Here is a 53,876-nt window from a genome sequence, read left to right on the forward strand (position 1 = left end):
CCCCCCCGCCCCCCCCCGCCGGGCGGCCCCCCCCCCCCCCCCCCCCACCCCCCCCACAACACCCCCCCCCCCCCCCCCCCCCCCCCCCCGCGGGGGGGGGGGGAGCCCGCCGCGCCGCCTGTGGCGGGGGGGGGGCGCGGGGGGGGGGGGGGGGGGGGGTGGTTACAGCCCACCCCCCCCCCCCCCCCCCGGGGGGGGGGGGGGGGGGGGGGGGGGGGGGGGCCGGAAAGCCGGAGCTTTGTCCGTCATCGTCTCGTCGAGCGGCACTGCCCCCCACCCCAGCCCTCCCCACCGCAAGCGGGGGGAGGGAGAAGGCAGGAGCTCGAAACGCTGCGCGACAGTCGAAGGGAACGACCCCGATAGACCCACCTTGCCACCACGGTTTCTTTCCGTCGCCATTTGCGCTATGAGCCGCTGCAATCGATGGCTGCGACCACGCCCATCGCCGACATCCTGCGCCGTCATTCCGATCTCGCGCCGTAACCTTTAGGCCCGTTTATCCATGTCCTTTCTGACCTCGAGTGCGCCGCTCGCGCGGGCGCTCGCCGAACGCAACTATTCCGATCCGACGCCGGTGCAGAGCGCCGTGCTGGAGCCGGCGGCCGCCGGGCGCGACCTGCTCGTCTCGTCGCAGACCGGCTCCGGCAAGACCGTCGCCTATGGCCTGGCCATCGGCTCGACCCTGCTGGGCGAGGCCGAGGCTTTCGGCCGAGGCGGCCAGCCGCTCGCTTTGATCATCGCGCCGACGCGCGAACTGGCGCTCCAGGTCCAGCGCGAGCTCGCCTGGCTCTACAAGCACGCCAATGCCCGCATCATCGCCTGCGTCGGCGGCATGGACCCGCGCCGCGAGGCCGCCCTGCTCGATGAGGGCGCCCACATCGTCGTCGGCACGCCCGGCCGCCTGCGCGACCATATCGAGCGCCATCGCCTCGACGTCTCTGCGCTGCGCGCCGTCGTGCTCGACGAGGCCGACGAGATGCTCGATCTCGGCTTCCGCGACGATCTCGAATTCATCCTGAAGACGACGCCGCCCGAGCGCCAGAGCCTGCTGTTCTCGGCGACGCTGCCGAAGGCGATCATCCAGCTCGCGACCAACTACCAGCGCAACGCGCTGCGCATCGAGGTCGCCGGCACGCCAGGCGGCCATGCCGACATCGAGTACCGCGCCATCCGCGTGTATCCGAAGGAAGCAGAACTCGCCGTCGTCAACCTGCTGCGGTTCCACGATTCGCCGACCGCGCTGGTGTTCTGCAACACCCGCAACTCCGTGCGCCATCTCGAGGCGATCCTGCTCGAGCGCGGTTTCGCCGCCGTGGCGCTGTCGGGCGAGCTTTCCCAGAGCGAGCGGAATTCGGCGCTGCAAGCGCTGCGCGACGGCCGGGCGCGCGTCTGCGTCGCCACCGACGTCGCCGCCCGCGGCATCGATCTGCCGGGCCTGACGCTGGTCATCCATGCCGAACTGCCCAACGATCCCGAAGTGATGCAGCATCGCTCCGGCCGCACCGGCCGCGCCGGCAACAAGGGCACGAGCGTGCTTCTTGTGCCGCCGTCGCGCCGCCGCAAGGCCGAGATGCTGCTGGCGGAAGCCAAGGTCGAGGCCGTCTGGGCCGGCCCGCCGACGCAGGACGAAATCCGCGCACTCGACAAGGAGCGGCTGCTGAACGACCCGATCCTGACCGGCGAGCCCGGCGAGGTCGATGCCGCGATGGTCGAGGCGCTGATTGCCGGCCGCTCGGTCAACGAGATCGCCGCCGCGCTGGTGCGGATCTACCGCGCCCGTCTGCCGGCCTCCGAGGAGGTTGGTGACCCCAATTTCGCGCGCGACAGCCGCCCGACGCGCAGCCGCGACGACTATGCTCCGCGCGAGGGCGCGCGCTTCGGCGAGAACCGCGAGGACAGCCCGCGCTCGGACGGCCCGCGCCACAAATCAGGTCCGCGCGGCGATACGGTGTGGTTCCGCCTCAATATCGGCCGCAAGGACGGCGCCGATCCGCGCCAGCTGCTGCCGATGATCTGCCGTCGCGGCAAGATCACCCGCGACGAGGTCGGCGCGATCCGCATCTTCGACAAGGAGACCAAGGTCGAGATCGACGCCGATGTCGCCGAGCGCTTCTACGAGCTGGCCAAGGCCGTCGACCGCGACAAGATCGTGATCGAGCCGGTGACCGGCGAGGACGAGCGTCGTCCGGCCAAGCCCTTCGCGGAGAAGGCGAGCCACGCGCCGGCAGCTTACGCCAAGCCCGAGCGCGACGGCGATGCGCGTCCGGCCCGGGCTTACGAAAAGAAGCCCTACGAAAAGAAGCCGTACGAGAAGAAGCCCTATGAGGGCGGGGACAAGAAGCCCTACGCCAAGAAGGCCTATGAGCCGAAGCCCTACGAAGCCAGGCCCGATGCGAAGCCTTACGAGGGCGCTGAGAAGAAGCCCTATGAGGGCAAGAAGAAGGCCTATGAGGGCAAATCCAAGCCCTTCGGCGCCGCGAAAGCCTATGATCCCGTGCGCAGCGACCGTGATGCGCTGTCAGACCCCAATGTCTCGTTCCGCTCGGGCCCGAAGCCGCGCTACGACAAGCCGGCTGGTGACAAGCCCTATGGCGAAAAGAAGCCCTATGCGCCGAAGCCCTTTGGAGCCGGCAAGTCTGGCGCCGGCAAGTCTTTCGCGGGCAAGCCGCCGTTCAAGGGCAAGAAGCCGCGCTGAGACAAGCGCGGCTTGGTCGTCGTGCGGGGTCCTGCCTCGTCTTGCTCAGCGCAGGCCGAGGAAGGACAGGATGGCCAGTACGACGACAATCAGGCCGATAATGTAAATGATGTTGTTCATGGAACAGCCCCCACACGATGGGCGGGCCTGAAGGCCCGCTGCAAACGATCAAGCCCGGTCACGCGCGAGACGCGTGCCGCCAGGGACATCCCTGACGGTCAGTGAACCGGGCTTGGCGGAGAATGTTCCCGCTTGAGGGATCGTCGGCCGTTCAGCCGTCGACGACCTTGCGGTAGAGATGCCAGGTCGCGTGGCCAAGAACCGGCATGACGACGATCAGCCCGACCAGCATCGGCAGGCAGCCCAGCACGAGCAGGCCGGTCACCATCAGGCCCCAGATCATCATGACGCGCGGGTTGTGCTCGACGGCGGCGATCGAGGTCCGTACCGCGGTCGCGACATCGACGCGCCGGTCGATGATCTGCGGGAAGGCGACCACCGAGATCGAGAAGGCCAGGATCGCGAAGAGAAGGCCGACGGAGTTGCCGACCACGACCATCAGCCAGCCGTCGAAGGTGGTGAAGAGCGTGCGCAGGAAGTCGGCGGTGGAGACATCTGCCGGCAGGGCGAGCATGCCGCGATAGATCAGCCAAGCCGAAAATAGCCAGGCGAGGAAGAGCCCGGTCAGCATCGCACCGAGCAGGGCGATCTGCCCGATTGCTGGCGAGCGCAGCAAGGCGAAGGCGTGTTCCCAGGACGAGTCGAGGCCGCGTTCGCGCCGGCGGCTTATCTCGTAGAGGCCGATCGCCGCGAAGGGGCCGAGCAGAGCGAAACCGCCGAGCAGCGGAAACAGCAGGGGAAAGATGTTGTAGCTCACCGTCAGATGCGCCAGCAGCACGCCGGCGATCGGATAGATCAGTGCGATGAAGGCGAGATGGCTCGGCTGCGCCTTGAAGTCCTCCCAGCCGCGCCGCAGCGCGTCGCGCAGATCGCGGGTCGTGATGGTGTGGATGCGCGGCAGTGCGGGCGCAGCGCCGTGTGTGTGGTCGTCGAGATGGCTGCCGATGTCGGCCATGGCGTTGTCTCCCGGTTCTGGCCCGGTTCGCCCTGGTCCTTGACGCGATCCTTGGGTCAACGGCCTGAGGCGTCGAGCTTCCAATGTTCAGCGAGGCCATCATACGCGCGAATGGCCGGTTTGTCGCACGCCGCGAAAAAACGAATGCGCGATCGGTTCGTGCGGTGAGTTCCTGACCTTCCACGACACCGGCCTGTCGCTTATGAAAAACCCATGAGCGAGTCCGAGCAAAACCCCGTCGCCGATCTGACAGCCCGCCAGGCCAAGGTCGAGCACAAGCGTCTCGCCGCGCAGGTCGAGGCGGCCAATATCGCCTATCACCAGAACGACGCGCCGACGATGGACGACGCGGCCTTCGATGCATTGAAGCGCAGGCTGGACGCGATCGAAGAGGTGTTTCCCGACCTCAAGACGGCGGGTTCGGTCAGCGGCAAGGTCGGGGCCAGGCCATCGGGCAAATTTGCCAAGATCCGGCATCGCGTGCCGATGCTGTCGCTCGACAATGCCTTTACGGATGAGGCTGTCGCGGAGTTCGCCCAGCGCGTCCATCGCTTCCTCGGCCGCAAGGAGGACGAGCCCATTGCCTTCACCGCCGAGCCGAAGATCGACGGGCTGTCGCTGTCGCTGCGCTATGAGAAGGGCGAGCTCGTTTCCGCCGCGACGCGCGGCGACGGCGAGGAGGGCGAGAACGTCACGCTCAATGTCCGCACCATCGCCGATTCCGAGATCCCGAAGACGCTTTCTGGCGAGGATGTGCCGGAGATCGCCGAGGTGCGCGGCGAGGTCTATCTCGGCCACGCCGATTTCGCGGGCATCAACGAGCGCCAGCGCGAGAAGGGCCTTCCCGAATTCGCCAATCCGCGCAATGCGGCGGCGGGCTCGCTGCGCCAGCTCGACGCATCCATCACCGCCTCGCGGCCGCTGCGCTTCTTCGCCTATGCCTGGGGCGAGATGCCGGTGCTGCCGGCGCAGACGCAGTCCGGGGTGGTCGAGGCCTTCCGCCGCTGGGGTTTCCGCACCAATCCGCTGATGCTGCGCTGCGAGACCGTCGAGGCGCTGCTGGAGCGCTACCGGCTCATCGAGAGCCGGCGCGCCTCGCTCGGCTACGACATCGACGGCGTGGTCTACAAGGTCGATGATCTCGCGCTGCAGGCGAGGCTCGGCTTCGTCTCGCGTGCCCCGCGCTGGGCGATCGCGCACAAATTTCCCGCCGAACTGGCGACGACGGTGCTGGAGGCGATCGAGATCCAGGTCGGGCGCACGGGTGCCTTGTCTCCCGTGGCGCGGTTGCAGCCGGTGACGGTGGGTGGCGTCGTCGTCACCAATGCGACGCTGCATAACGAGGATTACATCCGCGGCTTTGATTCCAAGGGCGAGCGCATCCGCGACGGCGAGCCGCCCGATATCCGCGTCGGCGACACGGTGACGGTGAAGCGCGCCGGCGACGTGATCCCGCGCGTCGCGGCGGTGGATCTGTCCAAGCGGCCGGCGGATGCCAGGCCTTATGAGTTCCCAATGCTGTGCCCGGCCTGCGGGAGCCATGCGACGCGGGAGATGAATCCGCGCTCGGGCAAGGAGGATGCGGTGCGCCGCTGCACGGGCGGGCTGATCTGCCCGGCGCAGGCGGTCGAGCGGCTCAAGCATTTCGTCTCACGCGATGCGCTGGATATCGACGGGCTTGGCGACAAGCAGATCGAGTTCTTCCACGGCGATCCCGACCTGCCCGTGAAGGAGCCAGCCGACATCTTCATGCTGGCAGCGCGCGATGCCGGCAACCTCAAGAAGCTCAAGGACAAGGAAGGCTTCGGCGCGCAGAGCGTGGCGAAGCTGTTCGCGGCGATCGAGGACAGGCGCAGGCCGCCGCTCAACCGTTTCGTCTTCGGGCTCGGTATCCGCCATATCGGCGAAACCAATGCGCGGCTGCTGGCGCGGCATTACGGCTCGTTCGATGCCATTCGCAGCGCCGGCATCGCGGCGGCCGACGAGGCCTCGCCTGAGCATCAGGAACTCGATTCGATCGACGGCGTCGGGCCGACGGTGGTCGAGGCGCTGACGCAGTTCTTCGGCGAGCCGCATAATCAGGAACTGCTCGACCGGCTGTTGGACCAGGTTGTGCCGCAGCCGCTGGAGGCGGTGGCCTCCGCAAGTCCCGTCGCCGGCAAGATCGTCGTCTTCACCGGCGCGCTCGAGCGCATGACGCGCGACGAGGCCAAGGCGATGGCCGAGCGGTTGGGTGCGAAGGTTGCCGGATCGGTCTCGTCGAAGACCGACCTGCTGGTGGCCGGACCTGGTGCGGGCTCGAAGCTGAAGGATGCCCAGAAACACGGCGTCGAGGTGATCGACGAGGCCGGCTGGTTCGATCTCGTGGGCGCGTGAGAATGGGCGCATGAAAAAGCCGCCGGTCGAAACCGGCGGCTGTTCAGCGCTGGAGCAGGCTCAGCGGTTGGTGTGATGGCGGTTGTAGTGGCGGCGATGGTGCTTGGTGCGCACCGCGGTCCGCTGCGGCACGCCGAGGACGCCCTTGACGCCACCGACAACGCCGCCGGTTACACCACCGACGACACCGCCGACCGCACCGCCGACCGGGCCGGCGGCCTCATTGCCGACGCGGGCGCCGGTTTGCGCGCCCCGCGGAACGCCCTGGGCGCTGGCTGCGACGGGCAGTGCGAGAAGAGCGGCGGCGAAGAGATAGGCGATGGGACGGATGGTCATGGTGGAGATCTTTCGTTGAGGTGAGCCGCTTCGCAGCCCCGTTCTCAAACGTCCGTGCCCTCCGGATTGTTCCGCCTTGGGCTGGTGATCGGAACCATCACTTTTCTTCAAGACAGCCCGGCCGCGATCGCGTTTAACCTCTCGCCATGGAACTGATCAGTCAGGAACAGGCGCTCGCCGAGACACCGCTGAAGGCGGGGGAACGTGCGTATCTCTTCGCCAGCCGCCGGTTCGACGGGCTGGAATTCCTGGCCGCGACCTTCCGCACCCATGCATATGCGCCGCATGCCCACGATACCTACGCGATCGGCACGATCGAGGTCGGCTGCGAGGTCTGGCATGCGCGTGGCCGGAAGCTCTATGCGGGCGCCGGCGATATCGTGATGAACCAGCCGCTCGACGTGCATGACGGCGCGCCCAGCGAAGGCGGCTATCGCTACCGGATGAGCTATCCCACCGTGGCGCTGCTGCAGGAGCTCGCCGCCTCGCTGACGGGACGTGACGCGCGCGGTACCCCCTTCTTCCGCGAGCCGGTCACGCGCGATCCCGAGGGGGCGGCGCTGTTTGGCGCAGCGCATCGCCTCGTCGAAACCGGCAGCGACGGCTTGGCCGGCGAGGAGGCGCTGCTGCGCGCCTATGCCTGGATGCTGGGTCGCCATGCCGATCTGACCGTCTGCGCGGTTGGTCGGGAGGGCGGGCCCGTCTCTGTGGTCAAGGCCCTGATCGAGGCCTGCCATGAACAGGATCTCGCGCTCAGCGACCTCGCCCGGGCGGCTGGCCTGCCGCGCCACCATCTGATCCGCGTCTTCCGCCGCGAAACCGGGCTGACGCCCCACGCCTTCCTGGTCGATGTGCGGGTGCGGCGCGCCCGCGACCGGCTGCGCCGGGGCGAGACACCAGGCGAGGTCGCGGCCGCGACCGGCTTCTGCGACCAGGCCCATCTGACGCGTGCCTTCAAGGCAAGGCTTGGCGTCACGCCGGGCGCCTTCCGCGCCGCCCATCTCTCCTGAAGGCCTGCTTTCCGATGTCCTCCTTGCGAGACGATGCCCGGCGGGGCTTGAGCGACATCTGGCCGGCCATGCTGGCGGCCGTCCCGATCGGCCTGCTGTTCGGCGCGCTCGCCGCCGGCAAGGGGCTTTCGCCACTGGAAACCATGCTGATGAGCACACTGGTCTTCGCGGGCGGCGCGCAGTTCGCCGCCATCGAGCTCTGGGCGACGCCGGCGCCGGTTAGTGCGCTGGTCTTTTCGACGCTTCTGATCAATGCGCGCCATGTGCTGATGAGCGCCTCGCTGGTTCCCAAGCTGCAAGGCTTCTCGCGGATGCAGACGCTGGTCGGCCTCTACTACATGGCCGACGAGAACTGGGCGCTGGCCGAGAAGCGGGCCCGCACCCATGCGCTGACGCCGGCCTATTGGTTCGGCATGGTGGTGCCCTTCGTAGCCTGCTGGATCGCGACATCGACGCTGGGCGCGGTGGTCGGAGCGGCGCTTGGCGATCCCCGCCGCTTCGGCGCCGATTTCGCCTTCACCGCCCTGTTCATCGCGCTCGTCGCGGCCTTCTGGAAGGGGCGCGTGACGTTCTGGACGGTAGCGGCTGCCGGAACGGCCTCGGCGCTGACCTATCGCCTCATCGGTCCGCCCTGGCATGTGCTGGCAGGTGCGCTCTGCGGCCTGGGCGCAGCCTGGATCGCGGCGGGCGGCGCCACGCCGGAGCCCTCCAAGCCGGAGCCCCTCCAGCGATGACGCTCGATGCCCAGACCCTGCTCGCCATCCTCGGCATGGCGATCGCGACCTATGCGACCCGCATCGCAGGCCTGGCGCTGGCCGGGCGGCTCGACCTGTCGCCGCGCGCTCAGGCTGCTTTCGACGCAATCCCGCCAGCCGTTCTGATTGCTGTGATCGCGCCGAGCGCACTCGCGACCGGCTGGGCCGAAACGGCAGCGGCTGCGCTCGCAGCGCTGGCCGCGACACGGCTGCCGCTGCTGGGGGTGGTCGCGGTCGGAGTCGTGGCGGTGGTGGGGTTCAGGGCGCTGATCTAGAGGCGCGTGGCGGAGGGGCGCTGCGTCAGATCATGCCGCCGAGCCAGCACCACAAGCCCGCTGCCGCGATGGCGAAGGCGGCGAAGAACATTCGGGCGTCCCGTGGCATGTCTTGCATAAGGCATCTCCTCGTTGGAGCCGATGCATAATCTTTGCCATGTGACGGGCGCGCGACAAACGATCGATCTTATGCACGGTATTCCCTGGTTGCATGCCTTGGCTTGAGCTTGGCCGTGCGAGAGGTCGCTGAAAGCCTCACAAGGGGAGGCACGCCTTCTCCAGCCAGTCCTTCGCCTCGCCTTCGACCAGCGATGCGAGATTGCCCCAGACCTGGGCGTGATAGGCGTTGATCCAGGCGATTTCGCCCTCGTCGAGAAGCTTCAGCTCGATCAGCGCCCGCTCATAGGGGCACCAGGTGATCGTCTCGAAGCCATAAATGGTGCGGTCGCCGCCGGGGATGATGCGCTCCTCGACCACGATCAGGTTCTCGATGCGGATGCCGTATTCGCCCTCCTTGTAATAGCCGGGCTCGTTAGAGAGGATCATGCCGGGCTCCAGCGGCGTGGTGCCGAGCTTTGAGATGCGCTGCGGCCCCTCATGCACCGAGAGATAGCTGCCGACGCCGTGGCCGGTGCCATGGTCGAAATCGAGCCCTGCCTGCCAAAGCGGCAAACGCGCCAGTGCATCGAGCTGCGCGCCCGAGGTGCCCTTGACGAAGACGGCACGCGAGATCGCGATATGGCCCTTGAGCACGCGGGTGTAGCGGTCGCGCATCTCGTCGCTGGGCTCGCCGATCGCCATGGTTCGGGTGATGTCGGTGGTGCCGTCCTCATACTGCCCGCCTGAATCGACCAGCAAGATGCCCGGTTCGACCCTGCGGTTGCTGGCCTGCGTGACGCGGTAATGCGGCAGCGCCGCGTTGGGGCCGGCGCCGGCGATGGTGGTGAAGGAGACGTCCTTCAGAAGTCCAGTCCTGGCCCGCTCGGCTTCGAGCGCGGCGACGGTGTCGATCTCGGTGAGCTGTCCGCCCGGAGCCTCGCGCGCCAGCCAGGTCAGGAAGCGCACCATGGCGGCGCCGTCGCGCAGATGGGCGGCGCGCGTGCCGGCGAGTTCCGTCTCGTTCTTGCGCGCCTTCATCAGCGCGATCGGGTCGGTGCCGGAATCGGGCGTGCCGCCGGCGTCGCGGATCAGCGTGGCCAGCGCGGATGCGGCGGTGGTGGCATCGAGGCGGACCCTGGCGCCGGCTGCACCCAAGGCGGCGAGCTGGGCCTCCAGCGCGGCGGGCGGCGCGATCTCGCCGACCGCGCCGATGGCGTCGCCGGCCTCGTTGGTCACCTTTTCGGGTGCGAGGAATACCGTCGGCCTGCCTTCGCGCGGAACGATGGCATAGCCCAGCGGCAGCGGGGTGTGCTCGATATCGCCGCCGCGGATGTTGAAGGTCCAGGCCAATGCGTGCGGGTCCGAGATGACGAGCGCATCGACCTTCGCCTTGCCGAGCGCGTCCTGGATGCGGGCGAGCTTGCTCTGCGTATCCTCGCCGGCGAGATCGGTGCGATGCGCCTTGACCGGCGCGGTCGGCGGCGCCGGCCGGTCGCTCCAGAGCGCATCGATCGGGTTTTGGCCGACCGCGACGAGCGTGCCGCCGGCGGCCGCCGCCGCCTTCTCGAGCTTCGCGACGGCATCGACCGTGTGCAGCCAGGGGTCGTAGCCAAGGCGTCCGCCGGGGGGCAGGTTCTGCTCGATCCAGCGGTCGAGCGGCGTCTCCTCCATCCGGGTCGGCGTCACCACGGCCGTATCGGTCTGTTCGGCGGACTGGATGGTGTAGCGGCCATCGACGATCAGCGCCGCCTTCTCTGCCAGCACGACGGCGTTGCCAGCCGAGCCGGTGAAGCCGGTCAGCCAGGCGAGGCGGGCCATGTGGCCCGGCACATATTCGCCCTGATGCTCGTCGGCACGCGGCACGATGAAGCCTGCCAGACCCTGCCGGGCCAGTGCTTGCCGCAATGCGGCGATCCGGGGCGCGACCTCCGCCGGGTCGCTGGGCTCGGAGAAAGACTGGAAGCGGCAGGCGGGGAGGCGTGAGGCAGGCGATTGCGGCATCGGACAGTCCGGCTCTAGGGCGATATCCGCCATCGTCGCGGCTGCCGCGTTCAAATGCCAGTCCGAAATGGGATTCCGACCTGCTTTCCAGGGCAGCCTGCCGCGCACCGAAATCAGGCGGTGTGCCTCATTGCTATGCGAATTTAGCGATCGTTAACGAAATGCGGCCGTATGCATGCTTTGAGTGCATATCACGCATCTGCGAAATCCTCTTCTCGCAAGTGCGAAATGATACCACTTTGGTCTCATAAGAGAACGAGGAAGCGACCGGGACTGTCCTTCGTTTCAATTGAGGAGATGGATCCCCATGACCTATGTGCTGAACGATGCCTCCGTCCTGTCCGCGACCGAGGTGACCAAGACCGCCAAGACCGCGTCCGCCACCAATGGTCCGGGTTTCTGGCAGCGCCTCTACGCTGCGATGATCGAGAGCCGCCGCCGCTCGGCGCTTCGCGAGCTGCGTGCCCACTCCTTCCTGCTCAATGAGTCGGAGACGGTTCTGGGTGGCCTGTCGGCCGCGACGATCTCCACCGACGTCGCGCTGCCGTTCAACCGCTGAGCCTTCGCCTGCCGGACCTGCGCGGCGAAACGCGCAGGGTTCTCTTCTGAAAATCCACCGCAGGCTTGAGCCGCGCGGAACACACAGGACAACCATCATGATCGCCATCATCAAGCATATCGTTGAAACTGTCGCCGATGCCGCCGCTTTCGCGTCCGCCGTCTGGCACGACGCCCGCTCGATGCAGGCCGACGCCGAAGCCAAGTACGGTCATCTCGGCTTCTGATCCGTCAGGCGCGCTCCCGCGCCATGCCGGTCGCCTGACGCGGCTCTCTGCGCTTCCGGTGCTCAGGGACTTGATGTCCGCTCCGCTCCGGTTCTCGAAAGCCACGCCATCCGACTCGGCCTGACGCAGGATCGCATCCTGCCGAGTGCCTATCGAATCTATCGAAGGTGGCGTGGCAATTATCGAAGGTGGCGTGGCCTTGGGGCTGCGCCGCCTTTTTTCATGACCAGTGTCGCCCAGCCCTCGCGCAGCGACTGGCGGGCGAGATACAGGCCCTGATGCCGGTAGGTCGAGACGACGCCGGCAACGTCCATTGCGAGCAGGCCCGAGAGGATGACGGTGCCGTCGTCCGAGAGCGCGCGTGCGATCGACGGCGCGAGACGCTTCAGCGGGCCGGCCAGGATGTTGGCGAAGACCAGGTCGAAATGCCCGGGCCGGTTCGCCTTGCCGTGGCGCAGGCCCGGCGCGACGTAGAGATCGAGCCCATGGGGCGCATGGTTGACGCGGGCGTTGTGCGCGGCGACCTCGACCGCAACGGCGTCGATATCGCCGGCGACGACCTTGCGCTTGATCTGCTTGGCCAGCGCCAAGGCGAGGATGCCCGTGCCGGTGCCGACATCGATGGCGTGGCGCGGGCGACGGCGCTTCAGCTCGGCGTCGAGCGCCAGCAGGCAGCCCGCCGTGGTGCCGTGATGGCCTGTCCCGAAGGCGAGCGCGGCTGGAATCTCGATGCCGACATCGTTGACGCGCACGGCCTTCCGGTCATGCTCGCCATGGACGAGGACCCGCCCGGCGCGCACCGGCTGCAGCCCGTCCAGGCTCGCCGCGACCCAGTCCTGCTGGTTGACCGTGGCGAAGGGCGTGGTGTCGACGACATCGCCGACGATCGGCCGGAGCATGTCGCGCACGGCCTCCTCGTCGGGATGGGTAGCGAAATAGATCTCGACCTTCCACGGCGCGTTCAGCGAGAGCGTGGTCACGCCGGTCTCGATCTCGAAGGCCGAGATCGCGGTTTCCGTGGGGTCGAAGACCTCGCCCAGAAGCTCGGTCAGCGCGCGCGCCTTTTCGCCCGAGGTGGAGAGTTCGAGGACGGTCGCGACCGTCGATGGCAGAAGACCTTCACGCATGGGCTGCGCTTAGCAGGCCCGCCGGCGGTTGTCATGACCCGCCGGCGGGGGAGGCTGTGATGGCGGGGCTCACCCTCCCATCACGGGTCCTCAGTATTCGCGCGAGGCCAGGGCTCCGAACAGGGTCTCGAGCTGTCCGTTCTCCGCCGCGAAGCGCAGCGGCTTGCAGCGCTCGACGATGACCTCTCCCGAGGCGGGGGCGGCTTCGAGGATCGCCATCACCTCGTCGATGAAGGCGGCGAGCGGCATGGCATCGGGATCGACCGCCTGCTGCGGGCCGAGAAGCTCGGTCTGCACGTAAGGCGGCGCGATCTCGATGACCTCGACCGGGCTGTCCTTGAGCTGATGGCGCAGGGCCATCGACCAGGAGTGGATCGCCGCCTTGGTGGCGGAGTAGGTCGGGGTCGCGGCCAGCGGGACGAAGGCCAGCCCCGACGAGACCGTGACGAGCGAGGCGCGCGGCTGCGCCAGCAGATGCGGCAGCAGCGCCGCGGTCAGACGGATCGGGCCGAGCAGATTGGTCGCGATCGTCTCCTCGGCGGTGGGCAGGTCGATCCGCTGCTCCGGCCGCATGATGCCGGCATTGTTGATGACGACATTGAGCGCCGGAAAGCGCTCGATGGCCTGCCTCGCGAAGGCCGCGATATCGGCGCCGTCCTGGATGTCGAGCAGCATCGACTCCATGCCGGGATTGGCCTGCGTGACCTCGTCGAGCACGCGCTCGCGGCGGCCGGCGATGATGATGGTGTTGCCCTTGGCCTGCAGCGCCTCGGCGAGGCCCCGGCCGATGCCCGAGCCGCCGCCGGTGATGAGAATGGTGTTGCCGGTGATGTTCATCGCTTGTGTCCTTTCGCGATCGCGCTTTCGTGGTTGCGCCGGACACAGCTAGGGTCGATGCTCTCCAAACGAAAGAAGGCACTTGAAAGTTCTATACGCACTAAAAGGAGAGTGTCCGATGCCGACGATCCGTGAAGCCGTGGCGGCCATGCAGACGCAAGGCGGGCTGATGCATATCGAGGTCAGTCCGGAGGTCGATGCCCTGGTGCGCGACGTCATCGGCCAGGTCGCCGACAAATGGACCATGCTGATCCTGGAGGCGCTGGAGGAGCACGGTACGCTGCGATTCACGCAGGTGGGCCGCATCGTCGGGGGCATCAGCCAGAAGATGCTGACCAAGACGCTGCGGCAGATGGAATGCGACGGCCTCATCACGAGGAAGGTCCATCCGGTGATCCCGCCGCATGTCGAGTACACGATGACGGAGATCGGGCGCGAACTGACGGCGGCGTTCTGCGGGGTCTGGGTCTGGGCGGAGACCTATCACGCGCAGGTCGAGGCGGCGCGGGCGGCGTTCAAGGCGAGGGAGGGGCGGTGAGGGATGTCGGTTGCGTGCGGCACCGCGCCGTCATCCCGGGCGCAGCGAAGCGGAGACCCGGAATCCATGCCCGAACGCTTGCCGAAGGGCTTCAGGCATGGATCCCTGATCGGCGCCGCTGCGCGGCTTGTCCGGGATGACGGGGAGGGGTGACCTACCGCGCTTTCATCCCTTCGCAGCGCAGTTGATCGCGGCCTGGCTCATAGCGGCGCCGGTTGCCGTAGCGCATGTTCTTGTGATCGGCGCAGCAGCCATTGGCCTTGTTCGGCTTGCAAAGAAGGCAGCCGGCGCGGGCGCTTTTGGGGCGTTTGCGCTTGTGGTGCATCAGACGATCACCTCTTTTGAATCGTGGTTCTTGGTGCTATAGACAGGCAGGGGCGAGGCCGTGTTCACGGCATGGGAGACGTATACAAATTCAAACCATTCGCACGCTACGCGCGCAAGGCGGGCATCAGCGACGCCATGCTTTGCCGCGCGGCGCAGGAGATCGAGGCTGGACGTGTCGATGCCGACCTTGGTGGAGGCGTCGTCAAACAGCGGGTGGCGCGGGACGGCGAAGGCCGGTCGGGAGGGTTTCGGACGATCGTGCTGTTTCGAGTGGGAACAAGTCTGTTCTTCATCCGTGGCTTCGCGAGGAACGAGCGAGACAACATCACGGCCGTTGAACTGACGCTGTTGAAGCAAGCCAGTGCGGTGACGCTGTCATTGCCGCCGGCCGCGATCCAGAAGGCTATTGCTGCCGGTGAGATCATCGAGATCGATTGCGGGGTTAGGTCATGAAACAAAAAGCGCTGAGGGCGCCGAGCAAGACGCTCGCCATCATCCATGAGACCATGAGCGGTCTTCACAAAGCCGGCGTGCTGGACCGCGAAACCATGCGGGAGTTCGACGCGAGCTGCCTCGCGCCGGTCGAAAAACTGGCACCCGACGACATCAAGTCCCTGCGTGAACGCGAGCGCATCTCGCAGCCGGTCTTCGCCCATTACCTGAACGTCAGCAAAGGCACGATCAGTAAGTGGGAGCGCGGCGAGAAGACGCCGGACGGGGCGTCGCTGAAGCTGCTAAATCTGGTGAAACGGAAGGGGCTGGAGGGGATCATGTGAGGGGAACGTCAGCGTTCCTTACCCCGCCTTCTGCACAAAGCTATCCAGCACCATCTTCCGCCCGGCCTTGTCGAAATCCACCGTCAGCTTGTTGCCGTCGACGGATGCGACGGAGCCGTTGCCGAATTTGATGTGGAAGACGCGGGCACCGGTGTCGTAGGCCGATGAGCCTGAGGATTTGGCGGTGAGCTCGCCTTCGATCAGCATCGGGCCGCGCTGGCGGGCGCCTCCAAAATTGCTGCCGCCGAAGCCGCTGCCGCTTTCGGAAAAGCCCTGGCCTCCGCCACCCCTGGCCTTGTTCTCCTGGGCGCGCTGCCAGCCCGGCGTGTTGTAGGAGGAGCCGAAGCTTTCCATGCGGTCGAAGCGCGAGGCGCCGTAACCGCCCTGGCTGTAGTTCGACGCCGCCTGGACGACCTCGACATGCTCCTCGGGGAGTTCGTCGATGAAGCGGGAGGGCAGGTTGGACTGCCAGAGGCCGTGGATGCGGCGGTTCGAGGCGAAGTAGAGCTTCAGCCGCTTGCGGGCGCGGGTCAGACCGACATGGGCGAGGCGGCGTTCCTCTTCGAGGCCGGCGCGGCCGCTCTCGTCGAGGGCGCGCTGGTTGGGGAAGAGGCCTTCCTCCCAGCCGGGCAGGAACACCGTGTCGAACTCCAGCCCCTTGGCACCGTGCAGCGTCATGATCGAGACGCGCTCGGTCACGTCGCCATTGTCGGCGTCCATCACCAGCGAGACATGTTCGAGGAAGGCTGGCAGGTCGGGGAACTCGTCGAGCGAGCGCACCAGTTCCTTAAGGTTTTCAAGCCGGCCGGCCGCGTCGGCCGAACGGTCCTTCTGCCACATCTCGGTGTAGCCGCTCTCCTCCAGCACGAGTTCGGCGAGCTCGCCCTGGGGCATGTGCTCGGCTCTGCCCGACCAGCGGCCGAAGGCCTCGACCAGCTCGCGGAGCGCGGTGCGCGCCTTGGGCTTGAGCTCGTCGCTCTCGACGATGGCGCGGGCCGATTGCAGCAGCGAGAGCTGGCTGGCGCGGGCGTGGTTGTGCAGGATCTGGATAGTGGCGTCGCCGAGGCCGCGCTTGGGCACGTTGACGATGCGCTCGAAGGCGAGATCGTCGGTGGCTGAGACGACGCAGCGCAGATAGGCCATGGCGTCACGGATTTCGGCGCGCTCGTAGAAGCGCGGGCCGCCGATCACGCGATAGGGCACGCCGGTCTGGACGAAGCGCTCTTCTAGCTCGCGCATCTGAGCGGAGATGCGCACCAGCACGGCGATCTGCGAGAGATTGTCGCCCTTCGACTGCATCGCCTCGATCTCGTCGGTGATCAGGCGCGCCTCTTCCTGGCTGTCCCAGGCGCCGGTGATGGTGACCTTCTCGCCGGCCTCGTCCTCGGTGCGCAGGGTCTTGCCAAGACGGGTCTCGTTCTTGGCGATCAGCTTGGAGGCGGTGGCGAGGATATGCCCGGTCGAACGATAGTTGCGCTCCAGCCGGACCACGGTGGCACCTGGAAAATCGTGCTCGAAGCGCAGGATATTGTCGACCTCGGCGCCGCGCCAGCCATAGATCGACTGGTCGTCGTCGCCGACGCAGGCGATGTTGCGCCTCCCCTGGGCGAGCAGGCGCAGCCAGAGATACTGCGCGGTGTTGGTGTCCTGGTACTCGTCGACGAGGATGTAGCGGAAGCGCTCGTGATAGGTTGCGAGCACGTCGGCATGCTCGCGAAACAGCGTCAGGCAGTGCAGCAGGAGATCGCCGAAATCGACGGCGTTCAGGCTCTTCAGCCGGTCCTGATAGGCGGCATAGAGCTTGCCGCCCTTGCCGTTGGCGAAGACGGCGGCCTCGCCCGGCGCGACGTCCTTGGGCGCCAGCCCGCGATTCTTCCAGGAGTCGATGAACCCCGCGAGCATCCGGCCGGGCCAGCGCTTTTCGTCGATGCCCTCGGCCGCGATCACCTGCTTCATCAGGCGGATCTGGTCGTCGGTGTCGAGGATGGTGAAGTCGGAGCGCAAATCGAGCAGCTCGGCGTGGCGGCGCAGGATCTTGGCCGAGATCGAGTGGAAGGTGCCGAGCCAGGGCATGCCCTCGGCCACGCCGCCGACGAGATGGGCGACACGCTCCTTCATCTCGCGCGCCGCCTTGTTGGTGAAGGTGACGGAGAGGATCTGCGAGGGATAGGCGCGGTTGGTCGCGATCAGATGGGCGATGCGGGTGGTGAGCACGCGGGTCTTGCCGGTGCCGGCGCCGGCCAGCACGAGCACCGGCCCGTCGGTGGCTTCGACCGCCTGGCGCTGCTCCGGGTTCAGCCCGGAAAGGTAGCTTGCGGCCTGCACGGCGGCTGCGCGCGCGGCGAGGCCGCCGGGGCGGGGCAGGGGGGCGGAGGTGGTGCTCGGGTCGGACAAGATCGGGGATGCTCGTGCGTGATTCGTTCACGGTCAATATAGGGCGGGACGGGCGCGATTGCGCCCCTTTGCCTGTGAACGGCGGTGGGCGAAGCCGGCGTCATGCTCGGGCGATGACCCGAGCATCCTTGACGGTGACGTTCCCTCACGGAGCATTGCCAGAGATTCTCGGGTCTGCGCTTCGCTCCGCCCGAGAATGACGCGTAGGGCAGCCTCAGGCCTACGCCGGCGCGAAATCCATCGCGACGCCGTTGATGCAGTAGCGCAGGCCGGTCGGGGGCGGGCCGTCGGGAAAGACATGGCCGAGATGGCCGCCGCAATTGGCGCAATGCACCTCCGTGCGGACCATGCCGAACTTGCGGTCCTCGGTCGTGCCGACGGCATCGGCCAGCGGCTGGTCGAAACTGGGCCAGCCGGTGCCGCTCTCGAACTTCTTGCCGGAAATGAACAGGGGCTGGCCGCAGCCGATGCAGGAGAAGGTGCCGGCGCGCTTTTCGTAGTTCAAGGCGCAGGAGCCAGGCCGCTCGGTGCCATGGCCGCGCAGCACGCGGTACTGCTCCGGCGTGAGCTTCGCCCGCCATTCGGCGTCGGTCAGCTCATAGGGGAAGTGCTCCTCGGGTGCCTTTGCGCCGCCGAACATGCTCATCAGTCCCATCGTGCTCTCCTTTCCGCAGCGCATCTGCGCCGGTCTGTCTGGATATGGCGATCCCGTCATGGAATGTCAGCGGGCGCCGGCCTGGAGCCCTGTCACGATTCCGGGGGCACCCGTCACAGGCACGGGCGGCACCGCCCGGTCCCTGCCGGTGCAGCTGGGCCGTCACCCAACCGTCACGCGACTCCACTAGTCGGCTCGCCATCGAATGATGGCGGGCGAGGGCCAGGTGACGCAGGTGACGCAGACGGCACGGACGGTCCGGCGCACGACCAGCATGGGGCTGACGACCGCGGTCCATCGCAACAAGCCGCTCTCGAAGGCAGGCCTGCTGGAGCGGATGTTCACGCTGGCCTTTTCGGGGCTCGTCTATCCGCAAATCTGGGAAGACCCGGTCGTCGACATGGAGGCGCTGCGCCTCCAGCCCGAGGACCATGTCGTCGCGATCGCGTCGGGCTCCTGCAACGTCCTGTCCTATCTGACCGCCGATCCCGCGAGGATCAGCGCGATCGACCTCAACGGCGCCCATATCGCGCTCGGCAAGCTGAAGCTCTCTGCGCTGGCCCGGATGGACCGGCACGACGATTTCCTGCGCTTCTTTGGGGAAGCGCGGTCGCAGGCCAATGTCGCACTGTATGATCGCGAGATCGCGCCTCATCTTGACGCCACCTCCCGCGGTTACTGGGAAGGCCGCGGACTCGACGGGCGGCGGCGCATCGGCATGTTCGCGCGCAATGTCTATCGCTACGGGCTGCTCGGGCGCTTCATCGGCGCCGGCCACCTGCTCGGCCGCGCGCTCGGCTGCGATCCGCGCCGGATGCTGGAGGCGCGCGACATCGCGGAGCAGCGGGTGCTGTTCGAGCGGCATCTCGCGCCCGTCTTCGACAAGGCGTTCGTGCGCTGGCTGATCCGCCAGCCGGCCTCGCTCTACGGCCTTGGCATCCCGCCGGCGCAGTACAAGGCGCTGGCCGCCGACGGCTCCGACGGCATTCGCGGCGCGCTGCGCGACCGGCTGGAGCGTCTCGCCTGCGGCTTCGACCTGAAGACGAATTATTTCGCCCGTCAGGCCTTCGGGCGCGGCTATGAGGCCGGGCCGGATGCTGCGCTGCCGCCCTATCTGCAGCGGGTCAATTTCGAGGCGGTGAAGGCGCGGGCGAGCCGCGTCTCCTATCACCAGAACGCCGTCACGGCCTTTCTGGAAAGCCAGCCTGCCGAAAGCTGCGACGCCTATGTCCTGCTCGATGCGCAGGATTGGATGAACGATGCCGATCTGACGGCGCTGTGGAGGCAGATCACCCGCACGGCCCGGCCTGGCGCCCGCGTCATCTTCCGCACGGCGGCCGACGAGCGCCTGCTGCCGGGCCGCGTGCCGGCCGAGATCCTCGAGCAATGGCGCTATGACGAGGTCCAAAGCCGGGCCCTCTGCGCGCGCGACCGCTCCTCGATCTATGGCGGCTTCCATCTCTATGTGCTGCCGGGGGCGGCGGCGTGAGCGCCGCCTCGCATCAGCACGGCGCGGCCGGGCTGATGGACGCGATGTATCGCCATCAGCGCCACATCTACGACGCGAGCCGGAAGTTCTACCTGCTCGGCCGCGACCAGCTGATCGCCCGCCTCGATCCGCCGCCGTGCGGGACCATCCTTGAGATCGGCTGCGGCACCGGCCGCAACCTGATCAAGATCGCGCGAGCCTATCCCGGCCGGCCTTGCTTCGGCCTCGACGTCTCCGCGGAAATGCTGGCGACCGCGCGGCAATCCGTCGAGCGGGCGGGGCTGTCGGACCGTATCGCCCTGAAGCAGGCCGATGCGACCGCCTTCGAGCCGGTGGCGCTGTTCGGCAGCGCCGGCTTCGACCGGATCGTGATCTCCTACGCCCTGTCGATGATCCCGCCCTGGCAGGCGGTCGTCGAGGAGGCGCTGCGCCGTCTCTCGCCCGGCGGTGAGCTGCATATCGTCGATTTCGGCGACCAGAGCGGCTTGCCCGCGCCGTTTCAGGCCGTGCTGAACCGCTGGCTTGCGCTGTTCCACGTCACGCCGCGCCGCGACCTCGCAGCGGTGCTGGACGATATCGCGGGGGCTGCCGGCACCAGCGCTCGCACACAGGCGCTTTATCGTGGCTATGCCGCGCTGGCGATGCTGCGCAGCGCGGCCTGAGCGCTGGGCTCAGCGGGCTTCAGCCGACCTGGACGCCCTTCCAGAAGGCGATCCGGCCCTTGATGTTGGCGGCTGCCGATTTCGGATCGGCGTAATACCAGGCGGCATCCCGGTTCTCCTTCCCGTCGACGACGACGGAATGGTAGTTGGCGGTGCCCTTCCAGCCGCAGACCGAGGTGGTGTCGCTCGGCTTGAACAGCTCGGCCTTGATGGCGTCTGCCGGGAAGTAGTGGTTTCCCTCGACGATGACGGTGTCGTCGGACTCGGCGAGGATCGTATCGTTCCAGACAGCTTTGACCATGGCGGGCTCCGGAGGGGTGGGGATCGATGCCATGAAGATGGGGTGAAGGCCTTCGTCTTGCCAGAGGCGGGATGGTCCGTCGGGCGTTGCGCTGGACGCTTCGCCCGCCCCCGTGCTAGCGCCGATGCCATGAGCGAACAGGCCGAAACGAACGGGAAGGCCGGTTTTGGGCGGGCTTGCGACCGACTTCGCCAGCTCTATCACGGGCGTTCGCCCGCCGCGCTGCGCTTCCAGATGGCGGCGGCGATCGTCGATCTCCTGATCATCGCCTTTTTCATCGCAACGCCGATGATCCGCGATCGGCCGGATTTCCTCTGGATCGACTATACGATCGCGGCCATCGTGATGATCGAGATCGCGGCGCGGATGCTGGCCTCGTCGAACGTGCTGCGGCTGCTTCGTCAGCCGACCATGCTCCTCGATCTGTTCATCCTGGCGACATTGCTGGCGCCGGAATCGCTCGAGAATTTCGGCTTCCTGCGCATCCTCAGGCTGTGGTCGCTGTCCCAGCGCGGCCTGATCTGGGGTCAGCTGCGCGAGACGGCCTTTCGCCAATGGGAGGACGCCGCCAAGGCGGTGATCAACCTCGCGACGTTCCTCTTCGTCGTCACCGGCTTCATCTACACCTTCTTCTTCACCGGGCGGACCGGCCTGGAAGGCTATGTCGATGCCTTCTATTTCACGGTCACGACGATGACCACGACCGGCTTCGGCGACATCGTCCTGCCCGGGATCGCGGGCAAACTGACCTCCATCGCGGTCATGATCGTCGGAATCTCTCTTTTCGTGCGGCTGGCGCAGGCGGTCTTCCGGCCGACGAAGGTGACGTTTCCCTGCCCGGACTGCGCATTGCAACGCCATGAACCCGACGCCGTGCATTGCAAGGCCTGCGGCCACAAGCTGCGGATACCGGACCCGGACTGAGAAGAGCGCTCGCCGCGGTTTTAGTGCCGCGTCTCGGGCTCGCGCTCGCCGGTCATGCTTTCGACAGTGATCGCGGTCTTCTGCGGCATGCCGATGATCCGGCCGATCGTCAACGGCAGCGGCATCATGCTGTGCGCGGCCTTCATCAGGGCGAGATTGGCGAGGAGGTCGGCCGGGAAGGGAGAGACCTTGCGGCTCGTCAGATCGACATGAAGCGCGAGGTTCTCGCTGGTGGCTGCAAGCCAGCCCTCGGTCGCGTGGCGCATTTCGAGATAGTAATGCAGACGCTTCTCGTCGAAGGCAATCAGCTGGGCGGTGACGCGGACCTGGTCGCTCTCGGTCAACTCGCGCTTGTAGAGAATATGGCATTCCGCCGCGAATGTGGAGGAGTGGCGCGTGTCGAGATAATTCTGGTTGATGCCGACCAGCGAGAAGACCTCATCGGCCGCGCGGTCGAACAGGACGTGATAATAGGCCATGTTGAGATGGCCGTTATAGTCGATCCATTGCGGCTCGACCCGCATGGGAGACGAGACGAACGGTGCGAAGAACAGCGCCGGGGCGCGGATGTCGTCTTTCATGGCCGCCTCCCTGGTTCAGCGCTGCGCCATTGCGGATTGCTCCCTGCGATGGCGGCATGACGGCCGATACGAAACCGCATCATTGCCGCTGCCCTTTGCCTTCCCGCATGGTCTATCATACTGCGATCCCGCTCGCCGTCAGCCCGGCCAGGGGGAGATCGCACACCCTTGAACCGGCCAGTGTCCGTATCGCAACTGTTGGCGAAACCGGACTGTTCCAAGTCTAAGCGCCAGAACCGGATGTTGACAATGAATTTGCCTGCCGCCGCCCTGCATGAGCCCCCCGCATCCGCCGCAAAGCTGCCGCCTTCGCCGACGTCGATCGACGCCGTGACACGCGCGCTTGCGGCCTCCTTCGGCAACCGGCTGGTGACGAGCCTGGCGGTGCGCCAGCAGCACGGGCATACGCTGACCTGGATTCCAAACCAGCCGCCGGACGCCGTGGTGTTTCCGCAGAGCACGCAGGAGGTCTCGGACATCGTCAGCCTCTGCGCCGTGCATGGCGTACCAGTCATCGCCTTCGGCACGGGCACCTCGCTGGAAGGCCATGTGAATGCGCCGTTCGGGGGCGTCTGCATCGACATGAGCCAGATGAAGGCGGTCATTGCCGTTCATGCCGAGGATCTCGATTGCGTCGTTCAGGCCGGGGTCACCCGCAAGGAGTTGAACGAGCACCTGCGCGACCAGGGCCTGATGTTCCCGATCGACCCCGGCGCCGACGCCTCGATCGGTGGCATGGCGGCGACGCGCGCCTCGGGCACCAATGCGGTGCGCTACGGCACGATGAAGGACAATGTGCTGGCGCTGACCGCGGTGATGGCTGACGGCTCGATCGTCAAGACCTCGACGCGGGCTCGCAAGACCTCGGCCGGCTACGACCTGACGCGCCTGCTCGTCGGCTCGGAGGGAACACTCGGGATCATCACCGAGATTACGCTGAAGCTGCACGGCATCCCCGAAGCGATCTCGGCCGGCGTCTGCCCGTTCCCGTCCGTGAAGGCGGCCTGCGACGCGACGATCATCACAATCCAATCCGGCCTGCCGGTGGCGCGCATCGAGCTTCTCGACGAGGTGATGATCCGCGGCGTCAACATCCATTCCAAACTCGGCCTGCCCGAGACCGTGATGCTCTTCGTCGAGTTCCACGGCACCGAGGCAAGCGTGAAGGAGCAGTCGGAGCGCTTCGGCGAGATCGCGGCCGAGTTCGGCGGCGGGCCGTTCGAGTGGGCGACCAAGGCCGAGGACCGCAGCAAGCTCTGGCAGGCCCGCCACGACGCCTATTGGGCGGCGCGCGCGCTGCGTCCGGGCGTGGAATCGGTCGCGACCGACGTTTGCGTGCCGATCTCCCAGTTGGCCGATTGTGTCGAGGAGACCAAGCGCGACATCGAGGCGAGCGGGCTGATCGCGCCGATCGCCGGCCATGTCGGCGACGGCAATTTCCACACCCAGCCGCTGGTCGACCTGACCGATCCCGAAGAGGTGGCGCGCGCGGAGGCGTTCATCGAGCGGCTGGTCAAGCGGGCGCTCGCCATGGGCGGAACCTGCACTGGCGAGCACGGTGTCGGCCAGAAGAAGATCAAGTACCTCGAAGCCGAGCATGGCGCGTCGGCTCTGGTGGTGATGCGCACGCTCAAGCGCGCTCTCGATCCGCAGAACATTCTCAACCCCGGCAAGATTCTCGTGCTCTGACGAAAGAACCCAGGCGATCTGCGCGTCTGCGATCTTCGAGATTGTGACGTCGCAGATCGCTCGGTTCTTTCGAGGATGTCGTGATATTGCCGCGACTTGGATGCATGAGACTGAGCTGCAAGAGACTTGGTTTCATGCGACTTGGCTGCATGATCGGTTTGCCCGCATGATCGGGGCGCCCCTGACGACGAGGATAAAGCCGGACGTTGCGTGAGACCCTGACAGTCCTGGCCGGCCTTTTGGTGCTGGCACTGCTCGCCGCCCTGATCGGGCCGGGCTTCGTCGACTGGCGGGGCTACCGACCCCAGATCGAGGCGCGGCTCGCGGGCGCGCTCGGCGTCGAGACGGGTATCGGTGGCGGCATCGGCCTGCGGCTTCTGCCGTCGCCGCGGCTGACGCTTCAGGATGTCCGTTTCGGCGGCAGGACGCTGGAGGCCAGCACGGCCTCTGTGGAGTTGCTGACGGTCGAGCTTGGGCTGTCGTCCTTGGCGCGGGGCGAATTCCGCATCGCCGACGCGAAGGCGGAAGGTGCGACCGTCTCAGTTGTCCTCGACGAGGCCGGCGCGATCCGGCTGCCGTCCAGAACCGGCTCCGGCCTGCCGACGCAGACCAGCCTCGACCGCCTCAGCATCGGCCGTTCCGCGCTGATCTGGCGCGAACCCGGCAAGGATCCGGTGACGCTCGCGCCGATCTCGGCCGAGATCTCCGCCAACAGCCTCGCCGGCCCATGGCGGATCGAAGGCGAGGTCGCGGGCTCTTCGCTGCGCATTACGACAGGCGCCATCGAGCCGGACGGCCGGCTGCGGGCCAAGGCCTTCGTCACGGGCGAGGACCTGCAGATCGGCTTCGACGGCAACTTCCTTTTGCCAAGTTCGGCCGCGGGCGTGTCTCTGGGGCTGGACGGCGCCTTCACGCTTGCACCGGGCGGTGCGCTGTCGGTCACCGGCAAGGTCACGGGCGGCAGCCGCAAGCTCGATCTTGCGGGCATCGTGCTCGACATCGCCGGCGGTTCGGCAAGGCTGGAAGGCGAGGGGCAGTTCCTGCCCGGGACAGGCACCGGCTCGCTGGCGCTGCGGGCGCGCCGGCTCGATGTCGATGCACTGACCACGGCGCTTGGCGAGCGGGCCGGGTTCGAGCGGGCCTTGCAGACATTGCCGGGCCATTTCGACATCTCGCTCGATCTCGACCAGCTGATTTGGCGCGGCGAGGATTTTGCCGCCTTCGGGCTGCGCGGCCGGCTCTCGGACAGCGGGCTCTCCGATGCCACGGCCTCGATGCGGGTCGCAGGCGCGTTGATCGGGGCGAGCGGCGCGGTCGATGCCAATGGCGTCGCCGGCAGGGTCAATGTGAAGGCCGAAGATTCGCGGCGCATCGCGCTTGTCGCTGCGCGGGCGGGGCTCGATCCGGCTCTGGCCGATCTCGTCGCCGGGCTCGGTCAGATCGACGGCGAGGCGGTCGGCGCCTGGGATGGCGGCCGGGTGGCGCTGCAACGTCTGCTGGTCACCGGCGCGTCTGGGGTGAGGCTCGATCTGTCGGGCGACATCACCACTGACCGGCTGGTGGCGAAGGCGTCGCTGCAAGGCTTCGATCTCAACAGCCTGCCGCCGGCCGAAAGCGTCAGCGGGCTCATCGGGCGACGCGACCTTGCGCTTGACCTCAATCTCACCCAAGCGCGTTTCCGCAATGCGCCGCCGGGTTCGGCGAGCCTCGATCTGCGCCGCGAGGGGTCGGTGTGGCGCCTGAGCCGGCTGGCGATCGACGGTTTCGGCGGCGTCACCGTCTCAGGCTCGGGAGCGCTGCTGGCGGAGGGCGGCGAAATCTCGGGCCGCATCCGCGCGCCGCGCTTCGAGACGGTCGCCGCGCTGGCCGGGCCGCTGCTGCCCGAGGCGGCGCGGCAGATGCTGGGCCGCGTCGGCGACGGGCTGTCGCGGCTGGATGCCAATTTCCGCCTGACGCGGGCGCCGGCCGGGGATACCGGCGTCGCGATGGATGGCTCGGCACAGGCCGGGCGGCTGGCGCTGAACGGCCGGATCGACGCGGGCGGGCGCTGGACCGGAGCGACCTTGCGCTTCACGCTCGGTGACCGCCGCCAGGTCTTCCAGGCCCTGGGGCTGCCGATGCCTCGGCAGGCCGGGCCGGGCGAACTCGTGATGGAGCAGGCACCGGGCCGGCTGGTCGGCACCTTGGCAGGCCCCGGTCTGTCGATCGTGCTGGAGAACGAGGTCTCGGTTCCGTCGCGGCTGACGGTCCAGGCCGACGGGCTCGGCCAGATCCTCCCCGAGGGCGCGTCGCGGCTGTTGCCCGAGGGTCTGGTCGATGCCCATGCCCGGGTCGGTTTCGCGCCCGAGACCGTCTCGCTGGACGATCTCGTGCTCAATCTTGGCGGAGCCAGCGCGCGCGGCCATGTCGCTTTTGCGCGCGAAGGGGGGCTGACCGGGCGGCTCGCCCTGCCCAGCACCGATTTGCGCGCGCTTCTCGGCTTGGCCCTGGGCGCCGGCCAGGCCGGCGCAGCGACCTGGTCGACCGCCCGCTTTGGCACAGCGGCGGCGCTGCCGGATTTCCGGCTCGACATCGAGGCCGGCGCTCTCGCGGCGGGCGAGGGCATCATTCTGCGCGATGCACGCTTCAGCCTGCGCTCTGACCAGGATGGATTGCGGCTCGACGATCTGACGGCGGCCTATGGTGGTGGCCGGGTCGGCGGGCGTTTCGCGACGCGACGCGAGGGCGGGCTGGCTCAGTTGTCCGGCCGCCTCAATCTCGACCGCGTCGATCTCGCCCCGCTGACCGGGGGAGCGCTCGGCGGCAAGGTCTCCGGCCAGTTTGAGACCGGCGGCTCGGGCGAGAGCCCGGCGCGCCTGATCGCGGGCCTGAGCGGGGCTGGAAGCCTGAGCTTCACGGCTGCAAGGCTGAGCCGGTTCGATCCGGCGGCCTATGCCCGGGTCATTGCGGCGACGGGCGAGGATGCCTCCGAGAGCGACACGTCGCGGCTGCAGCAGCGGCTTGGCGAAGCGCTCGATCGCGATTCCTGGGCGCTCGGAAACATCACGGTGCCCTTCACGCTGGCGGGCGGGCTGGTCCGTTTGCAGCCGCTGAGCTTCGACAGCGCAGGTCTGCGCGCGGAAGCCAGCGGCACTGTCGATCTGCGGGCCATGACGGCTGATCTCCGGCTCGGCCTCAAGCCGCTAGGAGCCTTGCCGAAGGGCTGGCCGGGCGATGCGCCGCAGGTCGGTGTCGCCTGGCGCGGTTCCCTAGCGTTGCTGCGGAGGGAGGCTGATGTGAACGCGCTCTCCAACATGGTCGCTGCGCGGGCCCTGGCGCGTGAGATCGAGCGCGTCGAGGCCTTCGAGGCCGATGCCCGCGAGCGCGCGGCCCACTCGCGCCGTCTGCGGGCCGAACGCGAGACCCGCGAGAACGAGCGCAAGCTCGGAGAATTCCTCAAGGCCGAAGAGGAGCGCCGGATCGCCGAGGAAAAGCGGGCCGAGGAGGCCAGGCGCGTCGAGGAAGCCCGCCGGCTGCTCGAGGAGCGGCGGGCGGAAGAGGCGCGCCGCGTCGAGCAGGCGCGCCTGGAGCAGGAGATGCGCCGGCGCATCGAGGCCGAGGAGCGGGCCGAGCGCCAGCGTGCCGCAGCCGAGCGGGCGGCGGCGGAACGGGCCGCGACGCAGCAACAGCAGCCTGGCCCGCTGATCCTGCCGAGCGCGCCGCGCGCGAACTTTCCCGATCCGGCCGTGCCATCGGCCCCGGCGCTGGCGCCGCCCATCGAGATCGAATCGGTACCGCGCCCGTTGTCCCGCAGTCCCCAGTCGAACTGACCAGGGCCTTCGCACGTCGATTCACATCGTTGCGATGTTGATTCAGGATGCAGGTCCAAGTGCCTGCCGTGAAGTCGCTTTTTTGAGGCGGGTCGGCGCCTGAGTTACGCGCCCGCCGCCCTGCGTCGGTAATGCGCCAGCACATGCAGCCGCAGCGCCGAGGAGAGGTTCACCGCCTCGCGGCCGGTATCGATCGTCGCGATCAACGCCGCCACGGTCAGCCCCTCGGTTGCGGCGATCTCCTTGAGCGCTTCCCAGAACGGCTCCTCGAGCGAGACGCTGGTGCGGTGGCCGGCGATCGTGAGGGAACGCTTGCGGTCGGTGTTCGCAGTTTGGCTCACGGCTTGGGCTCGCCGGGCAGGCGGTGGCCTTCCAGCGCGCGCGCGGCCTTGTCGCGCTCGGCCTCTGTGAGTTCGCGCTCGGCCTTGGTGCGGCCGAAGCTGATGCGGTTCTGCTGTGCCTGCGCCTCGGCATCCTGCCGCGCACGCTGCTTGCGGGCACGGCGGAGATTGACGATCTCGGCCGTCATCGCGGGCTTTAGACCGCGGGACCGAGCATCAGCTCGGGCTTCACGGTCGCGTCGAAGACATCCGGCTCGACGCCGGCCTTCAAAGCCTCGTCTCGCAGCGTGGTGCCGTTGTGATGTGCGCTCTTGGCGATGCTGGCGGCCTTGTCGTAGCCGATCACGGGGGCAAGCGCGGTCACCAGCATCAGCGAGCGCGAGAGCAAATCCTTGAGCTGCGCCTCGTTGGCCACGATGCCGACGACGCAGTTCTCGCGGAATGAGTCGCAGGCGTCGCCGAGCAGACGGACCGATTGCAGGAAAGCGGCCGCGATCACGGGCTTGAAAACGTTGAGCTCGAAATGGCCCTGGCTCGCGGCAAAGCCGATCGTGGCCTGGTTGCCGTGGACCTGGGTCGCGACCATGGTCATCGCCTCGGCCTGGGTCGGGTTGACCTTGCCCGGCATGATCGAGGATCCGGGCTCGTTCTCGGGCAGGCTGATCTCGCCGAGGCCTGAGCGTGGCCCGGAACCCATCAGGCGGATGTCGTTGGCGATCTTGAACAGGTCCATGGCGAGCGCGGTCAGTGCGCCATGGGCGAAGGTCATGGCGCCATGGCTCGCGAGAGCCTCGAACTTGTTGGGCGCGCTGCGGAACGGCAGGCCGGTGAGGGAGGCCGCCTGCTTGGCGAAGAGTTCGGCGAAATCGGGATGGGCATTGAGACCGGTGCCGACCGCAGTGCCGCCCTGCGCCAGCGCGTAGAGACCCTCCAGCGAGGCTTCGATGCGGCCGATGCCGAGTTCGAGCTGGGCGACATAGCCCGAAAATTCCTGGCCCAGCGTCACCGGGGTCGCATCCTGCAGATGGGTGCGGCCGATCTTGACCAGATCCTTGAAGGCCTCGGCCTTGTCGGCGAGCGCCTGCTTCAGACTCGACACGGCCGGGAGCAGCCGCTTGGTCAGTTCGGTGGCGGCGGCGATGTGAATCGCGGTCGGGAACGAATCGTTCGAGGACTGGCCGCGATTGACGTGGTCATTGGGGTGGACCGGGCTCTTGGCGCCAAGTCCGACGCCGAGGATCTCGTTGGCGCGGTTGGCCAGGACCTCGTTGGCGTTCATGTTCGACTGTGTGCCGGAGCCGGTCTGCCAGATCACCAGCGGGAAATGTTCGTCGAACTTGCCGGCCAGCGCCTCGTCGGCGGCCTGGTCGATGGCGCCGGCAACCTTGGCATCGAGCTGGCCGAGCCCGCTGTTCACCCGCGCCGCGGCCTTCTTGACCATGACCAACGCGTGGACGAGCGGCAGCGGCATGCGCTCGCGCTCGCCGCCGATCTTGAAGTTCTGCAGGGAGCGCTGGGTCTGTGCGCCCCAGTAGCGGTCCGTGGCCACGGCGATGGGGCCGAAGGAGTCGGTTTCGGTACGGGTCTTCGTCATCGATGGGCCTGCTGGTTGGGCTGTTCGCGACGCCTCGCCAGCGTCGCGGACGCCGACAGGGACGTCCGACGTGTCAGGTTTTCTTGCGGAAGGAATCCAGGCTCACGACCTGCGCGCCGCCGCTGTCGTCCGCTTCGGCGGCGTCATCGGGCTCGTCGGGGCCAGGCTTGGCGGCCTTCGTTCCCGACTTGGCGGCGGGAGCTGCCTCGCGCTCGACCTTGCCCTTGATGGCGGGCACGCCGGCGGGCTTCGCCTTGACGGGGAGGGCGACGGGGGCCGCAGGCGCCTCGCTCGGCTCGGAGCCGGCGCCGCGGGGCTTGGGGCTCGGAGCCTGATCATTGGCAGAGGCGCTGTCGGCGCTCTCCTGCGTCTCGAACTTCAGCCCGAACTGCACTGAAGGGTCGAAGAAGGTGGTGATGGCGTCGAACGGGATCAGCAGACGCTCCGGCACGCCCCCGAACGACAGGCCGACCTCGAAAGCATGCTCGCTGACGCTGAGGTCCCAGAACTGGTGCTGCAGCACGATCGTCATCTCTTCGGGGTGCTTCTCGCGAAGCCGCGTCGAAACCCGCACGCCGGGCGCCGTGGTGCGGAAGGTGACGTAGAAATGATGGTCGCCGGGCAGGCCGTCGCGTCCCGCTTCCGTCAAAATCTTGCGCACGACCCCCTTCAGTGCCTCCTGCACCATCAGATCGTAGCGAAGAACATCCTTTGACATCGTGCCGAGATTTCCGCTTCAGACCGGGCTGAACGCCGGCAGGCCATCGAAAAAGAAGTGGAGGCTTCTGTTGCCAGGCGCCTCCGAGCCCCGCCTTACGTCGCTAAACGGAAGGACTTAGGTTTGGGAACCAGCACCGCTTACGCGGCGACAGCGACCCGAGCATTGTTGTCATTGGCAACTATGCGTTAGCCCTATAACGGCGGAACCATACCGGGCAAAAGAACGGCCTTTACACTCTCGTCGATCCTATTTCGCCCCCGCCGCAACCCTGCCTGAGTGGCCGGGCGAGCCCGCGGTCCAAAGATCCCGCAGGCCGCCCTGTGGCTTGCGCCGCAGGGCTGTGGTGGAGGCGCCGGGTACCGCCCCCGGGTCCGAAAAGCTTATTCCGACGCTCGTTTATCGCCATAGCCGATCTTGCGAACGGCACCCCCAATATAGGGGTTGCCTCGTCTCGGGGAAAGAGAAGAAGGGCGCCTCGCCGGCTTATTTCCGCAGCGGGCCTTTTCAGTTGAGGACGCGGCCGTCATCCGCATCGATTGCGAGCGTCTTTTCGTTGCCGGTGCGATCACGCCCGGCGACCTCCCAATGCTCGTCCAGGAGTACGACCTCCTCGATATGGTCGAGCCCAGAACGCCATGCGATGCGCCGTGCGGACGCCTCCGAAACCAGCGGCGGCCCCGGCCTCCTGGCCTTGGACTTGTCGAGGGCTGGGCTGGAACGGGCAGTTATGTCATGCGCCGGCGTGGCATTCCCCAGAGCCGCGTAATTCTCGGTCGATGCGGAACAGGGGATCGCGAAGGCAGCTGCAACGCAGATGGCGCCAGCAGCAAAGACGATCATGTTCATGGTTTCCTCCTGCCATCTCAAGGCGGCAAAAGGCTGCGCAATTGTGGCCATGGGAGGACGATTCGCTCCCCCGGGCGGTCACATCCTGTCCCGATCACGTGATGCCGCGCGATCGGCATGCCCGGAATGATCCCGCCTCTCAGGGCCTCGCGCTCGCCGAGGCTGGACGATCGCGCTCCATCTTGATGACCATGCCGTCACTGGCGCGCAGGTCGATCTCGATTTCGGCGCCGGTGACGTCGCGGCCCTCGATCTCCCATTTTCCGTCATCGAGCTTGATCTCCTCGACGCGGACCAGACCGTGTTCTTTCGCGATGCGGCGCGCATCGTCCATGGTAATTGCCGGATCGCCGGGCTTGATCGGGGCCTGTGCCGGCGTCTGGGCATAGGCGAGCCCCGCGGGCGCTCCCAGCACGGCCGACAGCAGCAATGCGCGGGTGGCGGTTCGAATGGTCATGACGATCTCCCCGTCGGTCGAAGGTGCCGGTGAACTCCACTGCAACAACCCTCGGCCGGAGGCTCGGTTCCTGCTGCCACCGGATGGCAGCCGATATGAGATGGAGAAAGCAGGGGAAGGTTGCGCGTGCGAGCGCGCCTTCTCGATCGCACGCCGTTATGGTGTCGCCGTTTCGACCGAGATTCGTTCATGCACCAGTATCACGACCTGCTCAGACGCGTCCTCAGCGAGGGGGTCCGCAAGGACGACCGCACCGGCACGGGCACGCTCGCCGTGTTCGGCCACCAGATGCGCTTCGATCTCAGCGAGGGTTTCCCGCTCGTTACGACCAAGAAGCTGCATCTGAAGTCGATCATCCATGAGCTGATCTGGTTCCTGCGCGGCGACACCAATGTGCGCTACCTCCAGGAGAACGGCGTCACGATCTGGGACGAATGGGCCGATGAGAATGGCGATCTCGGCCCGGTCTATGGTCGGCAGTGGCGCTCCTGGCCGGCGCCGGACGGCAGCACGATCGACCAGATCGCCTGGCTCGTGAACGAGATCAGGCGCAATCCGGATTCGCGTCGGCTGATCGTCTCGGCCTGGAACCCGGCCGATATCCCGAAGATGGCGCTGGCGCCGTGCCACTGCCTGTTCCAGTTCTTCGTGCAGCCCTCGGTGGAGGGGCCGGCCAAGCTCTCCTGCCAGCTCTACCAGCGCTCGGCCGACGTCTTCCTCGGCGTGCCCTTCAACATCGCCAGCTATGCACTGCTGACCCATATGGTGGCGCAGGTGACGGGGCTCGCCGTCGGCGACTTCGTGCATTCCTTCGGCGACACGCATCTCTATGTGAACCATCTCGACCAGGCTAAGCTGCAGCTGGAGCGGTCGTTCCGGCCGCTGCCGACACTGACGCTGAACCCCGCCGTGACGAAGCTCGAGGATTTCAGCTTCGCCGACGTGACGATCGAGGGTTACGACCCGCATCCGGCCATCAAGGCGCCGATCGCGATATGAGCCTGACGATCCGCTCCGCCCGGCCCGACGAGGCCGGCCTCGTCCTCGATTTCATCAAGGCGCTTGCCGAGTATGAGCGGCTGGCCGATGAGGTCGTCGCGACGCAAGCCGAGATCGCGGAGGCGATCTTCGGCGAAAACCCGCGCGTCTTCTGCGACATCGCCGAATGGGAGGGCGAGCCGGCGGGGTTTTCGGTCTGGTTCTACACCTATTCGACCTTCTCGGGCCGGCACGGCATCTGGCTGGAGGATCTGTTCGTGCATCCGCATCTGCGCGGGCGCGGCATCGGCAAGGCGCTGATCGCGGCGCTGGCGAAGCGCTGCGTGGTGGAAGGGCTGCCGCGGCTGGCCTGGTGGGTCTTGAACTGGAACGAGCCCTCGCGGGTGTTCTACCGCTCGATCGGCGCCAGGGCGCAGGACGAGTGGACCGTGAAGCGGCTCGACGGCGAGGCGCTGGCGCGGCTGGCGGAGGAGGGCTGAAATGGCCGCTCTTCCCATCGTCCTGATCGCGGCGGTCGCCGACAATGGCGTCATCGGCGACGACAACCGCCTGATCTGGCGGCTCAAGACCGATCTGCGCCGGTTCAGGAGCCTGACACTCGGACGCCCCGTCGTGATGGGTCGCAAGACCTACCTGTCCATCGGCAAGCCGCTGCCGGGCCGGGAGACGATCGTGCTGACGCGAGACCTGGAATTTGCGCCCGAGGGCGTCCATGTGGCGCATTCGCTGGAGCAGGCGCTCGCGGCCGGGCAGCGCATCGGCACAAGCATGGCCGCAGATTCCGTGACGGTGGCAGGTGGCGCGGATGTCTACCGGCAGGCGCTGCCGCTGGCCGATCGGCTGGAATTGACGCTGGTCCATGCGGAGCCGGACGGCGACGCGATTTTTCCGGAATGGGACCGGTCGGCGTTCGTCGCAGACAAGCGCGAAAGCCATCCGCCCAGCGCCGACGACGAGCATCCCTTCACCTTCGCGACCTTTCGCCGCCGGGTCTGAGCGCCTTTCCGTTGACGATGAATGGCTTGCGTCGTTGACGAATCCGTGGCCCATGCCCAGATCAGCGCAGACCGCTCCGGCTGGGGAGCGCTGACAAGTGATCGCCGATCGCCTATGGCGAGTGCGGCGGCATAGGAAGGGAACGGCGCGAGTATGCCTTGGAGCAACCAGAGCGGCGGTGGCAATAACGGGGGCGGTCCCTGGGGCCAGCGCGGGGGAAGCGGCGGCGGTGGCGGCGGCGGCCCTTGGGGCGGTGGCTCCGGTGGCGGCGGCAACAGCGGCCCTCCCGATCTCGAGGACATTCTGCGTCGCAGCCAGGACCGGCTGAAATCGCTGCTGCCTGGCGGCAATCTCGGCGGCCGCGGGCTTATTTTCGGAATTCTTGCCCTGCTCGTCGTCTGGCTTCTGACAGGCTGGTACATCGTCCGCCCGAACGAGGTCGGTCTCAATCTGCGTTTCGGCCAGTTCATCGGCAAGACCGGCGAAGGCCTGAACTACAACTGGCCCTATCCGATCGGCAGCGTGATCAAGCCGCAGGTGACCAACGTCATCACCACCGAGGTCGGCTTCCGGACCGTCGAATCCGTGCGCGCCTCGCGCCAGTCCGACGTGATCGAAGAGAGCCTGATGCTTACTGGCGACGAGAACATCGTCGATATCGACGTGATCGTGCAGTGGCAGATCGACCCGGCCGCGCCCGAGAACTATGTCTTCAACATTCAGGACCCGCCGGGCACCGTGAAGGCCGTCGCCGAAAGCGCGATGCGCGAAATCATCGGCCGCCGCAACATCCAGCCCGTGCTGACGACCGACCGCGCCGCGATCGAGACCGAGGTGCGCCAGCTGATGCAGGAGACCCTGAACAGCTACAATGCCGGCGTGCAGATCCGCCTCGTGCAGCTGCAGAAGGTCGATCCGCCGCAGCAGGTGATCGACGCCTTCCGCGACGTCCAGGCGGCCCGTGCCGACCAGGAGCGCCTGCGCAACCAGGCGGAGACCTACGCCAATCGCGTCGTGCCTGAAGCGCGCGGTCGCGCGGCGCAGCTCGTCCAGTCGGCTGAAGCCTTCAAGGAGCAGACGGTCGCCGAAGCACTCGGCCAGGCCAGCCGCTTCAATGCGGTCTTCACGCAGTACAAGCTGGCCCCTGCGGTCACGCGTGAACGCCTCTTCCTCGAGACGATGGAGCGTGTGCTGGGCGGCACCGACAAGATCATCCTCGACGGCACGGCCGGCGGTCAGGGCGTCGTGCCCTATCTGCCGCTCGACCAGCTGCAGCAGAGACGCCCCGTTCCGGGCGCCCCCCAGACGGGAGCCGTGCGATGAACGGTAGCATCATCCGCATCGGCCTTCTCGTCGTCCTTGGACTGGTGGCCGTCGTCTTCTACGCCATGACCTTCGTGGTTCAGCAGACGCAATCGGCCCTCGTGCTGCGCTTCGGCGCGGTCCGCAGCGTCGTCACCGCGCCCGGGCTCTACTTCAAGCTGCCGGTGCCGTTCGAACAGGTCACCCTGCTCGACAACCGCATCCTCGATCTCGACCTGCCGGCGCAGGAAATCATCGCCTCGGACCAGAAGCGTCTCGTGGTCGATGCCTTCACGCGCTACCGCATCTCCGATCCGCTGCGCTTCTACCAGGCCGTCAACAACATCCCGCGCGCGAACTCCCAGCTCGCGTCGATCGTCAACGGCAATGTGCGTTCGGTTCTGGCGGAGGCGAGCTTCACCGCGATGGTCCGCAATGACCGGGCGCGGCTGATGCACCGCATCCGCGACGAGGTGAACCGCGAGGCCGCCCGCTTCGGCATGACGGTCGTCGATGTCCGGCTGCGGCGCGTCGATCTGCCAGCCGCCAACTCGGCCGCGGTGTTCCAGCGCATGCAGACCGAACGCCAGCGCGAGGCGGCGGAAGCGCGCGCGCTCGGTGCCCAGCAGGCACAGGAAATCCAGGCGCGTGCCGACAGGGACTCGACCGTGATCGTGGCCGAGGCGCAGCGTCGCTCCGACGAGGTTCGCGGCCAGGGCGAAGGCGAACGCAACCGCGTCTTCGCCGAAGCCTTTGGCCAGGACGAGGAGTTCTTCGCCTTCTACCGTTCGATGCAGGCCTATGAGGCCAGCATCAAGCCCGGCGATACGCGGATGGTTCTGTCTCCGGATTCGCCGTTCTTCCGGTTCTTCAACGGACCCAATGCGCCCCGGCGCGACACGACCCAACCGGCCCCGGCGGCAACGCCGGCGCCGGCGCGGCCCTGATTCTCCACGCATAGGCGTCGCGCATGTTCGATTTCATCGCGGCGCTGGGCCTCGTTTTCGCCATTGAGGGCATCCTGTTTGCGGCGGTTCCCAACCTCGCGAAGGATGCCCTGCGCAGCGCCGCCGAGACCCCGCCGGAACGCATGAGGCTGATCGGCCTCGGTTCGGCGGTTCTCGGCGTCCTGCTGGTGTGGCTGGTGCGGGGCTGAAGGACAGGCGGCACAGGCGGGTTGCCATGATCGTGTTCGGTAGCATGATCGTGTGTCGACCTTCCGCCGCAATTGGCGGTTCAATTGCGGTCAGCGTTTTTGCGCCGAACGGCTCGGTGCTCATTTTCTTCACGAGGACACTGATGGCAACGAAACCCGTCTCGGCTTCCGGAACCCTGACCTCCCGCACGCGGAAGGTCGCTCTCGTCGCCAGCGTTGGAGTTCTGTCGCTGCTGGCATCCCCGATCCTCGCCCCGGCGCAGACGGCGGCTTCGCCGGTCTTGCAGGGGCAGGTCTCACTGGCCGATCTTGCCGAGCGGGTGATGCCGGCCGTGGTCAACATCGCGGCGGTAACGACGAGCGACACGCGCGGCCGCACGCTGCCGCAGGTTCCGCAGCTCGGTCCCGACACGCCCTTCGGCGATCTGTTCGAGGAGTTCTTCAACCGGCGCGGCCAGGGCCGTCCGGGTCAGGGCCAGCAGGGCGAGAACCAGGCGCCGCAGCAGCGCCGCTCGCAGTCGGCCGGCTCCGGCTTCGTGATCGACTCGTCCGGCATCGTGGTCACCAATAACCATGTCATCGGCGACGCCAACGAGATCACCGTGATCTTCAACAGCGGCCTGCGTCTCAAGGCCGAGGTGATCGGCAAGGACGCCAAGGTCGATCTCGCGGTCCTGCGGGTGAAGCACGACAAGCCGCTGCCTGCGGTGAAGTTCGGCGATTCCGACAAGATGAGGATCGGCGATCCCGTGATGGCGATCGGCAACCCGTTCGGGCTGGGCGGTTCGGTCTCGTCGGGCATCGTCTCGGCCCGCAACCGCGACATCCAGCAGGGCCCCTACGACACCTACATCCAGACCGACGCGGCCATCAACAAGGGCAATTCGGGCGGGCCGCTGTTCAACATGGCCGGCGAGGTGATCGGCATCAACACGGCGATCCTGTCGCCGACCGGCGGCTCGGTCGGCATCGGCTTTGCCGTGCCGTCCTCGCTGGCGACCAACATTGTCGACCAGCTCAAGGAATTCGGCGAGACCCGCCGCGGCTGGCTCGGGGTTCGCATCCAGACCGTCGACGACGCCACGGCCGAGGCGCTTGGCCTGGGCGCCGCACGCGGCGCGCTGGTCGCCGGAGTCGACGAGAAGGGTCCGGGCAAGCCGGCCGGCCTCGACGTCGGCGACGTGATCACCAAATTCGATGGCAAGGAGGTCAAGGATTCGCGTGACCTGCCGCGCATCGTCGCCGCGACCCCGGTCGGCAAGGACGTGCCGGTCACGATCATGCGCAAGGGCAAGGAAGAGGTGAAGACGGTCAAGCTCGGCCGTCTCGAGGATGGCGAGAAGGTCCAGCCGGCCTCGGCCCGCACCCCGGCCGAGCCGGCCAAGCCCGCCGTCACCACCGCGCTCGGCCTCGAGTTCTCGCCGCAGACCGAGGAGCTGCGCAAGCGCTACTCGATCAAGGACGGCGTCAAGGGCGTGGTCATCACCAAGGTCGATCCCAACTCGAACGCGGCCGACAAGCGCGTCCAGGTCGGCGAACTCGTCGTCGAGATCGGCCAGGAGCCGGTGAACTCGCCGGAGGACGTGACCAAGCGGCTCGACGCGCTGAAGAAGGAGGGCAAGAAGTCGGCCCTGCTTCTGGTCTCGAACGCCCAGGGCGAGGTCCGCTTCGTCGCGGTATCGACGAACTGATCCAAAACTGACGGACTGATCCAAAACTCCTGCGAGGAGTAGTCGAGGGCGGCCCCTGTGGGCCGCCCTCTTGCGTTGGGGTGATCGCCGTCATCTGCGAAATGCGTTGGCCGTCGGCTCGTCGCAATGGCAGGGTCGAGGCCGCTGCGACCGGAGACACGACATGAAACTGAGCGACATCCCCTTCGTGACCACCGACTGGTCCACCATCCCCGCCGAGCGGCATGCGGGCGATGTCGGCGAGGCGTTCTGGCGCACGCAGTATTTCGGACCCGAGGAGAACCGCATCCGGGTCCGGATGGTCGAATACACGCCCGGCTATGTCGCCGACCACTGGTGCTCGAAGGGCCACATCATCCTGTGCCTCGAAGGCGCCATGGAGACGACGCTGGAGGACGGGCGGGTGATGCAGCTGAAGGCCGGCATGACCTATCAGGTAGCCGACGGCGCCGAGGCGCATCGCTCCAGCACCGCGACGGGCGCGAAGCTGTTCATCGTGGATTAGCCCCGGACGATCTCCGCGCCTGTATACCCCTGCGCATAGAGCAGCGCGGTCAGGTCGGCGTGATCGAGCCTAGCGTCGGCCGCAGCCGCGACGGCGGGTTTCGCCCGGAAGGCGACGCCCAGCCCGGCTTCTCCCAGCATGGCGAGATCGTTGGCGCCGTCGCCGACGGCCAGCGACGCCTCGGGCGCAAGGGCCAAGCGCGCGCGCAGCTCCAGCAGGGCATCGAGCTTGGCCTGCTTGCCGAGGATCGGGTCGGCGACCTCGCCGCGCAGGATGCCGTCAGTGGCCAGCAGGATGTTGGAGCGGTGCTCGTCGAAGCCGATCGTGGCGCTGATCGGGCCGGTGAAGACGGTGAAGCCGCCGGACACCAGCGCCGTATAGGCGCCGTTGGCACGCATGGTCATGACCAGTTCGCGGCCGCCCGGCGTCAGCGTGATGCGCTGCGCGATGATTTCGTCGACGACTGCGAGAGGCACGCCCTTCAGCAGCGCGACGCGCTCGCGCAGCGCCGGCTCGAAGGCGATCTCGCCGCGCATGGCGCGCTCGGTGATGCCTGACACGAGCTCTTTCAGCCCGACATAGGCAGCGAGTTCGTCGATGCATTCCTGACCGATCATGGTCGAGTCCATGTCGGCGAGGAACAGCGCCTTGCGCCGCGTCGCGGCCGGCTGGATGATGATGTCGATTGCTGCATCGCCGAGCAGCGGGCGCAGATCGGCTTCGAGCTTGCGCGCATCGCCCGCTTCCGCGAAGAGGTCGGCGGCGATCTCGCCGTCGAGGCGCTGGCTGTGCAGAGCGCCCGGCAGAGCGGCCACGAGATGCTTCAGCAGGGCATCGTCGAGCAGGGCCTGTCCATGGGCGGAAACCAGTGTCGCGACGAGCATGTGAAGGGCCGGTTGAGGTGACGATGGAAGCGGATGGGATCAGGGCGGTGCTCATCGCAGGTCCGACCGCGAGCGGCAAGTCCGCGCTGGCTGTCGAGATCGCCAGGCGCTGCGGGGGAACCGTCGTCAACGCCGATTCCATGCAGGTCTATGCCGATCTCAGGATCATCACGGCGCGCCCGACGCAAGCCGAGGAGGCGAGTGTCCCGCACCGCCTCTACGGCCATGTCGACGGGGCGATCAACTCCTCGGCGATGCGCTATGCGGCCGATGTCGCGGGCGTGCTGGCGGAGCTCGGCCAAGCCGGTTCGCTGCCGGTTCTGGTCGGCGGAACCGGCCTCTATTTCAAGGCCCTGACCGAAGGGTTCTCGGCGATTCCGCCGGTGCCGGACGCGGTGCGGGCGGCCTTCCGTGCCCGTGTCGCGGAGACGGAGACGCAGCTGCTGCATGCCGAACTCGGCCGTGTCGATGCCGCCATGGCGGAGCGGCTGAAGCCTGCCGACCGGATGCGGATCATGCGCGCGCTCGAAGTCTTCGAGGCGACCGGGCGCTCGATCGCAAGCTTCCAGGGCGAGCGTGAGCCGGGTCCGCTCGAGGGGCTGCCGCTGCTGAAGCTCTTCGTCAACCCGGAGCGCGAGGAGGTGCGCGCGCGCATCGACCGGCGCTTCGAGCAGATGATGGGGCAGGGCGCGCTGGAGGAGGTCGCGGCGCTGCGCGAGCGCAAGCTCGATCCGCTGCTGCCGGTGATGCGTGCCCATGGCGTGCCCGGGCTGATCGCCCATCTCGACGGGACGATCGGGCTCGACGAGGCGATCACGCGGGGCCAGGCCGATACGCGCGCCTATGCCAAGCGGCAGGTGACGTGGTTCAGGCACCAGATGGCGGGGTGGCAGGCGGTGGCACCCGATGCTGCGCTCGACACGGCGCTGCGCGGGCTCGACGCGAGGGCCTGAACTCAGGCTGCGGCGGAGATGCGGCTCTCGGCCACGCGAATGCAGGCGCGGCCGTCGTTCTTGGCGCGGTAGAGCGCGCGGTCGGCGCGCTCGATGAGGGCCGAAAGCGTTTCCCCGCTCCGGTGAGTGGCGATGCCGCAACTGGCGGATACCTTGAGCGACAGCGTCTCCGACACCGGCAGGCGGCGCGCAGCCAGTGCCTGCTGAATCCGCTGGGCGGTGCGTTGCGCGACGCCGAGATCGGCGCGGGGCAGGAAGATGGCAAACTCCTCGCCCCCGAAGCGGCCGATGAGATCGTAGTCCGTCTGGACGAGACCGAGCAGAAGATCGGCGAAGGCGCGGATCACCGCGTCGCCGGCCGGATGACCATGGCTGTCATTGACCGCTTTGAAGTGGTCGAGATCGACCACGATCAGGGCCATCTCGGCCCGGCTTTCCTCGCAGGCCACAATCGCGGCATTCGCCTTCTCCGTGAAGGAGCGGCGGTTAAGCAGAGCCGTCAGCGGGTCTGTCTCGGCCAGGCGGCGCAACTCCTGCTCGCGCTCCTCGCGTTGGTCGATTTCCTGGGTCAACGCGCGGCGGGTGGCGCGTTCGCGGCCGATCTCCAGCGCGAGCGTCGCGGCGCGGCTCTGCAGCATCTGGTTGGCGACCGTCAGGCCGGTGACGTCGGTGATCGTCAGGACCAGCCCGTTGCCGAGTGGCGCGACCGCGATCTGCAGCCAGATTGTCTGCGAGCCGCAGATCAAGGACGTCTCGATCATGTCGGCACGGCGCAGCTCGATGGCGTAGATGCAGCGGCGCCACACCGTTGCATCCGACAGGAAGGACAGACTTGCCTGCGCGTCGCCATCCATGAGGTCCTCGCCGTCGCGCCCTGCTATAGTTGCTGCGCGCCGGTTGGCGGTGATGATCGCCATTCGCTCGATATTGCCATCGTCGTCGCGAACCGCCCGCAATGCGACGATGCCGCAGGGCGATGTGTCGAGGACGGTGGTCAGCAACTCCTCGCGAAACTGGAGCGGCCGACCGAAGACGATCAGGAAGCGACGGCCGTCCCTGCCGGTCGCCGGCATGATCAGCCGTTCCCAGAGATAGACGCGGACCGTCTTCAACGAGCGGTGGACGGTATAGCGCGGCATGCCGTCGGCGAGAGCCTGATCGTAGCAGGCGCTGGTGAAGCGCGCGACCTGCGGCGCCATGGTCGAGATGCGCTCCCCGACGCGGTCGGCGCCGACATTGCGGATCAGTTCGCTTCCGAAGCGCAGATAGGCGTAATCGCCGTCGCCGGTGGGAGCCAGCACCATCAACTCAGCGCCGAAGGCCGACATCACCTCGTCGCAAAAGGTCTCATAGGGAACGCCTGCCGTGCCTTGGGCCGACGATTCAAAGCGCTGCAACAGCTCCGCCACTTGCGGCGCGTGCGCCCGGGACGCGATGTTGTCGGTATGAACTTCCTGATACATGACCGCCCTGAAACGAGTGACGGAAGACTACCGACGCCTCGTTGAAAAAGTGTTCCGTTACCGAAAGGCATTGGCTGCAGCGCGGCATTCGTGGCTACTGGACCGACGGTATGGCTCCGTATGGTTAGCGCTTGACCGGCAGGCGTGCGTCGATTAGCGTCGCGCAATATCCGCAAAGGGTCGAAGCGCGATGCGCAAGCTTATTATCGTACGGGTGCGCTGGTAGGGGGCCGGTTCTTGATTGAGCCGCGTCGTCCCGACGCCAGCGCATGTTCAGGCCCCTCGAGGGCCTTTTTTATTGCCCAAATCTCCCACAGACCAAAAACAAGCCGCAGGAGGATGTGATGAGCGAGATGATGACCGGTGCAGAGATGGTCGTCCGCACGCTGCAGGACCAGGGGGTCGAGCATCTGTTCGGCTATCCCGGCGGCGCCGTGCTGCCGATCTACGATGCGTTGTTCCAGCAGGACAAGGTCAAGCATGTCCTCGTCCGCCATGAGCAGGGCGCTGTCCATGCGGCCGAGGGCTATGCCCGCTCGACCGCCGGGAAGGTCGGCTGCGTGCTCGTCACCTCCGGTCCAGGCGCGACCAACGCCGTCACCGGACTGACCGACGCGCTGCTGGATTCGATTCCGCTCGTCGTCATCACCGGACAGGTTCCGACGCATCTGATCGGCTCCGATGCCTTCCAGGAATGCGACACGGTGGGCATCACGCGCTCCTGCACCAAGCACAATTACCTGGTGAAGAGCATCAGTGACCTGCCGCGCATCCTGCACGAGGCCTTCTTCGTCGCCGCCAACGGCCGTCCGGGTCCCGTCGTCATCGACATCCCCAAGGACATCCAGTTCGCGACGGGCAGCTACAGCCGGCCGCGGGACAACCAGCACAAGACCTACCGCCCGACGGTGAAGGGCGACCTGAACAAGATCCGCGCGGCCGTCGAACTCATCGCGAACGCCAAGAAGCCGGTGTTCTACACCGGCGGCGGCGTCATCAATGCCGGACCGCATGCCTCGGCGCTCTTGCGCGAACTGGCGCGGCTGACCGGCTTCCCCGTGACCTCGACGCTGATGGGGCTCGGCGCCTTCCCGGCGGCCGACAAGCAGTGGCTCGGCATGCTCGGCATGCACGGCACTTACGAGGCCAACCTCGCGATGCATGACTGCGACGTCATGATCAATATCGGCGCGCGCTTCGACGACCGCATCACCGGCCGGCTCGACGGCTTCTCCCCGCGCTCGAAGAAGATCCATGTCGACATCGACCCGTCCTCGATCAACAAGACGGTCAAGGTCGATATCGGCATCATCGGCGACTGCGCCCATGTGCTCGAGGACATGGTCCGGATCTGGCGCGAGACCTCGCCCCAGATCGACAAGACCGCGCTGACCGCCTGGTGGACACAGATCGACGGCTGGCGGGCGCGCAAGAGCCTCGCCTACAAGCAGTCCGGTTCGATCATCAAGCCGCAATATGCGATCGAGCGGCTCTACGAGCTGACCAAGAACCGCGACACCTACATCACGACCGAGGTCGGCCAGCACCAGATGTGGGCGGCGCAGTACTACCGGTTCGAGGATCCCAACCGCTGGATGACGTCCGGGGGCCTGGGAACCATGGGCTATGGCCTGCCGGCCGCCATCGGCGTGCAGATGAAGCATCCCAAGGCCCTCGTCATCGACATCGCCGGCGAGGCCTCGATCCTGATGAACATGCAGGAGATGTCGACGGCCGTGCAGTATCGGCTGCCGGTCAAGATCTTCATCCTGAACAACGAGTACATGGGCATGGTGCGCCAGTGGCAGGAGCTGCTGCATGGCGGGCGCTATTCGGAGAGCTATTCGCAGTCGCTGCCGGACTTCGTGAAGCTGGCCGAAGCCTATGGCGGCCACGGCATCCGCTGCTCGGATCCTGACTCGCTCGATGACGCGATCATGGAGATGATCGAGACGCCCAAGCCCGTGATCTTCGATTGCCTCGTCGCCAAGCAGGAGAACTGCTTCCCGATGATCCCGTCGGGCAAGGCGCATAACGAGATGATCATGCCCGATTTCGAGGGCGACACGATGACGATCATCGACGCCAAGGGCAAAGCGCTGGTGTGACAAAGCACCGTCATGCTCGGGCTTGACCCGAGCGTCTCAGACCGGATGGCTTTGTTTCATCCGGGCGAGATTCTCGGGTCAAGCCCGAGAATGGCGAGGCTGGCGTGGCTGGGGAGGGACACCATGACGACCATCGGCCTGATCGGCGGGATGAGCTGGGAATCGACGGCGGTTTATTATCGCCTGCTCAACGAGGGCGTGCGGGCGCGGCAGGGCGGGCTGCGTTCAGCCGACGTCATTCTGCATTCGCTCGACTTCTCGCCCATTGCGGACATGCAGGCGAAAGGCGACTGGGAGGCCGCGGGCGATGTCCTGGCCGACAGTGCCATGCGCCTCGAGCGCGCCGGGGCCGGCTGCATCGTCTTGTGCACCAACACGATGCACAAGCTCGCCGACAGGATCACCTCGGCGACCAAGGTGCCGTTCCTGCATCTCGCCGACGTCACCGCCAAGGCGATCAAGCGCAGCGCCTCGCGGCGCCCCTTGCTGCTGGCGACGCGCTTCACGATGGAGCAGCGCTTCTATCTCGGCAGGCTTGCCGCCTTCGGCATCGAGGCCATGGTTCCCGATGAGGGCGAGCGGCAGGATGTCCACCGCATTATCTATGAGGAGCTCTGCCGCGGTCGGATCGAGCCCGCATCGAAGGCGCGCTATCTGTCGATCATCGCGGAGGCTGCCGCACGGGGCGCCGATGGCGTCATCCTCGGCTGTACCGAGATCGGCCTCCTGATCTCACAGGCGGATACGGCGCTTCCGGTTTTCGATACGACGACGCTGCATGTTGAGGCGGCGCTCGATTTTGCCCTCGCGGCGGAGAGCCAAGCGGCATGAAACTCGTCATCGCCAACAGGAACTACTCGTCCTGGTCGCTGCGGCCCTGGTTGCTGCTGCGCGAATTCGGGATTCCGTTCGAGGAGGCCGTGGTTCCCTTCGGCCCGACTTTCGACGATCCGGCCTGGAAGCGGGTCATCGCGGACTATTCGCCCGCCGGCAAGGTGCCGGTGCTGATCGACGGTGCGATCCAGATCTGGGAGTCGCTGGCGATCATGGAATATGTCGCCGAGGCGCGGGTGGACCTTGCGATCTGGCCGCGCGATCCCGCTGCGCGGGCGATGGCGCGCTCGGTTTCCAGCGAGATGCATGCCGGATTCTCGGCCCTGCGCGGCGCCTGCCCGATGAACCTCGCCTGGGTTCACCCCGAGCGCGACCGTGGCCCGAAGGTTGCCGCCGACGTCGCCCGGATTTCAGCGATCTGGCGCGAGGCGCGTGAGCGCTTCGGTGCGGGCGGGCCGTTCCTGTTTGGAGCCTTCAGCGCGGCCGATGCGATGTTTGCGCCGGTGGTGGCGCGGTGCGTAGGTTATTCGATCCCGCTCGACCCGGTCTGCGCCGATTACGTCGCCGCCGTCACGGCGACCAGGGGCTATCAGGCCTGGCGGGATGCTGCCCTCGCAGAGCCCTGGATCGTCTCCGAAGACGAGGTCGACGAGCCCATCCTCACCGATTTTCGCCCGCATCTCACCGCAAGCCGAGCCTCATCATGAACACCTCGACGCATTATCCCAACGCCCCCGTCGCCCAGCCTGTCGCCCGCCATACGCTGGCGGTGATCGTCGATAACGAGCCGGGTGTGCTGGCGCGCATTGCCGGGCTGTTCTCGGGGCGCGGCTACAACATCGAGAGCCTGACCGTCTCCGAGACCGAGCACGACAAGCACATCTCGCGCATCACGGTCGTGACCTCGGGCACCGCCCACATCATCGACCAGATCAAGGCGCATCTCGACCGGCTGGTCCCGGTGCATCGCGTCGTCGACCTGACGCTGCAGGGGGAGGCGCTGGAGCGCGAACTCGCGCTGGTGAAGGTCGTCGGCAAGGGCGAGCACCGCGTCGAGGCGATGCGGCTGGCTTCGGCCTTCGGCGCACGCACGCTCGACGCTTCGCTGACATCCTTCGTCTTCGAGCTGACCGGCTCCACCGAGGAGATCGAGCGCTTCATCAAGCTGATGACGGCGGTGGGGCTGACCGAGGTCTCGCGCACGGGTATCGCTGCGATGAGCCGCGGGCCGGACGCGATGTGATTGGCGGATATCCGCGCTGGGTGTTATGGATATCCGGCAAGGAGCGGAGCCATGAAGGTCCAGGTCGCGAAATGGGGCAATAGCACCGCGGTGCGGCTGCCGAAGGCTGTTGTGAAACAGCTCGGGCTCAAGCCTGGGATGACGGTCGATGTTTCGGTCGAGCATCAGACAATGACGCTCACGGCCCATCCATCGCAATCGGTCCGTGAGCTTAATGGCATGCCAAACCCGATTACGATCGAATGGATGGTGGCAGAGGCCAAACGGTTGGGCGGTCTCGCCAACGCTCCGAAGGATGATGTCGATTGGGGGCCGGACGTCGGTTCGGAGGTGATCTATGACGATTACAATCCGAGACCGAAAGGCACCTGAACCCGGGGACGTGTTCTGGGCGGACCTCGATCCTGTGCGTGGAACGGAGCAAGCCGGACGACGGCCGGTGGTCGTCCTGTCCGATGATCGCCTGCATGACGTGTCGCTGCGGTCTCTGGTGTGTCCGGTGGCCTCCAATCGACAGGCTTGGCCGACCAAAGTGCTAATACCGGACGATTGCGTCGTCAGCGGCGCGATCCTGATCGATCAGGCGCGGATGATCGACCGCGATGAGAGACTGTTACTCTTCATAGGACGGCTGCCCGACGAAGTGGTGTCGGTGGCTGTTGAAGCACTGACGATGTTTCTCGGCCGGCCCCGAGACGAAAACCCGCGACAGAGCTTTCCTCGATGAACCTCGAACACATCGCTCTCGGCCTCGGCATCGTCGGCTTGGGCTGCTTTGCCTGGCCGATCCTGCAGCGGATCAACGGCAAGGCGGGCCCGGATGAACCCGGCAGCGGCAAGAGCCTGCGTTCGCCTCTGTGGTGGGCGGGCTTCGTGCTGACGGCGGCGGCGATCTTCCTGCAGCGGATCGCGGCGCAGCAGGCGGCGGGGCTGTAGCCTGCGGCCGTGCCGGTTGCTTTGCGCCAGGTCTTCGGAACGAGACACAAGCCTCTTGCGAGGGGATGCGGCTTGCGCTAGAGAGCCGAACCGTAACGTACGGTACGGTCAATTTCCGGCTTCGAACCTTCATGGCGGCGACACCCGACACAGCGGATATGGAAGAGCCCACGGCCCGGCAACAGGCCGTGCTCGATGCCGTGCTGTCGCTGATGGTGGAGGAGGGCGACCAGCTCACCATGACCGCTGTGGCGCGCCGGGCGAGCTGCTCCAAGGAAACGCTCTACAAGTGGTTCGGCGATCGCGACGGACTTCTGGCCGCAACCGTTCGCTGGCAGGCGGCGCGGGTGCGGGCCGGGCGCTATGACCGTCCCACGCTCGATATCGGGACCTTGCGCGACAGCCTGAAAGGCTTCGCGGCGACCTGGCTCGCGGTGATTTCCAGCCCGACCTCGATCGCGCTCAACCGTCTGGCGATCGGCCACGCCGCGTCTCGCAAGAGCAATCTCGGCGGCATCGTGCTGGAGAACGGGCGCTTCGCCATCGGCGAGCGGCTGCGGCCCGTGCTCGAGGCCGGGCGCGAGGCGGGGCTGCTGGCTTTTGAGGATTCCGAGACCGCGTTTCGCAGCTTTTTCGGCCTCGTGGGGCGCGACGTCCAGATCCGCCTTCTGCTCGGCGACAGCCTCACGCTCGGTCCCGACGAGATCGCGCGCGACGCCGCCCGCGCCACTGACCAGTTCCTCACCCTTTACGGACGGGCAGATACGTCGACGAACGTTTTGTCCGCACCGGAAGCCTGAAGAAACCACCCCGATCCCAAAACCGAACCCAAGGAAGGACATCTCCCATGCGCGTCTATTACGATCGTGATGCCGACATCAACCTGATCAAGGGCAAGAAGGTCTGCATCGTCGGCTACGGCTCTCAGGGCCACGCCCACGCGCTCAACCTGCGCGATTCCGGCGTCAAGGACGTCGTCATCGCGCTGAAGGCCGGTTCGGCCACGCGCAAGAAGGCCGAAGAGGCAGGCTTTGCGGTGATGACCCCGACCGAGGCCGCCAAGGTCTCCGACATCATGATGATGCTGACCCCCGACGAGCTGCAGGGCGACATCTATCGCGACGAGCTGCACGCCAACATGAAGCAGGGCGCAGCGCTTCTGTTCGCGCACGGCCTCAACGTCCATTTCAACCTGATCGAGCCGCGCAAGGACCTCGACGTGCTGATGGTCGCCCCCAAGGGCCCCGGTCACACCGTCCGTTCCGAGTACCAGCGCGGCGGCGGCGTGCCGACCCTGATCGCGATCCACCAGGACGCCACCGGCAACGCCCATGACCTCGGCCTGTCCTACGCTTCGGCCAATGGCGGCGGCCGCGCCGGCATCATCGAGACCACCTTCAAGGAAGAGTGCGAGACCGACCTGTTCGGCGAGCAGGTCGTGCTCTGCGGCGGCCTCGTCGAGCTGATCAAGGCCGGCTACGAGACGCTGACCGAGGCCGGCTACGCCCCCGAGATGGCCTATTTCGAGTGCCTCCACGAGGTGAAGCTGATCGTCGACCTGATCTATGAGGGCGGCATCGCCAACATGAACTACTCGATCTCGAACACCGCCGAGTATGGCGAGTACGTCACCGGCCCGCGCATCATCACGCCTGAGACCAAGGCCGAGATGAAGCGCGTGCTGACCGACATCCAGTCGGGCAAGTTCACCCGCGACTGGATGCTGGAGAACAAGGTCAACCAGACCTCGTTCAAGGCGACCCGTGCCCGCTACGCCGCCCATCCGATCGAGGAGGTCGGCGCCAAGCTGCGCGACATGATGCCCTGGATCAAGGCCAAGGCGCTGGTCGACAAGACCAAGAACTGACCCAGACTCTGGTCACGATCGCCGGGCTTGCGCCCGGCCTTTGGGACCTGGGCCAAGGCGCTGGTCAACGACCTCGACGCCGAGTTGGAGCGGATCGCAAACTGATTCAACGGTTTGCTGCACCGATTCAGCAATGAGGCACAACGCCTTGCGAAGTCGCGATATTCTCGAAGGAAGCCAGAGGCGGGCGCAGTGATGCGCCCGCCTCCTTGCATTTGAGCGGTTGCCGCGACTGGGCCGCACCGGAACCGATGAGCCGACGGTGCGTTCTCAAGCGCGGGGCCAAGGATCAACGGGAGCAGCGGCATGGCAAGCGACGACAGGAAACGCAATCGCCTCGATAACACCCAGGCACTGCGCGTTCCAAGCGGACTGGCGGACCATGATCGCACGCGCGTGGCGCAGCATGAGGCGGACGAGGACTGGCCTCTGTTCAGCGCCCTGCTCGGCGGCCTCGCGCTCGCTGTTCTCGTCAACACGTTCATCGGCCTGATTCCGGGCTAGTCGGCTTTGTCGGCCGAGCCGGCGATCAGTGGAGGAATACACATGGGCATCGAGGCAGAAGAACGCGCCAAGACGCAGACTGAAGGCCCCGGCGGCAGCGAGAAGCAGCCGCTGATGCGCGCCGACGATCACAGCAATGCCGATCCCGCCGTCGAGACGCCGGTCGAAGCACGCCAAGGCTTCCTGGGCACGCCAGTGCTGATGGTTCTGGTTGGCGGACTCTCGCTTGCCGTCGTTGCTTGGATCGCGGTGGAGCTGTTCGCCTACTGAGGTCCGTCGCTGGGCCCTCGATGATCGATGCGCTGATACGTGTGGTTGCCAATCAGACATGGGAGGTTGCGATGCATATCCTCAAGCTGATCGAAGGCCCGGTTGCAGCCGGGATGGGGCTCGGGCTTTCGATGGCGCTCCTGTTGGCGGTGATCCTCGGCCTGGCCTGAGCTTCCTCGCCCCTGCTCGAGGAGACGATCGCCTAGCGGGGCAGGATGCCACCTTGGGTCGCCATCTCTGCGAGCCGTCCGGCGCCATACAGCAGTGCGAAGCCCCAGACTGTCGAGGCGATCCAGTTGGCGATCTGGAAAGGCCAGAACGGCATTTTGACGATGCCAGCGACGATCGCGATCACGGCGCGCAGCGGGCCGAAGAAGTGACCGATCAGGATGCTGGCGACGCCCCATTTCTCGAAAAAGGCGTGACCCCGCGCCAGCAGGTCAGGATTGTTGCGGAAGGGCCAGTGATGGTCCACGCGCGGACCGAGGATCAGCCCCGCCCAATACGACACCCAGAAGCCGCTGCCCGCGCCGACCGAGGCTGCCACCGCGAGCGGCACCAGATTCAGGCCCGATGCGCCCGCTGCGGCGCCGAAGGCGGTGAAGAACACCGTCGCCGGCACGATCCATGACAGGATCGCGACGCATTCGCACAACGCGATCAGGAAGACGATTGGAATCGCCCATTCCTGATTGGCCCGCATGAATTCGACCAAGGTCTGCATCCAGAGTTCGAGTTGGGCCATGCGTATCCTGGTCGCTCGAGCGGGACGTTGCGGGCTTATCGCCGCCCGCGACCGGCGATGCAACAGTGCTCCGGCTGGTGACCGGCAGCGCTGGCGACGCATCTCGGCCGATTGACGACTTTGCCTTGGCCGAGCGATCGCCTAATCTCGCCACCAACGACGAACGCGAAACTCGGCTGGCGCCACCAAGAGCGCCCGACGCCGACGGGGAAACGAATTTCATGGAGTTGCAACAGCCCCCGCATGGCAATGCGGGCTCGACGGATGTGCCGTCGCAGAAGCCTTCGCCTTCGCAACCTTCGGCCGTCGCTCTCGGCGGGCTCGACATCACCTTCCATCTCGATGGCGGCCAACGCTACAAGGCGGTCACGGGCATCGACCTTGCCGTTTCGGCCAGCGAGTTCGTCTCGGTCGTCGGACCGACGGGCTGCGGCAAGTCGACCCTGCTCAATGCGGCGGCGGGGCTTTTGACGCCGTCTGCAGGCACGGTCTCGATCTTCGGCAAGCCGCTCTCGGGCCTGAACCGGCGCGCAGGCTACCTCTTCCAGGCGGATGCGCTGATGCCGTGGAAGACGGCGCTGGACAACGTCAAAGTGGCGCTGGAGCCGATGGGCGTGTCCGATGCCGAGGCCGATCGGCGGGCGCGCGAATGGCTCGCCCGCGTGGGCTTGCGCGCCTTCGTCGACCGCTATCCGCACATGCTCTCGGGTGGGCAGCGCAAGCGCGTCGCGCTGGCGCAGATGCTGATCCGCGATCCCGAGATCCTGCTGATGGACGAGCCCTTCGGGCCGCTCGATGCGCAGACGCGGCAGATCATGGGCAATCTCCTGCTCGATCTCTGGTCGAAGGATCGCAAGGCGCTGATCTTCGTGACGCATGATCTGGAGGAGGCGATCGCGCTGTCCGACAGGGTTGTGGTGATGTCGGCGGGGCCGGCCGCGAGCATCGTCGCCGACTATCGCGTGCCGCTGCCGCGCCCGCGCGACATCGCCGAGATCAGGCTGGAAAAGGCCTTCCACGAGATTCACCGCGATATCTGGGCGTCGCTGCGGGTCGAGGTGCAGAAGGCTTATGCGATGGGCGAGGGCAAGGATCTGGTCGAGAACAAGGAACTGGTCGAGGGAGCAACGTCATGAACCGCGTGAAGCTGCTCGCGCTGCAGGCGCTGGTGATGGTCGTGTTCCTGGGTGTTTGGCATCTGATCACCACCACCAGCCTGTTCGGCGAGGTCAAGACGACGCAGTTCTTCTTCTCGACGCCGATCGCGGTCCTGTCGCGGACCTGGACGCAGCTCACCGGCGGGGAGATCTACTGGCATCTCGGCATCACCCTGACCGAGACGGTGCTGGCCTTCGTCATCGGCTCAGCGGCCGGCATCCTGTTCGGCTTCGTCTTCGCCCGCAACGACCTGCTGGCGGCCGTGTTCGACCCCTATATCAAGGCCTCGAACGCCCTGCCGCGCGTCGTGCTGGCGCCGATCTTCGCGCTCTGGTTCGGTTTGGGCATCTGGTCGAAGGTGGCGCTCGGCTTCACGCTGGTTTTCTTCATCGTCTTCTTCAACGTCTATCAGGGCGTGCGCGAGGTCTCGCCGACGGTGCTGGCCAATGCCCGCATGCTGGGAATGAACGAGCGCCAGCTCTTCCGGCATGTCTACTGGCCGTCCGCGCTGACCTGGATGTTCTCCTCCCTGCACACCTCGGTGGGCTTCGCGCTGGTCGGCGCCGTGGTCGGGGAATATCTCGGCTCGTCTGCCGGGCTCGGCTACAAGATCCACGAGGCCGAGAGCGTCTTCGACGTCACCGGCGTCTTCTCGGGCATGCTGATCCTGGCGATCTTCGTGATCATGATCGATTCATTGGTGACGATGGTCGAGAGGAAGCTGCTGGTCTGGCGGCCGGGGCAGAGTTCGACGACGACGACCTAACAGCGCTGCCGTCATGCTCGGGCTTGACCCGAGCATCTCCGCCCGGAGATTCTCAGGTCTGCGCTGCGCTCCGCCCGAGAATGACGCGGTTCTTGCCCGCCACCTCCCATCTCGCCTATCCTCAACCCCAATGCGCTCCTCAGAAGCGCAATTCATTCAACCGGAGGAATACCCATGATCTTCACACGCCGCGCGGCGCTGGCTGCGCTTGCCCTATCGACCGCACTGGGGTTCGCCCCGCAAGCCGCGCTCGCGCAGAACGCCGAGAAGCCCAAGCTGACGCTCGGCGTCGGCGGCAAGCAGCTCTTGTACTATCTTCCGCTGACGGTCGCGGAGAAGAAGGGTTTCTTCAAGGAGCAGGGGCTCGACGTCGAGATCAACGATTTCGGCGGCGGCGCGAAGTCGCTGCAGGCGCTGGTCGGTGGTTCCGTCGATGTCGTGACGGGCGCCTATGAGCACACCATCCGCATGCAGGCCAAGGGGCAGGATATTCGCGCCGTGGTCGAGCTCGGGCGCTTCCCGGGCATTACCATCGCCGTGCGTAAGGACCTCGCCGACAAGGTCAAGTCGGCGGCCGACTTCAAGGGGCTGAAGATCGGCGTCACCGCGCCGGGTTCCTCCACCGCGCTCACCGCGCAATACGCCATGGTCAAGGCCGGGCTGAAGGCGACCGATGCCGCGATCATCGGTGTCGGCGCAGGCGCGAGCGCGGTCGCGGCGATGAAGCAGAAGCAGGTCGACATCATCTCGCATCTCGACCCCGTGACCTCGAAGCTCGAGGCCGATGGCGACGTCGTCTCCCTCATCGACACCCGCACCGAGGCCGGCACCAAGGCGCTGTTCGGCGGCTCCAACCCGGCGGCCGTACTCTATCTCAAGGGCGATTTCGCCACCAAGAACCCGGTGACGACGCAGAAGCTCGCCAACGCCTTCGTCAAGGCGCTGAAATGGCTTGAGACCGCCAAGCCCGATGACGTCGCCGATCTGGTGCCGGCGGAATACCATCTCGGCGACAAGCCGCTCTATCTCCAGGCGGTGAAGAACTCGCTCGAGAGCTATTCGCGCACCGGCGTCTCCAGCCCCGAGGCGATGAAGAGCATGTATGACGCGCTCAAGCTGCTCGATCCGGAGCTGGCGTCGTCGAATGTCGATCTGAAGACGACCTTCATCGATACGTTTGCGAAGAAGGCTGCGGCGGGCAGCTGACCCCTCGACATGACCCGGCGCGCCGGTCACACTATCCTGACGCAAGGAGAGGTGGGATGACCGAGCGCGCCGAGACCGAGGCCTTGATCCAGGATGCTTATGCCGCGCGCTATCGCGGTGACCTCGATGCCGTGATGAGCTTCTTCCACGAGGATTGCAGCTACCGGATGTCAGGAGCGCCGGCTCCCGTGGAAACTGAGGCTGCAGTAATGTTCACGCAGCCAAGCGGGCGCGAAGCCATGCGCGCGCAGATGGAGCATTTCATCGCGACGTTCGCGTTCAGCAACCCGGAGGTTCTGTCGCTGATCGTCGATGGCGACAAGGCCGTACTGAACTGGCATGCCGATGTGGTTTTTGTCCCTAACGGGCGTCAGGAGCACTTCGAAATATTGGATATCTTTACGATCGTCGAAGGCAAGATCGCCGGCCTGGTCCAGTTTACCGATACGGCCGCCGTTGCGCGCTTGACGGCAGCCTGACGGGGCAGGTCGATTACGGCTGTGCATTGGCTCCGCGCGCCGCAACGGCTAGGTTCGCCGCACCTGAAGCTGGGGCGGCCTATCCTTCCATGAACATTCTCTCGATCCAGTCGCATGTCGCCTATGGGCATGTCGGCAATGACTCCGCCGTGTTTCCGATGCAGCGCCTCGGCGTCGAGGTCTGGCCGATCCATACCGTGCAGTTCTCGAATCATACCGGCTACGGCGCCTGGAAGGGCCGCGTCTTCGATGGCGGCATGATCGACGAGGTGATGGAGGGCATCAGTGAGCGCGGCGTGCTGCCCTCCTGCACCGGCGTGCTGTCCGGCTATATGG

60 protein-coding genes and 1 other RNA gene (1 of these 61 running past the window's edge) are annotated in these 53,876 nt (G+C 66.7%); 41 read left to right on the forward strand and 20 right to left on the reverse strand.

Annotated elements, in window-relative coordinates:
* The first annotated feature begins 502 nt into the window (after positions 1–502).
* The gene (locus tag AE618_RS00460; RefSeq protein WP_082364886.1) at positions 503–2,695 is read left to right on the forward strand and encodes a DEAD/DEAH box helicase; all 2,193 of its coding nucleotides are present in this window, start codon (positions 503–505) and stop codon (positions 2,693–2,695) included.
* Positions 2,696–2,966: 271 nt separating this feature from the next.
* Here AE618_RS00460 and AE618_RS00465 read toward each other — a convergent pair whose 3' ends face one another.
* On the reverse strand, positions 2,967–3,770 hold the full coding sequence (locus AE618_RS00465; RefSeq protein ID WP_054207098.1) for a DUF2189 domain-containing protein: 804 nt from the start codon (positions 3,768–3,770) through the stop codon (positions 2,967–2,969).
* A 213-nt stretch (positions 3,771–3,983) separates the two neighbouring features.
* Here AE618_RS00465 and ligA point away from each other — a divergent pair, with 213 nt between their 5' ends.
* Positions 3,984–6,146: an NAD-dependent DNA ligase LigA gene (ligA, locus tag AE618_RS00470; protein ID WP_054207099.1), complete on the forward strand. Its 2,163-nt coding sequence runs from the start codon at positions 3,984–3,986 to the stop codon at positions 6,144–6,146.
* A 60-nt stretch (positions 6,147–6,206) separates the two neighbouring features.
* Here the strand turns inward: ligA and AE618_RS00475 are convergent, their stop codons facing one another.
* Positions 6,207–6,482 (reverse strand): hypothetical protein, encoded by a 276-nt coding sequence (locus AE618_RS00475; RefSeq protein WP_054207100.1) that lies wholly within the window; start codon positions 6,480–6,482, stop codon positions 6,207–6,209.
* 146 nt (positions 6,483–6,628) lie between these two features.
* On the opposite strand from AE618_RS00475, the gene AE618_RS00480 reads away from it, so the two are divergent.
* The 3 genes from AE618_RS00480 to AE618_RS00490 are packed head-to-tail and all read left to right on the forward strand — an operon-like array spanning position 6,629 to position 8,522.
* Positions 6,629–7,492, forward strand: a complete 864-nt coding sequence (locus AE618_RS00480) for an AraC family transcriptional regulator (RefSeq protein WP_054207101.1) — start codon at positions 6,629–6,631, stop codon at positions 7,490–7,492.
* A gap of 47 nt (positions 7,493–7,539) precedes the next feature.
* Positions 7,540–8,226, forward strand: coding sequence for an AzlC family ABC transporter permease (locus AE618_RS00485; RefSeq protein ID WP_248310698.1), 687 nt, complete (start codon positions 7,540–7,542; stop codon positions 8,224–8,226).
* Positions 8,223–8,522, forward strand: coding sequence for an AzlD family protein (locus AE618_RS00490; RefSeq protein ID WP_054207103.1), 300 nt, complete (start codon positions 8,223–8,225; stop codon positions 8,520–8,522). The genes AE618_RS00485 and AE618_RS00490 overlap by 4 nt, the downstream gene beginning before the upstream one ends.
* A gap of 255 nt (positions 8,523–8,777) precedes the next feature.
* Here AE618_RS00490 and AE618_RS00495 read toward each other — a convergent pair whose 3' ends face one another.
* The gene (locus tag AE618_RS00495) at positions 8,778–10,622 is read right to left on the reverse strand and encodes an aminopeptidase P family protein (RefSeq protein ID WP_054207104.1); all 1,845 of its coding nucleotides are present in this window, start codon (positions 10,620–10,622) and stop codon (positions 8,778–8,780) included.
* Between the two features lie 307 nt (positions 10,623–10,929).
* On the opposite strand from AE618_RS00495, the gene AE618_RS00500 reads away from it, so the two are divergent.
* Positions 10,930–11,181, forward strand: coding sequence for a hypothetical protein (locus tag AE618_RS00500; protein WP_054207105.1), 252 nt, complete (start codon positions 10,930–10,932; stop codon positions 11,179–11,181).
* A 97-nt stretch (positions 11,182–11,278) separates the two neighbouring features.
* Complete coding sequence (locus AE618_RS29000; protein ID WP_282568478.1) at positions 11,279–11,407, forward strand: hypothetical protein; 129 nt, start codon at positions 11,279–11,281, stop codon at positions 11,405–11,407.
* Positions 11,408–11,586: 179 nt separating this feature from the next.
* Here the strand turns inward: AE618_RS29000 and AE618_RS00505 are convergent, their stop codons facing one another.
* Both AE618_RS00505 and AE618_RS00510 read right to left on the reverse strand, forming a co-directional pair.
* A complete protein-coding gene (locus AE618_RS00505; protein ID WP_054207106.1) occupies positions 11,587–12,534 on the reverse strand; it encodes a 50S ribosomal protein L11 methyltransferase in 948 nt (315 codons plus the stop codon).
* A gap of 90 nt (positions 12,535–12,624) precedes the next feature.
* A complete protein-coding gene (locus AE618_RS00510) occupies positions 12,625–13,371 on the reverse strand; it encodes an SDR family oxidoreductase (RefSeq protein ID WP_054207107.1) in 747 nt (248 codons plus the stop codon).
* Positions 13,372–13,519: 148 nt separating this feature from the next.
* On the opposite strand from AE618_RS00510, the gene AE618_RS00515 reads away from it, so the two are divergent.
* Positions 13,520–13,909, forward strand: a complete 390-nt coding sequence (locus AE618_RS00515; protein WP_054207272.1) for a winged helix-turn-helix transcriptional regulator — start codon at positions 13,520–13,522, stop codon at positions 13,907–13,909.
* Between the two features lie 154 nt (positions 13,910–14,063).
* Here the strand turns inward: AE618_RS00515 and AE618_RS28350 are convergent, their stop codons facing one another.
* On the reverse strand, positions 14,064–14,234 hold the full coding sequence (locus tag AE618_RS28350; RefSeq protein WP_197280633.1) for a hypothetical protein: 171 nt from the start codon (positions 14,232–14,234) through the stop codon (positions 14,064–14,066).
* Positions 14,235–14,305: 71 nt separating this feature from the next.
* Here AE618_RS28350 and AE618_RS00520 point away from each other — a divergent pair, with 71 nt between their 5' ends.
* Both AE618_RS00520 and AE618_RS00525 read left to right on the forward strand, forming a co-directional pair.
* Positions 14,306–14,689 (forward strand): type II toxin-antitoxin system RelE/ParE family toxin, encoded by a 384-nt coding sequence (locus AE618_RS00520; protein ID WP_054207108.1) that lies wholly within the window; start codon positions 14,306–14,308, stop codon positions 14,687–14,689.
* Entirely contained in the window at positions 14,686–15,012 is a 327-nt protein-coding gene (locus tag AE618_RS00525) for a helix-turn-helix domain-containing protein (protein ID WP_054207109.1), read from the forward strand. The genes AE618_RS00520 and AE618_RS00525 overlap by 4 nt, the downstream gene beginning before the upstream one ends.
* 18 nt (positions 15,013–15,030) lie before the next feature.
* Here AE618_RS00525 and AE618_RS00530 read toward each other — a convergent pair whose 3' ends face one another.
* On the reverse strand, positions 15,031–17,409 hold the full coding sequence (locus AE618_RS00530) for an ATP-dependent helicase (protein ID WP_054207110.1): 2,379 nt from the start codon (positions 17,407–17,409) through the stop codon (positions 15,031–15,033).
* A 217-nt stretch (positions 17,410–17,626) separates the two neighbouring features.
* The gene (gene msrB, locus AE618_RS00535; RefSeq protein ID WP_248310708.1) at positions 17,627–18,052 is read right to left on the reverse strand and encodes a peptide-methionine (R)-S-oxide reductase MsrB; all 426 of its coding nucleotides are present in this window, start codon (positions 18,050–18,052) and stop codon (positions 17,627–17,629) included.
* 214 nt (positions 18,053–18,266) lie between these two features.
* On the opposite strand from msrB, the gene AE618_RS00540 reads away from it, so the two are divergent.
* Both AE618_RS00540 and AE618_RS00545 read left to right on the forward strand, forming a co-directional pair.
* Positions 18,267–19,550 (forward strand): DUF3419 family protein, encoded by a 1,284-nt coding sequence (locus AE618_RS00540; RefSeq protein WP_248310700.1) that lies wholly within the window; start codon positions 18,267–18,269, stop codon positions 19,548–19,550.
* A 44-nt stretch (positions 19,551–19,594) separates the two neighbouring features.
* Positions 19,595–20,212 carry a class I SAM-dependent methyltransferase gene (locus tag AE618_RS00545; RefSeq protein WP_054207275.1) on the forward strand — a complete coding sequence of 206 codons (618 nt, stop codon included), beginning with the start codon at positions 19,595–19,597 and terminating at the stop codon, positions 20,210–20,212.
* Between the two features lie 19 nt (positions 20,213–20,231).
* Here the strand turns inward: AE618_RS00545 and AE618_RS00550 are convergent, their stop codons facing one another.
* Positions 20,232–20,513 carry a DUF427 domain-containing protein gene (locus AE618_RS00550; protein WP_054207111.1) on the reverse strand — a complete coding sequence of 94 codons (282 nt, stop codon included), beginning with the start codon at positions 20,511–20,513 and terminating at the stop codon, positions 20,232–20,234.
* Between the two features lie 129 nt (positions 20,514–20,642).
* Between AE618_RS00550 and AE618_RS00555 the strand changes: the two genes are divergently transcribed.
* Positions 20,643–21,437: an ion transporter gene (locus AE618_RS00555; protein ID WP_054207112.1), complete on the forward strand. Its 795-nt coding sequence runs from the start codon at positions 20,643–20,645 to the stop codon at positions 21,435–21,437.
* 20 nt (positions 21,438–21,457) lie between these two features.
* Here AE618_RS00555 and AE618_RS00560 read toward each other — a convergent pair whose 3' ends face one another.
* Complete coding sequence (locus AE618_RS00560) at positions 21,458–22,018, reverse strand: thioesterase family protein (RefSeq protein WP_054207113.1); 561 nt, start codon at positions 22,016–22,018, stop codon at positions 21,458–21,460.
* A 249-nt stretch (positions 22,019–22,267) separates the two neighbouring features.
* Between AE618_RS00560 and AE618_RS00565 the strand changes: the two genes are divergently transcribed.
* Positions 22,268–23,707: an FAD-binding oxidoreductase gene (locus AE618_RS00565; RefSeq protein ID WP_054207114.1), complete on the forward strand. Its 1,440-nt coding sequence runs from the start codon at positions 22,268–22,270 to the stop codon at positions 23,705–23,707.
* A gap of 206 nt (positions 23,708–23,913) precedes the next feature.
* Positions 23,914–27,516 (forward strand): AsmA family protein, encoded by a 3,603-nt coding sequence (locus tag AE618_RS00570; RefSeq protein ID WP_054207115.1) that lies wholly within the window; start codon positions 23,914–23,916, stop codon positions 27,514–27,516.
* A 104-nt stretch (positions 27,517–27,620) separates the two neighbouring features.
* Here AE618_RS00570 and AE618_RS00575 read toward each other — a convergent pair whose 3' ends face one another.
* The 7 genes from AE618_RS00575 to AE618_RS00600 all read right to left on the reverse strand — a co-directional run bounded on the left by AE618_RS00575 (position 27,621) and on the right by AE618_RS00600 (position 31,475).
* On the reverse strand, positions 27,621–27,857 hold the full coding sequence (locus AE618_RS00575) for a ribbon-helix-helix domain-containing protein (protein WP_054207116.1): 237 nt from the start codon (positions 27,855–27,857) through the stop codon (positions 27,621–27,623).
* Positions 27,854–28,045, reverse strand: coding sequence for a DUF4169 family protein (locus tag AE618_RS00580; RefSeq protein ID WP_054207117.1), 192 nt, complete (start codon positions 28,043–28,045; stop codon positions 27,854–27,856). Before AE618_RS00580 ends, AE618_RS00575 begins: the two co-directional genes overlap by 4 nt.
* 8 nt (positions 28,046–28,053) lie before the next feature.
* On the reverse strand, positions 28,054–29,451 hold the full coding sequence (gene fumC, locus AE618_RS00585) for a class II fumarate hydratase (RefSeq protein WP_054207118.1): 1,398 nt from the start codon (positions 29,449–29,451) through the stop codon (positions 28,054–28,056).
* Positions 29,452–29,524: 73 nt separating this feature from the next.
* Positions 29,525–30,169, reverse strand: coding sequence for an SspB family protein (locus AE618_RS00590; protein WP_054207119.1), 645 nt, complete (start codon positions 30,167–30,169; stop codon positions 29,525–29,527).
* A gap of 56 nt (positions 30,170–30,225) precedes the next feature.
* Positions 30,226–30,636: a transfer-messenger RNA gene (ssrA, locus tag AE618_RS27125) on the reverse strand.
* A gap of 40 nt (positions 30,637–30,676) precedes the next feature.
* Positions 30,677–31,018, reverse strand: a complete 342-nt coding sequence (locus AE618_RS00595) for a hypothetical protein (RefSeq protein ID WP_054207120.1) — start codon at positions 31,016–31,018, stop codon at positions 30,677–30,679.
* A 139-nt stretch (positions 31,019–31,157) separates the two neighbouring features.
* Positions 31,158–31,475, reverse strand: a complete 318-nt coding sequence (locus tag AE618_RS00600) for a PepSY domain-containing protein (RefSeq protein ID WP_054207121.1) — start codon at positions 31,473–31,475, stop codon at positions 31,158–31,160.
* A gap of 189 nt (positions 31,476–31,664) precedes the next feature.
* On the opposite strand from AE618_RS00600, the gene AE618_RS00605 reads away from it, so the two are divergent.
* The 8 genes from AE618_RS00605 to AE618_RS00640 all read left to right on the forward strand — a co-directional run bounded on the left by AE618_RS00605 (position 31,665) and on the right by AE618_RS00640 (position 38,124).
* Positions 31,665–32,474 carry a thymidylate synthase gene (locus tag AE618_RS00605; protein ID WP_054207122.1) on the forward strand — a complete coding sequence of 270 codons (810 nt, stop codon included), beginning with the start codon at positions 31,665–31,667 and terminating at the stop codon, positions 32,472–32,474.
* Positions 32,471–32,953, forward strand: coding sequence for a GNAT family N-acetyltransferase (locus AE618_RS00610; protein WP_054207123.1), 483 nt, complete (start codon positions 32,471–32,473; stop codon positions 32,951–32,953). The genes AE618_RS00605 and AE618_RS00610 overlap by 4 nt, the downstream gene beginning before the upstream one ends.
* 1 nt (position 32,954) lies before the next feature.
* Complete coding sequence (locus AE618_RS00615; RefSeq protein WP_054207124.1) at positions 32,955–33,470, forward strand: dihydrofolate reductase; 516 nt, start codon at positions 32,955–32,957, stop codon at positions 33,468–33,470.
* 153 nt (positions 33,471–33,623) lie between these two features.
* A complete protein-coding gene (gene hflK, locus AE618_RS00620; protein ID WP_054207125.1) occupies positions 33,624–34,793 on the forward strand; it encodes an FtsH protease activity modulator HflK in 1,170 nt (389 codons plus the stop codon).
* Positions 34,790–35,719, forward strand: coding sequence for a protease modulator HflC (hflC, locus tag AE618_RS00625; RefSeq protein WP_054207126.1), 930 nt, complete (start codon positions 34,790–34,792; stop codon positions 35,717–35,719). The genes hflK and hflC overlap by 4 nt, the downstream gene beginning before the upstream one ends.
* Before the next feature lie 23 nt (positions 35,720–35,742).
* Positions 35,743–35,928, forward strand: coding sequence for a DUF2065 domain-containing protein (locus AE618_RS00630; protein ID WP_054207127.1), 186 nt, complete (start codon positions 35,743–35,745; stop codon positions 35,926–35,928).
* Positions 35,929–36,071: 143 nt separating this feature from the next.
* The gene (locus AE618_RS00635; RefSeq protein WP_054207128.1) at positions 36,072–37,619 is read left to right on the forward strand and encodes a Do family serine endopeptidase; all 1,548 of its coding nucleotides are present in this window, start codon (positions 36,072–36,074) and stop codon (positions 37,617–37,619) included.
* A 163-nt stretch (positions 37,620–37,782) separates the two neighbouring features.
* Positions 37,783–38,124 (forward strand): DHCW motif cupin fold protein, encoded by a 342-nt coding sequence (locus AE618_RS00640; RefSeq protein WP_054207129.1) that lies wholly within the window; start codon positions 37,783–37,785, stop codon positions 38,122–38,124.
* Here AE618_RS00640 and serB read toward each other — a convergent pair.
* Positions 38,121–39,008 (reverse strand): phosphoserine phosphatase SerB, encoded by an 888-nt coding sequence (gene serB, locus AE618_RS00645; protein ID WP_054207130.1) that lies wholly within the window; start codon positions 39,006–39,008, stop codon positions 38,121–38,123. The two genes, AE618_RS00640 and serB, sit on opposite strands and share 4 nt — an antisense overlap.
* A gap of 23 nt (positions 39,009–39,031) precedes the next feature.
* Here serB and miaA point away from each other — a divergent pair, with 23 nt between their 5' ends.
* Positions 39,032–39,961: a tRNA (adenosine(37)-N6)-dimethylallyltransferase MiaA gene (gene miaA, locus AE618_RS00650; protein WP_054207131.1), complete on the forward strand. Its 930-nt coding sequence runs from the start codon at positions 39,032–39,034 to the stop codon at positions 39,959–39,961.
* A 2-nt stretch (positions 39,962–39,963) separates the two neighbouring features.
* Here the strand turns inward: miaA and AE618_RS00655 are convergent, their stop codons facing one another.
* Positions 39,964–41,358, reverse strand: a complete 1,395-nt coding sequence (locus tag AE618_RS00655; RefSeq protein ID WP_197280634.1) for a GGDEF domain-containing protein — start codon at positions 41,356–41,358, stop codon at positions 39,964–39,966.
* 410 nt (positions 41,359–41,768) lie between these two features.
* Between AE618_RS00655 and AE618_RS00660 the strand changes: the two genes are divergently transcribed.
* From AE618_RS00660 to AE618_RS27720, 12 genes are all read left to right on the forward strand, one after another.
* Positions 41,769–43,532 carry an acetolactate synthase 3 large subunit gene (locus AE618_RS00660; protein ID WP_054207276.1) on the forward strand — a complete coding sequence of 588 codons (1,764 nt, stop codon included), beginning with the start codon at positions 41,769–41,771 and terminating at the stop codon, positions 43,530–43,532.
* A gap of 123 nt (positions 43,533–43,655) precedes the next feature.
* Positions 43,656–44,363, forward strand: coding sequence for an aspartate/glutamate racemase family protein (locus AE618_RS00665; protein WP_054207133.1), 708 nt, complete (start codon positions 43,656–43,658; stop codon positions 44,361–44,363).
* Complete coding sequence (locus tag AE618_RS00670) at positions 44,360–45,073, forward strand: glutathione S-transferase family protein (RefSeq protein ID WP_054207134.1); 714 nt, start codon at positions 44,360–44,362, stop codon at positions 45,071–45,073. Before AE618_RS00665 ends, AE618_RS00670 begins: the two co-directional genes overlap by 4 nt.
* Positions 45,070–45,609: an acetolactate synthase small subunit gene (gene ilvN, locus AE618_RS00675; protein ID WP_054207135.1), complete on the forward strand. Its 540-nt coding sequence runs from the start codon at positions 45,070–45,072 to the stop codon at positions 45,607–45,609. The genes AE618_RS00670 and ilvN overlap by 4 nt, the downstream gene beginning before the upstream one ends.
* 51 nt (positions 45,610–45,660) lie before the next feature.
* Positions 45,661–45,981, forward strand: a complete 321-nt coding sequence (locus tag AE618_RS00680) for an AbrB/MazE/SpoVT family DNA-binding domain-containing protein (RefSeq protein WP_054207136.1) — start codon at positions 45,661–45,663, stop codon at positions 45,979–45,981.
* A complete protein-coding gene (locus AE618_RS00685) occupies positions 45,947–46,336 on the forward strand; it encodes a type II toxin-antitoxin system PemK/MazF family toxin (RefSeq protein WP_082364888.1) in 390 nt (129 codons plus the stop codon). The genes AE618_RS00680 and AE618_RS00685 overlap by 35 nt, the downstream gene beginning before the upstream one ends.
* Positions 46,333–46,545, forward strand: a complete 213-nt coding sequence (locus AE618_RS00690; RefSeq protein ID WP_054207137.1) for a hypothetical protein — start codon at positions 46,333–46,335, stop codon at positions 46,543–46,545. The genes AE618_RS00685 and AE618_RS00690 overlap by 4 nt, the downstream gene beginning before the upstream one ends.
* 131 nt (positions 46,546–46,676) lie before the next feature.
* On the forward strand, positions 46,677–47,345 hold the full coding sequence (locus AE618_RS00695; RefSeq protein WP_054207138.1) for a TetR/AcrR family transcriptional regulator: 669 nt from the start codon (positions 46,677–46,679) through the stop codon (positions 47,343–47,345).
* A 47-nt stretch (positions 47,346–47,392) separates the two neighbouring features.
* Positions 47,393–48,412 carry a ketol-acid reductoisomerase gene (ilvC, locus tag AE618_RS00700; protein ID WP_054207139.1) on the forward strand — a complete coding sequence of 340 codons (1,020 nt, stop codon included), beginning with the start codon at positions 47,393–47,395 and terminating at the stop codon, positions 48,410–48,412.
* A gap of 306 nt (positions 48,413–48,718) precedes the next feature.
* On the forward strand, positions 48,719–48,916 hold the full coding sequence (locus AE618_RS00705; RefSeq protein WP_054207140.1) for a hypothetical protein: 198 nt from the start codon (positions 48,719–48,721) through the stop codon (positions 48,914–48,916).
* 42 nt (positions 48,917–48,958) lie between these two features.
* Complete coding sequence (locus AE618_RS00710; protein WP_054207141.1) at positions 48,959–49,186, forward strand: hypothetical protein; 228 nt, start codon at positions 48,959–48,961, stop codon at positions 49,184–49,186.
* 20 nt (positions 49,187–49,206) lie between these two features.
* On the forward strand, positions 49,207–49,356 hold the full coding sequence (locus AE618_RS27720; RefSeq protein WP_156330030.1) for a hypothetical protein: 150 nt from the start codon (positions 49,207–49,209) through the stop codon (positions 49,354–49,356).
* 32 nt (positions 49,357–49,388) lie between these two features.
* On the opposite strand, the gene AE618_RS00715 is transcribed toward AE618_RS27720, so the two are convergent.
* The gene (locus AE618_RS00715) at positions 49,389–49,931 is read right to left on the reverse strand and encodes a DedA family protein (protein WP_054207142.1); all 543 of its coding nucleotides are present in this window, start codon (positions 49,929–49,931) and stop codon (positions 49,389–49,391) included.
* A 221-nt stretch (positions 49,932–50,152) separates the two neighbouring features.
* Between AE618_RS00715 and AE618_RS00720 the strand changes: the two genes are divergently transcribed.
* The 5 genes from AE618_RS00720 to pdxY form a co-directional block, all read left to right on the forward strand.
* Positions 50,153–51,067, forward strand: coding sequence for an ABC transporter ATP-binding protein (locus tag AE618_RS00720; protein ID WP_082364889.1), 915 nt, complete (start codon positions 50,153–50,155; stop codon positions 51,065–51,067).
* A complete protein-coding gene (locus AE618_RS00725; protein ID WP_054207143.1) occupies positions 51,064–51,855 on the forward strand; it encodes an ABC transporter permease in 792 nt (263 codons plus the stop codon). The genes AE618_RS00720 and AE618_RS00725 overlap by 4 nt, the downstream gene beginning before the upstream one ends.
* 174 nt (positions 51,856–52,029) lie before the next feature.
* Positions 52,030–53,061: an ABC transporter substrate-binding protein gene (locus AE618_RS00730; RefSeq protein ID WP_054207144.1), complete on the forward strand. Its 1,032-nt coding sequence runs from the start codon at positions 52,030–52,032 to the stop codon at positions 53,059–53,061.
* A 56-nt stretch (positions 53,062–53,117) separates the two neighbouring features.
* Positions 53,118–53,540 (forward strand): nuclear transport factor 2 family protein, encoded by a 423-nt coding sequence (locus AE618_RS00735; RefSeq protein ID WP_054207145.1) that lies wholly within the window; start codon positions 53,118–53,120, stop codon positions 53,538–53,540.
* 89 nt (positions 53,541–53,629) lie between these two features.
* Positions 53,630–53,876 carry the beginning of a pyridoxal kinase PdxY gene (pdxY, locus tag AE618_RS00740; protein WP_054207146.1) on the forward strand. 602 nt of this gene lie beyond the right edge of the window, so 247 of the gene's 849 nt are visible here — the first part of the coding sequence; its start codon is at positions 53,630–53,632; the stop codon falls past the right edge of the window.

It is taken from the genome of Allobosea vaviloviae (assembly GCF_001298265.1).
In the GTDB taxonomy this organism is placed as follows: Bacteria; Pseudomonadota; Alphaproteobacteria; order Rhizobiales; family Beijerinckiaceae; genus Allobosea; species Allobosea vaviloviae_B.

Excerpts from the sequence above, each read along its gene's own strand:
- AE618_RS00460 (WP_082364886.1), top strand. The coding sequence starts at position 503 with ATGTCCTTTCTGACCTCGAGTGCGCCGCTCGCGCGGGCGCTCGCCGAA.
- AE618_RS00465 (WP_054207098.1), bottom strand. The coding sequence starts at position 3,770 with ATGGCCGACATCGGCAGCCATCTCGACGACCACACACACGGCGCTGCG.
- ligA (WP_054207099.1), top strand. The coding sequence starts at position 3,984 with ATGAGCGAGTCCGAGCAAAACCCCGTCGCCGATCTGACAGCCCGCCAG.
- AE618_RS00475 (WP_054207100.1), bottom strand. The coding sequence starts at position 6,482 with ATGACCATCCGTCCCATCGCCTATCTCTTCGCCGCCGCTCTTCTCGCA.
- AE618_RS00480 (WP_054207101.1), top strand. The coding sequence starts at position 6,629 with ATGGAACTGATCAGTCAGGAACAGGCGCTCGCCGAGACACCGCTGAAG.
- AE618_RS00490 (WP_054207103.1), top strand. The coding sequence starts at position 8,223 with ATGACGCTCGATGCCCAGACCCTGCTCGCCATCCTCGGCATGGCGATC.
- AE618_RS00495 (WP_054207104.1), bottom strand. The coding sequence starts at position 10,622 with ATGCCGCAATCGCCTGCCTCACGCCTCCCCGCCTGCCGCTTCCAGTCT.
- AE618_RS00500 (WP_054207105.1), top strand. The coding sequence starts at position 10,930 with ATGACCTATGTGCTGAACGATGCCTCCGTCCTGTCCGCGACCGAGGTG.
- AE618_RS29000 (WP_282568478.1), top strand. The coding sequence starts at position 11,279 with ATGATCGCCATCATCAAGCATATCGTTGAAACTGTCGCCGATGCCGCC.
- AE618_RS00505 (WP_054207106.1), bottom strand. The coding sequence starts at position 12,534 with ATGCGTGAAGGTCTTCTGCCATCGACGGTCGCGACCGTCCTCGAACTC.
- AE618_RS00510 (WP_054207107.1), bottom strand. The coding sequence starts at position 13,371 with ATGAACATCACCGGCAACACCATTCTCATCACCGGCGGCGGCTCGGGC.
- AE618_RS00515 (WP_054207272.1), top strand. The coding sequence starts at position 13,520 with ATGCAGACGCAAGGCGGGCTGATGCATATCGAGGTCAGTCCGGAGGTC.
- AE618_RS28350 (WP_197280633.1), bottom strand. The coding sequence starts at position 14,234 with ATGCACCACAAGCGCAAACGCCCCAAAAGCGCCCGCGCCGGCTGCCTT.
- AE618_RS00520 (WP_054207108.1), top strand. The coding sequence starts at position 14,306 with ATGGGAGACGTATACAAATTCAAACCATTCGCACGCTACGCGCGCAAG.
- AE618_RS00525 (WP_054207109.1), top strand. The coding sequence starts at position 14,686 with ATGAAACAAAAAGCGCTGAGGGCGCCGAGCAAGACGCTCGCCATCATC.
- msrB (WP_248310708.1), bottom strand. The coding sequence starts at position 18,052 with ATGAGCATGTTCGGCGGCGCAAAGGCACCCGAGGAGCACTTCCCCTAT.
- AE618_RS00540 (WP_248310700.1), top strand. The coding sequence starts at position 18,267 with ATGATGGCGGGCGAGGGCCAGGTGACGCAGGTGACGCAGACGGCACGG.
- AE618_RS00545 (WP_054207275.1), top strand. The coding sequence starts at position 19,595 with ATGTATCGCCATCAGCGCCACATCTACGACGCGAGCCGGAAGTTCTAC.
- AE618_RS00550 (WP_054207111.1), bottom strand. The coding sequence starts at position 20,513 with ATGGTCAAAGCTGTCTGGAACGATACGATCCTCGCCGAGTCCGACGAC.
- AE618_RS00555 (WP_054207112.1), top strand. The coding sequence starts at position 20,643 with ATGAGCGAACAGGCCGAAACGAACGGGAAGGCCGGTTTTGGGCGGGCT.
- AE618_RS00560 (WP_054207113.1), bottom strand. The coding sequence starts at position 22,018 with ATGAAAGACGACATCCGCGCCCCGGCGCTGTTCTTCGCACCGTTCGTC.
- AE618_RS00565 (WP_054207114.1), top strand. The coding sequence starts at position 22,268 with ATGAATTTGCCTGCCGCCGCCCTGCATGAGCCCCCCGCATCCGCCGCA.
- AE618_RS00580 (WP_054207117.1), bottom strand. The coding sequence starts at position 28,045 with ATGACGGCCGAGATCGTCAATCTCCGCCGTGCCCGCAAGCAGCGTGCG.
- fumC (WP_054207118.1), bottom strand. The coding sequence starts at position 29,451 with ATGACGAAGACCCGTACCGAAACCGACTCCTTCGGCCCCATCGCCGTG.
- AE618_RS00590 (WP_054207119.1), bottom strand. The coding sequence starts at position 30,169 with ATGTCAAAGGATGTTCTTCGCTACGATCTGATGGTGCAGGAGGCACTG.
- AE618_RS00595 (WP_054207120.1), bottom strand. The coding sequence starts at position 31,018 with ATGAACATGATCGTCTTTGCTGCTGGCGCCATCTGCGTTGCAGCTGCC.
- AE618_RS00600 (WP_054207121.1), bottom strand. The coding sequence starts at position 31,475 with ATGACCATTCGAACCGCCACCCGCGCATTGCTGCTGTCGGCCGTGCTG.
- AE618_RS00605 (WP_054207122.1), top strand. The coding sequence starts at position 31,665 with ATGCACCAGTATCACGACCTGCTCAGACGCGTCCTCAGCGAGGGGGTC.
- AE618_RS00610 (WP_054207123.1), top strand. The coding sequence starts at position 32,471 with ATGAGCCTGACGATCCGCTCCGCCCGGCCCGACGAGGCCGGCCTCGTC.
- AE618_RS00615 (WP_054207124.1), top strand. The coding sequence starts at position 32,955 with ATGGCCGCTCTTCCCATCGTCCTGATCGCGGCGGTCGCCGACAATGGC.
- hflK (WP_054207125.1), top strand. The coding sequence starts at position 33,624 with ATGCCTTGGAGCAACCAGAGCGGCGGTGGCAATAACGGGGGCGGTCCC.
- hflC (WP_054207126.1), top strand. The coding sequence starts at position 34,790 with ATGAACGGTAGCATCATCCGCATCGGCCTTCTCGTCGTCCTTGGACTG.
- AE618_RS00630 (WP_054207127.1), top strand. The coding sequence starts at position 35,743 with ATGTTCGATTTCATCGCGGCGCTGGGCCTCGTTTTCGCCATTGAGGGC.
- AE618_RS00635 (WP_054207128.1), top strand. The coding sequence starts at position 36,072 with ATGGCAACGAAACCCGTCTCGGCTTCCGGAACCCTGACCTCCCGCACG.
- AE618_RS00640 (WP_054207129.1), top strand. The coding sequence starts at position 37,783 with ATGAAACTGAGCGACATCCCCTTCGTGACCACCGACTGGTCCACCATC.
- serB (WP_054207130.1), bottom strand. The coding sequence starts at position 39,008 with ATGCTCGTCGCGACACTGGTTTCCGCCCATGGACAGGCCCTGCTCGAC.
- miaA (WP_054207131.1), top strand. The coding sequence starts at position 39,032 with ATGGAAGCGGATGGGATCAGGGCGGTGCTCATCGCAGGTCCGACCGCG.
- AE618_RS00660 (WP_054207276.1), top strand. The coding sequence starts at position 41,769 with ATGAGCGAGATGATGACCGGTGCAGAGATGGTCGTCCGCACGCTGCAG.
- AE618_RS00665 (WP_054207133.1), top strand. The coding sequence starts at position 43,656 with ATGACGACCATCGGCCTGATCGGCGGGATGAGCTGGGAATCGACGGCG.
- AE618_RS00670 (WP_054207134.1), top strand. The coding sequence starts at position 44,360 with ATGAAACTCGTCATCGCCAACAGGAACTACTCGTCCTGGTCGCTGCGG.
- ilvN (WP_054207135.1), top strand. The coding sequence starts at position 45,070 with ATGAACACCTCGACGCATTATCCCAACGCCCCCGTCGCCCAGCCTGTC.
- AE618_RS00680 (WP_054207136.1), top strand. The coding sequence starts at position 45,661 with ATGAAGGTCCAGGTCGCGAAATGGGGCAATAGCACCGCGGTGCGGCTG.
- AE618_RS00685 (WP_082364888.1), top strand. The coding sequence starts at position 45,947 with ATGACGATTACAATCCGAGACCGAAAGGCACCTGAACCCGGGGACGTG.
- AE618_RS00690 (WP_054207137.1), top strand. The coding sequence starts at position 46,333 with ATGAACCTCGAACACATCGCTCTCGGCCTCGGCATCGTCGGCTTGGGC.
- AE618_RS00695 (WP_054207138.1), top strand. The coding sequence starts at position 46,677 with ATGGCGGCGACACCCGACACAGCGGATATGGAAGAGCCCACGGCCCGG.
- ilvC (WP_054207139.1), top strand. The coding sequence starts at position 47,393 with ATGCGCGTCTATTACGATCGTGATGCCGACATCAACCTGATCAAGGGC.
- AE618_RS00705 (WP_054207140.1), top strand. The coding sequence starts at position 48,719 with ATGGCAAGCGACGACAGGAAACGCAATCGCCTCGATAACACCCAGGCA.
- AE618_RS00710 (WP_054207141.1), top strand. The coding sequence starts at position 48,959 with ATGGGCATCGAGGCAGAAGAACGCGCCAAGACGCAGACTGAAGGCCCC.
- AE618_RS27720 (WP_156330030.1), top strand. The coding sequence starts at position 49,207 with ATGATCGATGCGCTGATACGTGTGGTTGCCAATCAGACATGGGAGGTT.
- AE618_RS00715 (WP_054207142.1), bottom strand. The coding sequence starts at position 49,931 with ATGGCCCAACTCGAACTCTGGATGCAGACCTTGGTCGAATTCATGCGG.
- AE618_RS00720 (WP_082364889.1), top strand. The coding sequence starts at position 50,153 with ATGGAGTTGCAACAGCCCCCGCATGGCAATGCGGGCTCGACGGATGTG.
- AE618_RS00725 (WP_054207143.1), top strand. The coding sequence starts at position 51,064 with ATGAACCGCGTGAAGCTGCTCGCGCTGCAGGCGCTGGTGATGGTCGTG.
- AE618_RS00730 (WP_054207144.1), top strand. The coding sequence starts at position 52,030 with ATGATCTTCACACGCCGCGCGGCGCTGGCTGCGCTTGCCCTATCGACC.
- AE618_RS00735 (WP_054207145.1), top strand. The coding sequence starts at position 53,118 with ATGACCGAGCGCGCCGAGACCGAGGCCTTGATCCAGGATGCTTATGCC.